52 protein-coding genes and 1 other RNA gene (1 of these 53 running past the window's edge) are annotated in these 56459 nt (G+C 67.3%); 18 read left to right on the top strand and 35 right to left on the bottom strand.

The genetic code is table 11. From position 1 onward, the window contains the following. From hypB to HUW53_RS15715, 11 genes are all read right to left on the bottom strand, one after another. Nucleotides 1-728 carry the 5' portion of a hydrogenase nickel incorporation protein HypB gene (gene hypB / locus HUW53_RS15765; protein WP_237346715.1) on the bottom strand. Its footprint begins 496 nt before the window's first position, so 728 of the gene's 1224 nt are visible here — the first part of the coding sequence; its start codon is at nucleotides 726-728; its stop codon lies off the left edge, out of view. Next, nucleotides 728-1069, bottom strand: a complete 342-nt coding sequence (hypA, locus tag HUW53_RS15760) for a hydrogenase maturation nickel metallochaperone HypA (protein WP_237346714.1) — start codon at nucleotides 1067-1069, stop codon at nucleotides 728-730. Before hypA ends, hypB begins: the two co-directional genes overlap by 1 nt. Further along, complete coding sequence (locus HUW53_RS15755; RefSeq protein WP_237346713.1) at nucleotides 1062-2105, bottom strand: nickel-dependent hydrogenase large subunit; 1044 nt, start codon at nucleotides 2103-2105, stop codon at nucleotides 1062-1064. Before HUW53_RS15755 ends, hypA begins: the two co-directional genes overlap by 8 nt. Next, on the bottom strand, nucleotides 2102-3010 hold the full coding sequence (locus tag HUW53_RS15750) for a [NiFe]-hydrogenase assembly chaperone HybE (protein ID WP_237346712.1): 909 nt from the start codon (nucleotides 3008-3010) through the stop codon (nucleotides 2102-2104). Before HUW53_RS15750 ends, HUW53_RS15755 begins: the two co-directional genes overlap by 4 nt. Before the next feature lie 7 nt (nucleotides 3011-3017). Continuing rightward, nucleotides 3018-3869 carry a hydrogenase expression/formation protein gene (locus HUW53_RS15745; RefSeq protein WP_237346711.1) on the bottom strand — a complete coding sequence of 284 codons (852 nt, stop codon included), beginning with the start codon at nucleotides 3867-3869 and terminating at the stop codon, nucleotides 3018-3020. 72 nt (nucleotides 3870-3941) lie between these two features. After that, nucleotides 3942-4337 carry a thioredoxin domain-containing protein gene (locus tag HUW53_RS15740; RefSeq protein ID WP_237346710.1) on the bottom strand — a complete coding sequence of 132 codons (396 nt, stop codon included), beginning with the start codon at nucleotides 4335-4337 and terminating at the stop codon, nucleotides 3942-3944. Then, nucleotides 4337-4669: a HypC/HybG/HupF family hydrogenase formation chaperone gene (locus tag HUW53_RS15735; RefSeq protein WP_237346709.1), complete on the bottom strand. Its 333-nt coding sequence runs from the start codon at nucleotides 4667-4669 to the stop codon at nucleotides 4337-4339. The genes HUW53_RS15740 and HUW53_RS15735 overlap by 1 nt, the downstream gene beginning before the upstream one ends. A 24-nt stretch (nucleotides 4670-4693) precedes the next feature. Next, entirely contained in the window at nucleotides 4694-5317 is a 624-nt protein-coding gene (locus HUW53_RS15730; RefSeq protein ID WP_237346708.1) for a HyaD/HybD family hydrogenase maturation endopeptidase, read from the bottom strand. 339 nt (nucleotides 5318-5656) lie between these two features. Next, complete coding sequence (gene cybH / locus HUW53_RS15725) at nucleotides 5657-6427, bottom strand: Ni/Fe-hydrogenase, b-type cytochrome subunit (protein WP_237346707.1); 771 nt, start codon at nucleotides 6425-6427, stop codon at nucleotides 5657-5659. 13 nt (nucleotides 6428-6440) lie between these two features. After that, nucleotides 6441-8255 (bottom strand): nickel-dependent hydrogenase large subunit, encoded by a 1815-nt coding sequence (locus HUW53_RS15720; protein ID WP_237346706.1) that lies wholly within the window; start codon nucleotides 8253-8255, stop codon nucleotides 6441-6443. Next, a complete protein-coding gene (locus HUW53_RS15715; RefSeq protein ID WP_237346746.1) occupies nucleotides 8252-9361 on the bottom strand; it encodes a hydrogenase small subunit in 1110 nt (369 codons plus the stop codon). Before HUW53_RS15715 ends, HUW53_RS15720 begins: the two co-directional genes overlap by 4 nt. A gap of 623 nt (nucleotides 9362-9984) precedes the next feature. Between HUW53_RS15715 and HUW53_RS15710 the strand changes: the two genes are divergently transcribed. The 6 genes from HUW53_RS15710 to HUW53_RS15685 all read left to right on the top strand — a co-directional run bounded on the left by HUW53_RS15710 (nucleotide 9985) and on the right by HUW53_RS15685 (nucleotide 14088). Then, nucleotides 9985-10686: a hypothetical protein gene (locus tag HUW53_RS15710; RefSeq protein ID WP_237346705.1), complete on the top strand. Its 702-nt coding sequence runs from the start codon at nucleotides 9985-9987 to the stop codon at nucleotides 10684-10686. A 5-nt stretch (nucleotides 10687-10691) separates the two neighbouring features. After that, nucleotides 10692-11213 carry a hypothetical protein gene (locus HUW53_RS15705; protein ID WP_237346704.1) on the top strand — a complete coding sequence of 174 codons (522 nt, stop codon included), beginning with the start codon at nucleotides 10692-10694 and terminating at the stop codon, nucleotides 11211-11213. Between the two features lie 107 nt (nucleotides 11214-11320). After that, an RNA gene (ffs, locus tag HUW53_RS15700) (signal recognition particle sRNA small type) lies at nucleotides 11321-11419 on the top strand. 162 nt (nucleotides 11420-11581) lie between these two features. After that, nucleotides 11582-11803, top strand: a complete 222-nt coding sequence (locus HUW53_RS15695) for a hypothetical protein (RefSeq protein ID WP_237346703.1) — start codon at nucleotides 11582-11584, stop codon at nucleotides 11801-11803. A 101-nt stretch (nucleotides 11804-11904) separates the two neighbouring features. Beyond that, on the top strand, nucleotides 11905-13749 hold the full coding sequence (locus tag HUW53_RS15690) for a DNA polymerase III subunit gamma/tau (protein ID WP_370877762.1): 1845 nt from the start codon (nucleotides 11905-11907) through the stop codon (nucleotides 13747-13749). Nucleotides 13750-13767: 18 nt separating this feature from the next. Beyond that, complete coding sequence (locus HUW53_RS15685; RefSeq protein ID WP_237346702.1) at nucleotides 13768-14088, top strand: YbaB/EbfC family nucleoid-associated protein; 321 nt, start codon at nucleotides 13768-13770, stop codon at nucleotides 14086-14088. Between the two features lie 127 nt (nucleotides 14089-14215). Here HUW53_RS15685 and HUW53_RS15680 read toward each other — a convergent pair whose 3' ends face one another. From HUW53_RS15680 to HUW53_RS15630, 11 genes are all read right to left on the bottom strand, one after another. Beyond that, entirely contained in the window at nucleotides 14216-14692 is a 477-nt protein-coding gene (locus tag HUW53_RS15680; protein ID WP_237346701.1) for a ferritin-like domain-containing protein, read from the bottom strand. Nucleotides 14693-15114: 422 nt separating this feature from the next. Further along, on the bottom strand, nucleotides 15115-17307 hold the full coding sequence (gene pnp, locus HUW53_RS15675) for a polyribonucleotide nucleotidyltransferase (RefSeq protein WP_237346700.1): 2193 nt from the start codon (nucleotides 17305-17307) through the stop codon (nucleotides 15115-15117). A 324-nt stretch (nucleotides 17308-17631) separates the two neighbouring features. After that, complete coding sequence (gene rpsO, locus HUW53_RS15670; protein WP_237346699.1) at nucleotides 17632-17901, bottom strand: 30S ribosomal protein S15; 270 nt, start codon at nucleotides 17899-17901, stop codon at nucleotides 17632-17634. A 181-nt stretch (nucleotides 17902-18082) separates the two neighbouring features. After that, complete coding sequence (locus HUW53_RS15665) at nucleotides 18083-18982, bottom strand: hypothetical protein (RefSeq protein WP_237346698.1); 900 nt, start codon at nucleotides 18980-18982, stop codon at nucleotides 18083-18085. Between the two features lie 79 nt (nucleotides 18983-19061). After that, nucleotides 19062-20135, bottom strand: coding sequence for a tRNA pseudouridine(55) synthase TruB (gene truB / locus HUW53_RS15660; protein WP_237346697.1), 1074 nt, complete (start codon nucleotides 20133-20135; stop codon nucleotides 19062-19064). Continuing rightward, nucleotides 20132-20554: a 30S ribosome-binding factor RbfA gene (gene rbfA, locus HUW53_RS15655; RefSeq protein WP_237346696.1), complete on the bottom strand. Its 423-nt coding sequence runs from the start codon at nucleotides 20552-20554 to the stop codon at nucleotides 20132-20134. The genes truB and rbfA overlap by 4 nt, the downstream gene beginning before the upstream one ends. 299 nt (nucleotides 20555-20853) lie before the next feature. Further along, on the bottom strand, nucleotides 20854-24069 hold the full coding sequence (gene infB / locus HUW53_RS15650; protein WP_237346695.1) for a translation initiation factor IF-2: 3216 nt from the start codon (nucleotides 24067-24069) through the stop codon (nucleotides 20854-20856). Beyond that, a complete protein-coding gene (locus HUW53_RS15645; protein WP_307499710.1) occupies nucleotides 24066-24842 on the bottom strand; it encodes an RNA-binding protein in 777 nt (258 codons plus the stop codon). The genes infB and HUW53_RS15645 overlap by 4 nt, the downstream gene beginning before the upstream one ends. A gap of 43 nt (nucleotides 24843-24885) precedes the next feature. After that, nucleotides 24886-26481 carry a transcription termination factor NusA gene (gene nusA, locus HUW53_RS15640; RefSeq protein ID WP_237346693.1) on the bottom strand — a complete coding sequence of 532 codons (1596 nt, stop codon included), beginning with the start codon at nucleotides 26479-26481 and terminating at the stop codon, nucleotides 24886-24888. After that, nucleotides 26481-27308, bottom strand: coding sequence for a ribosome maturation factor RimP (gene rimP, locus HUW53_RS15635; protein ID WP_237346692.1), 828 nt, complete (start codon nucleotides 27306-27308; stop codon nucleotides 26481-26483). Before rimP ends, nusA begins: the two co-directional genes overlap by 1 nt. A 302-nt stretch (nucleotides 27309-27610) precedes the next feature. After that, nucleotides 27611-28108, bottom strand: a complete 498-nt coding sequence (locus HUW53_RS15630; protein WP_237346691.1) for a MarR family winged helix-turn-helix transcriptional regulator — start codon at nucleotides 28106-28108, stop codon at nucleotides 27611-27613. 275 nt (nucleotides 28109-28383) lie between these two features. On the opposite strand from HUW53_RS15630, the gene HUW53_RS15625 reads away from it, so the two are divergent. After that, nucleotides 28384-28812: an organic hydroperoxide resistance protein gene (locus tag HUW53_RS15625; protein ID WP_237346690.1), complete on the top strand. Its 429-nt coding sequence runs from the start codon at nucleotides 28384-28386 to the stop codon at nucleotides 28810-28812. A gap of 66 nt (nucleotides 28813-28878) precedes the next feature. On the opposite strand, the gene HUW53_RS15620 is transcribed toward HUW53_RS15625, so the two are convergent. From HUW53_RS15620 to HUW53_RS15595, 6 genes are all read right to left on the bottom strand, one after another. Beyond that, the gene (locus tag HUW53_RS15620) at nucleotides 28879-29508 is read right to left on the bottom strand and encodes a hypothetical protein (protein WP_237346689.1); all 630 of its coding nucleotides are present in this window, start codon (nucleotides 29506-29508) and stop codon (nucleotides 28879-28881) included. Nucleotides 29509-29710: 202 nt separating this feature from the next. Beyond that, a complete protein-coding gene (gene rpoN, locus HUW53_RS15615) occupies nucleotides 29711-31261 on the bottom strand; it encodes an RNA polymerase factor sigma-54 (RefSeq protein ID WP_237346688.1) in 1551 nt (516 codons plus the stop codon). A gap of 34 nt (nucleotides 31262-31295) precedes the next feature. After that, entirely contained in the window at nucleotides 31296-32216 is a 921-nt protein-coding gene (lptB, locus tag HUW53_RS15610) for an LPS export ABC transporter ATP-binding protein (protein ID WP_237346687.1), read from the bottom strand. A gap of 413 nt (nucleotides 32217-32629) precedes the next feature. Beyond that, nucleotides 32630-33232, bottom strand: coding sequence for an LptA/OstA family protein (locus tag HUW53_RS15605; protein ID WP_237346686.1), 603 nt, complete (start codon nucleotides 33230-33232; stop codon nucleotides 32630-32632). Further along, nucleotides 33229-34110: an LPS export ABC transporter periplasmic protein LptC gene (gene lptC, locus HUW53_RS15600; RefSeq protein ID WP_237346685.1), complete on the bottom strand. Its 882-nt coding sequence runs from the start codon at nucleotides 34108-34110 to the stop codon at nucleotides 33229-33231. Before lptC ends, HUW53_RS15605 begins: the two co-directional genes overlap by 4 nt. 188 nt (nucleotides 34111-34298) lie before the next feature. Further along, nucleotides 34299-34919 (bottom strand): ribonuclease D, encoded by a 621-nt coding sequence (locus tag HUW53_RS15595; protein ID WP_237346684.1) that lies wholly within the window; start codon nucleotides 34917-34919, stop codon nucleotides 34299-34301. 436 nt (nucleotides 34920-35355) lie between these two features. Between HUW53_RS15595 and HUW53_RS15590 the strand changes: the two genes are divergently transcribed. From HUW53_RS15590 to HUW53_RS15580, 3 genes are all read left to right on the top strand, one after another. Continuing rightward, on the top strand, nucleotides 35356-36030 hold the full coding sequence (locus HUW53_RS15590) for a CVNH domain-containing protein (protein WP_237346683.1): 675 nt from the start codon (nucleotides 35356-35358) through the stop codon (nucleotides 36028-36030). A 64-nt stretch (nucleotides 36031-36094) separates the two neighbouring features. Beyond that, nucleotides 36095-36574, top strand: coding sequence for a CVNH domain-containing protein (locus HUW53_RS15585; protein WP_237346682.1), 480 nt, complete (start codon nucleotides 36095-36097; stop codon nucleotides 36572-36574). Between the two features lie 453 nt (nucleotides 36575-37027). Further along, the gene (locus tag HUW53_RS15580; RefSeq protein WP_237346681.1) at nucleotides 37028-38134 is read left to right on the top strand and encodes a CVNH domain-containing protein; all 1107 of its coding nucleotides are present in this window, start codon (nucleotides 37028-37030) and stop codon (nucleotides 38132-38134) included. A 138-nt stretch (nucleotides 38135-38272) separates the two neighbouring features. Here HUW53_RS15580 and ilvD read toward each other — a convergent pair whose 3' ends face one another. The 7 genes from ilvD to coaBC form a co-directional block, all read right to left on the bottom strand. Next, complete coding sequence (gene ilvD, locus HUW53_RS15575; protein WP_237346680.1) at nucleotides 38273-40126, bottom strand: dihydroxy-acid dehydratase; 1854 nt, start codon at nucleotides 40124-40126, stop codon at nucleotides 38273-38275. A gap of 209 nt (nucleotides 40127-40335) precedes the next feature. After that, nucleotides 40336-40887: a DUF6456 domain-containing protein gene (locus HUW53_RS15570; protein ID WP_237346679.1), complete on the bottom strand. Its 552-nt coding sequence runs from the start codon at nucleotides 40885-40887 to the stop codon at nucleotides 40336-40338. A 5-nt stretch (nucleotides 40888-40892) separates the two neighbouring features. Continuing rightward, nucleotides 40893-41291: a helix-turn-helix domain-containing protein gene (locus HUW53_RS15565; protein ID WP_237346678.1), complete on the bottom strand. Its 399-nt coding sequence runs from the start codon at nucleotides 41289-41291 to the stop codon at nucleotides 40893-40895. Nucleotides 41292-41936: 645 nt separating this feature from the next. Continuing rightward, a complete protein-coding gene (gene cysK, locus HUW53_RS15560) occupies nucleotides 41937-42920 on the bottom strand; it encodes a cysteine synthase A (protein ID WP_237346677.1) in 984 nt (327 codons plus the stop codon). Nucleotides 42921-42980: 60 nt separating this feature from the next. Then, entirely contained in the window at nucleotides 42981-43421 is a 441-nt protein-coding gene (locus tag HUW53_RS15555; protein ID WP_237346676.1) for an RrF2 family transcriptional regulator, read from the bottom strand. Nucleotides 43422-43442: 21 nt separating this feature from the next. Then, complete coding sequence (gene dut / locus HUW53_RS15550) at nucleotides 43443-43907, bottom strand: dUTP diphosphatase (protein ID WP_237346675.1); 465 nt, start codon at nucleotides 43905-43907, stop codon at nucleotides 43443-43445. After that, nucleotides 43904-45148, bottom strand: a complete 1245-nt coding sequence (gene coaBC, locus HUW53_RS15545) for a bifunctional phosphopantothenoylcysteine decarboxylase/phosphopantothenate--cysteine ligase CoaBC (RefSeq protein WP_237346674.1) — start codon at nucleotides 45146-45148, stop codon at nucleotides 43904-43906. The genes dut and coaBC overlap by 4 nt, the downstream gene beginning before the upstream one ends. Before the next feature lie 233 nt (nucleotides 45149-45381). Here coaBC and HUW53_RS15540 point away from each other — a divergent pair, with 233 nt between their 5' ends. The 8 genes from HUW53_RS15540 to HUW53_RS15505 form a co-directional block, all read left to right on the top strand. Continuing rightward, nucleotides 45382-47715, top strand: a complete 2334-nt coding sequence (locus HUW53_RS15540; protein ID WP_237346673.1) for a putative bifunctional diguanylate cyclase/phosphodiesterase — start codon at nucleotides 45382-45384, stop codon at nucleotides 47713-47715. A 459-nt stretch (nucleotides 47716-48174) separates the two neighbouring features. Continuing rightward, nucleotides 48175-49998, top strand: coding sequence for a nif-specific transcriptional activator NifA (gene nifA, locus HUW53_RS15535; protein ID WP_370877761.1), 1824 nt, complete (start codon nucleotides 48175-48177; stop codon nucleotides 49996-49998). A 291-nt stretch (nucleotides 49999-50289) separates the two neighbouring features. Then, on the top strand, nucleotides 50290-50484 hold the full coding sequence (locus HUW53_RS15530) for a 4Fe-4S binding protein (protein WP_237346672.1): 195 nt from the start codon (nucleotides 50290-50292) through the stop codon (nucleotides 50482-50484). A 356-nt stretch (nucleotides 50485-50840) separates the two neighbouring features. Further along, a complete protein-coding gene (gene sufB / locus HUW53_RS15525) occupies nucleotides 50841-52325 on the top strand; it encodes a Fe-S cluster assembly protein SufB (RefSeq protein WP_237346671.1) in 1485 nt (494 codons plus the stop codon). Nucleotides 52326-52365: 40 nt separating this feature from the next. Beyond that, nucleotides 52366-53127: a Fe-S cluster assembly ATPase SufC gene (gene sufC, locus HUW53_RS15520; RefSeq protein WP_237346670.1), complete on the top strand. Its 762-nt coding sequence runs from the start codon at nucleotides 52366-52368 to the stop codon at nucleotides 53125-53127. A 5-nt stretch (nucleotides 53128-53132) separates the two neighbouring features. Then, the gene (gene sufD, locus HUW53_RS15515; protein WP_237346669.1) at nucleotides 53133-54461 is read left to right on the top strand and encodes a Fe-S cluster assembly protein SufD; all 1329 of its coding nucleotides are present in this window, start codon (nucleotides 53133-53135) and stop codon (nucleotides 54459-54461) included. Between the two features lie 5 nt (nucleotides 54462-54466). After that, on the top strand, nucleotides 54467-55708 hold the full coding sequence (locus tag HUW53_RS15510; RefSeq protein WP_237346668.1) for a cysteine desulfurase: 1242 nt from the start codon (nucleotides 54467-54469) through the stop codon (nucleotides 55706-55708). A 663-nt stretch (nucleotides 55709-56371) separates the two neighbouring features. After that, a partial coding sequence (locus HUW53_RS15505; protein ID WP_237346743.1) for a hypothetical protein occupies nucleotides 56372-56459 on the top strand: 88 nt, incomplete at its 3' end.

Here is a 56459-nt window from a genome sequence, read left to right as displayed (position 1 = left end):
ATCTGCACCGCCGGCACGCCGACGGCGCGGATGCGCGCGGCGTCGTTGTCGGTCTGCTGGTCGCCTTCGATGACGGCGCAGGGAACGCGGGCGGCGACCGCCTTCAGCGTTTCGACGAGGAGCGTGGTCTTGCCCGCCCCCGGGCCGGAGAGGAGATTGAGCGCGAGGATCCCGGCGGCTTCCAGGCGGGACCGGTTATCTGCGGCGTAGCCGTCGTTTTTGGCGAGGATTGAGGTTTCGATCTCGACCATTCGGGCTTGGCTGAGACCGGGTGCGTGAGCCCGTGCGGGGCCCTGTCCGTAGTCGAGGGTCGGCGCCGGCGGGTGATCACCACCATGATGACGATGATCGTCAGGGTGGTGATGGCCGCCGTGATGAGCGTGAGAGCGAGATGCATGCTGCGGCGCGGAGGCTGGAGGAATGTCCTGCGCCCGACTGTACACCGGTCCGCCCGGCTTGGTCACTGCATCGTGATCGTCGCCCGTAGCGCCGTGCTCCTGCGCATGGCCGCGCGCGTCATCGTGGTGATGGTCGTCGTGGTGGTTGTGGGGATGGCTGTGGGTGGTGCCGTCCGCATGGGTATGCGTGTGCGCGCCATGCTCGTGTCCATGAGCATGCTGGTGCTCATGCGCCCCGTGCTCATGCGTCCCATGCTCATGCGTCCCGTGTGGGCCGTGGGCCTCGGAAATGGTGGCGCCGTCGCCGCCGCAGCCGCAAACCGTGCACATCACATCACCTCCAGGTCTTTGATGGTCATTTCAGTGCCGCCGTTGGGCAGCAGGCGTTCGCCGCCGCACTTGGGGCAGGGGTCGAGCCGATGGGCGAGCGGCACCGTGTCGTTGCAGCCGAAGCACCAGGCGGTGCCGGGCTCGTCGAGCACGACGAGGTCCGCGCCCTCCGCCAGCGAGCCCTTCATCACCACGTCGAAGCCGAACCGCAGCGCCTCCACCTCGACCCCGGCGAAGCGGCCGACGGCCAGGCGGACCCGCGTGACCTTCGAGAAATTCTGCGTCCGCGCGGCCTCTTCCAGCGCGCTGCGGAGGCTTTCGCACAGGGCCATCTCATGCATGCCGCAGCGCTCCCGTGACGTCGAGGCGCACCGGCACGCAGGGATTGATCGCCGACACCAGGAAGTGCGCCAACAGCTGCGCCTGGGCGCCGGACGGATCGAGCGCGGCGATGGCGCGCTCCAGCAGGCCGCCGGGCGCGAGGTTCCAGGCGCTGGGGGAGAGGATGCGATAGCGCGATACCCGGCCCCCATCCACGCGCGCGCCATGGCCGAGAAGTCCCCGCGCGGCATCGGCAAAGCCCAGCCCCTCGGGCGCGTCGCGGGTGGGCGCTGAGGCAGTGGGCGCAGCTTGGGGGGGCGCCTCCAGCAGCGCCAGCAGGTCGGCGAGGCGCGCCAGCAGCCGCACGAACAGGCTCGGCCCTTCGGCCGCGATCAGGGCCGCGAACAGCGGCGTGCCGGCCATGCGGCTCAGGGCGCCGGTCTCGCGCAGGGCCAGGGGGGCATCGTCCGGCGCGGCGCTCTCAAGCGCCCGCGCCAGATCGACGGTGGTCAGCTCGGGTAGGCCGGCGCGGCCTTCGGCCGGGTCCACCTCGCGCCGCAGCCGGCTGAGGATGCGGGCGGTGGCGGTCTCCCCGGCGCAGAGCCAGGCCCCGAGCGCGGCGCACGACAGGTTCCCGAAGTCGCGATCGGGCAGGCGCGCACCCACCAAGGCCCGCCGCAAGGCCGCCGCCCCCTCCGGGCCGGGCTGCGATAGGGCGCGCAGGGCGTCGCGATCGGGCGCGCCGCCGAGCAGGCCGGGCCAGGTGTGGAAAATGGCGAGGGCATGGTCGCGCACGCTTTCGCGGGCCATGGCCGGTGCATCCGCCACGGCGGCGAAGCCCAGGGCGCGCGCGGCGGCATAACCGTGGGCGGCCCCGCACAGGTTGAAGATGCGCGGCGCGAGGCCGGCGGCCTCCTCCACCGGTCGGCCCTCCAGCGTCCGCGCCGGGTCCACCCCCGCCTCACGCACGAAGCGCCAGGGCTGAGACCCGTGCGCGGGATCGCACACGATGGTCAGGCGCTGGAGGGTGGTGCCGGGGCGGGGGGAATGGGTCATGGCCGGGTGTCCGTCCCGGCCCCGGCGGCGGGCGCCGCCGGCTCGTCGTGCGCCGCGAGGCCCGGCCCGAAGATCATGGCGCGCCGCGACAGGGCGGTCGGCGGACCCGCCGGCGCGGTGTCGTCCTCGGCCGCGCGCTCCTGTTCGGCGGCGCGGGCGGCGTCGGCCTCGGCGCGGCGGCGGATCTCGCCGGAGCGGGTGCCCTCCGCGCGGTTGGCGGGATCGAGCAGGGACGGGATCACCGCCTCGGCCGTCTCCACCGCCTGGAGCATGGAGGAGAAGTCGAACATGGGGGAGAACAGGGAGCAGGCTTTGTAGGGCCCGGTTTCCGGGCGCTCGGCGGAGAGAAACTCGTAGGCGCCGGAGGGGAAGGCGATCTCCTCGCGGGTGCCGGTGGGCAGGCCGGACCAGTCCTCGCCGAGGGCCGGCAGCAGGATGATGTTCATGAACCAGGGGGTCACCAGCACGCCGACCACCCGCCCTTCATGGGCGCGGAAGCCGACCGCCTTCACCGACAGGGCGCCGTTCACGAACGGCACGCCCTTCATGCGCGCGGCGTGGATCTCCTGGAACACCGCCTCGAACCGTCCCGGCGCGGTGGCCAGGGTGCGGGCGAGCGCGGCGTCTTCCGGCGTCGGTTCCAACCGCACGGCGGAGGTGCCGGCGGCGCCGCCGTCGAGCACCATGAACTGGTCGCGCGCGCCATCGCACACCGGGCAGCGCCAGTGGTCGGGCAGATCGTTGAAGGCGGTGCCGGGGGGCACCTGCCACGCCTCGCAGCCTTCGGCCGGGTCGTAGACGTGCCAGCACACCTTGCACTCGAGCCGCGCGGCGGGCGAGAGCCGGGCGCGATCGCCGAGGTAGGAGCCCTCGAAGCTGGATGGGGGAAACAGCGATGTTGCCATGATGCCCTCACGCCACCGCTTCGAGCACTTCGACCAGCCGCTCGGCGGAATCGGCGATGTCCTCCGCCGCCGCGCAGGCGACTTCCGGCACATCGCAGATCTCGATGGTGTCGAGGATGAGAATGTCGGTGGAATTGTAGAACCGCACCCGCCACACGCCCTTCAGCGCGGCGGCGTCGATGCGGCAATTGCCATAGCCGCGCGAGAGCACCACGGTTGCCCCCTGGCCCAGCTTGGCGTCGAGCAGGGCCAGGTCCTCCGGCGTGTGCGGCAGTAGCGACAGGTTGATGACGTGGGGCGCGCCGCCCTCGGCGCGGGTCCGGGCGCGGTGGTCGATCTCCACCAGAAGGGTGGGTGCGTTGAAGATGCCGGGGCCGTCGATCTCGGCGAGGCGGGCGGTGTCGATGGCCCAGGTCTCGTCATGGGCGCGCAGGATGGCCCCGCGTGGGAAGGCCGACACTTCCACCCGGTCCGCCCCTTCCGAGCCGGACAGGCGCCAGACGCCGGCGAAGGTCGCCTCCTGGATCGCCATGGCGCGGCCGGGGGCCGTGACTTTCACCGCCACCTCGCCCTCGCCCAGGGTCTCGTCCACCAGGGCGAGATTGGCTGGGTCCAGATGGCCGAGCGGAACGGTGATGCTGGCGCCCGGCGTCCAGCCCCGGAGCGCGGCCAGAATGTCGTTCAGCGCCGCCAGGGCAGGGGCGAACCGGGCCTTGTCCTCCACCTCCGGCAGGTGGGCCTCGAAGGTGCGCATGCCGGACGGCATGGGCAGATAGGCGAGCCCCTCATCCTCGGCGCTGGACTGGCTGCCGGGGCCGAAGCCGATGGGGGCCTGGGTGGCGAAGGGGCTGGAGGACATCGGCATGGACCTTTCGAGGCAGACCTTTCGAAGCGAACCTTTCGCGACGAACCTGTCGGCGGGCGCGGCGGCTTAATGCGTGACGGTGGAGGGCGCGCCGAGGAGCGCGCCGAGGCGGTCGAGATATTCGTCCCAGTCCCGCATGCGGGAGATGGCGCCAAGCGGCACCCCGCCGCGCAGCACCACGATGGCCGGCAATGCGAGGTTCAGCGCCTCGCGATAGCTGGCTTCGGCCTTGGGGCCGGCAACGGCGCCGCCGATGCGCTCCGCCCCACCCAGGGCCTGCACCAGCTCGGGCAGCACCACGGCGATGTCGGGGCTCTCCAGATGGGCCTTGCCATGGGCCGGCAGCAGCACGAACAGGTCGCGGGCATCGAGCCCGGACGCCTCTTCCGCGGTTTCAAGCCAGGCATAGGCGCGCTCGGTGAGCAGGCGGCGCACGAGGGGGTGGAGCGCGTCCTGAGACATCAGGCTTCCTTTCGGCCGGCGGCGTAAGCGGCGGCGAGATGGGGCGGCAGTTCCGGCTCGCGGTTGGCGAGATCGGCGAAGGCGCGGTCGATGAGGGCGGTATCGGCGGTGCCCGCCATCACGGCGGCCACGCCGTCGAGGGCTTCGGTGATAAGGCGGGCCTCCTCCCCATCGAGCAGGCGGCGGGCGGTGCCCTGGAACACCAGCACATGGTCGCCCGCCCGCGCCTCGGGCACGAGGATCAGGTCCACCCGCTCGGTGCGGCCCGCCGCCGAGCAGACCGCGAACGTGCCATCGGTGGCATCAATGCGCATGGGAAGGCCGAGGCACATGATCTGCGATCCTTCGAGGGCGCTTCAGGAGCGGGTGAGAATGCGCGGATCGCCGATGCGGCACGCGTCCTCGGCGCTGGGGCGCTCGGATTCGTAAGGGTCGCGGGCGATGGGCGCGGCAAGCAGCCCTTCGGGCGTCTCCTCGCGCTCGGTGACCCAGACGTTGAAATCGGCGCGCAGCACCTTGAGCACCTTGGCGGCCGCGGCCTCCACCTGGGCCGCCACGGTGGCCGTGAGGCCGCCGCCGTAATCGTCCAGCCGCTCCGGCTGCACGCCGACCAGCACGATGCGCGTCGGCGTGTGGCCGCGCAGGGTGAGCAGGCCCAGGATTTCCTGAAAACCGGTTTGATGCAGGCTGACCTTGCGGCTGGCGAGCACGGCGGGCACTTCGTCATCGACCAGGATGTGGAGGGTGCCGGGGGCAAGGCCGTAATCCACGGCGTCGATGATGACGACGCCTTCCGCGTCTTCCAGATAGGGCAGGAGGTAGAGTCCCTGGGTGCCGCCGTCGAGCAGGGTGACATGCTCGGGGAAGACATGGTCGCGATCGAGCGCTTCCAGCACGCGGACGCCAAAGCCCTCGTCGGCCCACAAGATGTTGCCGATGCCGAGCACGAGGATGCGCGCGTGTATACCTTGGTCGGACATACCACCCCCTCCTACGCCTTACCCTCCCGCGGCGGTCTGGCGCCGCCTGAATTGAATTGGATCAATTCAAAGACTGTGCCAGTCGGCCGCGTGGCTGATAATGCGTTGATCGTTCGAGATGCCATTGCATACCGCCACCGTGGCGGTCCGGCGACAGTTGGAATGATTATGGTCGATTTGTCCATAAAGCGGAAAGTATAATTCCGGATTCGAGGCGCGCGCCGCGATGGTGCCAGGGGGCGGCCTTGGGCCGATGGAAGGGGCGGAAGGGGCGGGGGGCGCAAATGAAAAGGGCGCGGCTTGCGCCGCGCCCCGGTTTCAGTCGGCCTGCCTCGCGGCTCAGTCCGGATCGTTGTCGCGGAAGCTGCGGTAGCCGTTGGTGATAGCGGAAATCATGGTCTGGCGGCTCATGATGTCCTCGCGGATCACCGTGTAGACGTGGACGATGACGAACAGGATGATCGCCCACATGCCGATGTGATGCAGCGTGTGCACCTGCATCGATCCGCCGAGCAGCGGAATGACCCAGCCGAACATGCGGCTCTGCCAGCTCCCGAGCCCGGTGCCTTCCGAATAGAGGGCGAACCCGGTGAAGATCATGAAGATGGTGCCAAGCACCATCACCACGAACAGGAAGGTCTGGGCCAGCGGATTGTGCCCCATGAACTTCATCGGCCGCGGCTTCAGGAAGGCATACCACGCGATCTCGGTGAAGAAGCCGCGCCAGAAGCTCTTCTTCCACACCGGCAGGGTGAACAGTTCGCGGGCATAGGTGTTGCCCGCGAACGCCCACAGGATGCGGCCGATGAAGGCCACCGCGAAGATGTAGCCGGCCGAGAAGTGGATGAAGCGGATGGTGCCCATCAGATAATGGTCGCTGGGCTGCCCCGACAGGGTCGGGAACGGCGAGGCGATCAGGTAGCCGGTGATGCACAGCACCACGATGCACAGGGCGTTCACCCAGTGCCACAGGCGCACCGGCGCTTCATAGATGTAGAAGGTGGTCAGCTGCTTTCCACCCTTCACCACCTCTTCGGCCGGAGCGGCTCCGGCCGCCGCCGGAGCGGGGGCCGGGGGCGGGGCCGTGCCGGGGAGTGACGCATCGGTCATGGCTCAGCCTCCTTCAGCGCACGGTGACACGGGCCAGCTCCTCGCCATCGTCGGACATGACGTGGGTCGAGCAGGCGAGGCACGGGTCGAACGAGTGGAGGGTGCGCAGGATCTCCACCGGCTCCTCGGGGCGTTCCATGGGCGTGTTGAGGAGCGAGGCCTCGAACGCGCCGATATTGCCCTTGGGGTCACGCGGGCCGCCGTTCCAGGTGGTGGGCACCACGCACTGGTAGTTTTCGATGCGGCCGTCCTTGATCTTGATCCAGTGGCCGAGGCCGCCGCGCGGCGCCGCCACGGTGCCGACGCCCTTGGCTTCCTTGGGCCAGGTCGCGGGGTCCCACTTCTCCATGTTGGCGGTGGCGGTGTCGCCCGCCTTGATGTTGGCGATGAGGGCGGAAAAATCGTCCAGCATCATATGGGCGCAATAATGCGCCTCGAGCGCGCGGGCGAGCGTGCGGCCGATGGTGGAGGGCAGCGCCTGCTTCACCGTGAGCTGGGTGCCGGCGAGGCTGTTGAAGCGGCCCAGCGCCTCGTCCACCTGCCCCTTCACGAACGGCACGCCGTGGGCATAGGCGAGGATGTAGCGGGCGAGCGGGCCGACCTCCACCGCATTGCCGCGCCAGCGCGGCGCCTTGATCCACGAATACTTGGCGTTCTCGTCCACCTGCTTGATGTCGGTGCGGGTGCCCTTGAAATTGGGGCCGAGATCGAACTTGGGATCGGTGATGCCGTCCCAGGGGTGCAGGCCCTTGTCCTTGTCGGCGTCGCCATAGGTGTACCAGGAGTGCGAGACGAATTCCTGCACCTGATCGGGGTCGCGCGGGTCGATGGGAAGGATCTCGTCCCAATTGCCGTTGAGGATGACGCCGCCGGGCAGGCGGTCGGTCTTCTTCTGGCCCTGGATGGCGGCATAGTCGCCATAGTCCATCACGTTCTGGCCGGAGAGGCCGCCGCCATAGAGCCAGCCCTTGTAGAAGGAGGCGATGGCGATCACGTCCGGCACCAGCACGTTCTGGGAGAACTCGAACGCCTCCTGGAGCTTCAACTGCACGAAGTTCAGCCGCTCCATGTTGAGCGGGGCGCCGGCGGCCATGTCGCCGTTCATGTTGATGGCGCAGGGCACGCCGCCCACCAGATAGTTCGGGTGCGGGTTCTTGCCGCCGAAGATGGTGTGCACCTTGACGATTTCGCGCTGGAAATCGAGCGCTTCAAGATAGTGGGTGACGGCCAGCAGGTCCGCCTCGGGCGGTAGCAGATAGGCCGGGTTGTCCCAGTATCCGTTCTTGAAGATGCCGAGCTGGCCGCTCTCCACGAATTTCTTGAGCCGGTTCTGCACGTCGCGGAAATAGCCCGGCGACGACTTGGAATGGGCCGAGATGGACTGTTGCAGCACGCTGGTGGCCTTGGGGTCGGCTTTCAGCGCGTTCACCGGGTTCACCCAGTCGAGGGCGTGCAGGTGATAAAAGTGCACCACGTGGTCATGCCACTGGAGCACTTTCGCCATGATCTCGCGGATGAGATAGGCGTTGTTGGGGATGGTGATGTTCAGCGCATCTTCCACCGCCCGCACGCTGGTCAAGGCGTGGCAGCCGGTGCACACGCCGCAGATGCGCTCCACGAAGGCCCAGGCGTCGCGCGGGTCGCGGCCCTTGAGGATGACTTCCAGCCCGCGCCACATGGTGCCGGTGGAGACCGCGTTGCGGATGACGTTTTGCGCATCCACATTCACCTCGCAGCGCATGTGGCCTTCGATGCGGGTGACGGGATCGACGACGATGCGCTTGCCGGAGGTGTCGAGGGAAAAGCCGTTGGGGGTCTGAATGGTCACTTGTCGCCTCCCTTATCGGCGCCATTGCTGGTGTCGTGCTTGACTTGCGCGCGCTTCAGGGCGCTGACGGCGGCATGGACGGCGACGCCGCCGCCCACCACCGCCGCGGCGGCAAGGCCCACCTTGTCGGCGTTGCTCTCAATGCCGAAGCCCGATTCCTTGAGGTCGGCGAGGCGGGCATACCAGGAGCCCTTGTCCCAGAAGCCTTCCTCCGAGCAGCCGATGCAGCCGTGGCCGGCCTGGATGGGGAAGGACACGCCGTCGTTCCAGCGCACGGTCGAGCAGGCGTTGTAGGTGGTCGGGCCCTTGCAGCCCACCTTGTAGAGGCAATAGCCCTTGCGCGCGCCCTCGTCGTCGAAATGCTCCACATACTGGCCGGCGTCGAAATGCGGCCGGCGGTAGCATTTGTCGTGGATGCGCTGGGAATAGAACATCAGCGGCCGGCCCTGGCGGTCGAGCGCGGGCAATTGGTCGAAGGTGAGCATGTAGGTGATGACGCCGGTCATCACCTCGGCGATGGGCGGGCAGCCCGGCACCTTGATGATGGGCTTGTCGAAGATCACCTCATGCACCGGGGTGGCGCGGGTGGGGTTGGGCCGGGCCGCCTGCACGCAGCCATAGGAGGCGCACGAGCCCCAGGAGATGATGGCCTTGGCGTCGGTGGCCACCCGCTTCAGCTGGTCCACGAACGGCTTGCCGCCGATGATGCAATACATGCCGTCCTCGTTGAGGGGCGGGTTGCCCTCCACGGCGAGGATGTAATTGCCCTTGTACTTGGTCATCACCTCTTCAAGGATCGCTTCCGCCTGGTAGCCGGCGGAGGCCATGAGGGTGTCGTCATAATCGAGCGAGATCATGGACAGCACCACATCCTTCACCAGAGGATGGGCCGAGCGGATGAAGCTCTCCGAGCAGCAGGTGCATTCCAGGCCGTGGAGCCACAGCACCGGGGTGCGCGGCTTGGTTTCCATGGCGTGGGCGATGGTGGGCGCGAACTCGGGGCCAAGGCCCAGCGCCGCCGCCGTGAGGGAGCAATATTTCAGGAACGAGCGACGGGTAATCCCCTGCCGCCGCATGACTTCATAAAACGTCTCGAGGGCCATCAGGCGTTCCCCCTGCTGCGTCCGGTTTCGGCTGCGCCGACCGTCCGTGGCTTTGCGCCGGCGCACCGGCGGACTTGCGCGACCTTAAGCCCGCCAGACGAGCCGGCGGAACTTGGAACCGTTTCAGCAAGGGGCGTGCCAGGGGGAGGGCGTGAGGGATATCAGTGGGTTAGCGGCGGACGGCGCCCAGCGCGGTGGATGCCGGGAAGGCGCTTTCCAGGGGAGGTGGAAAGGGGGTTGCCTCCGAGACATCCGCGAAGGCGGGGCAGGGAAATCTCCGAAGTCGTGGCTCGGAGTGATAAATTGTTGATTGCACCGTGGGCAACCCTTGCTTGAATTGCTGAGCCGCAGTCATTGTGCGTCATTAGTTTCTTTAAGGGGCGTTCGAAGTGCCGCAGGTTAGCAAAACGCTGGAGTACCGTCGGGCGCGTTGGCTCGCAGAGGACCAGAACCTTGAAGAGCTAGTTCGCGCTGCATGGGCTCGCTTTTCGAGTCAAGTCGCGCGAGCCATAGTTCGCGACGATGGAGTGGCTGTGGCGGGAGCGCGATGCCGTGACGATGGGCAGGGAGGGTTCGCGGTCCACTGCGTTCGCTATGTTGATCGCCAAGGCGTAGGAACGATACCGATGGTACCTGCCAATGAAATTGATCTGGGGGAGCGACAGCCTGAGGCGGACGAAAATTTCCTGAATTCTAGTTTTTTGGCGCTGATACGTAAAAACCACGTCGTTTGCCTTGATTGTGGGCGCAATGGCGGAGCCCTACGTAATTACTTATCAAATCTTTTTCTTAAAGCTGAAATGCCTGAACACGCAAGGAAGTTTGAGTTAGCAAGAATTGGGAACCCTAACCGAATTTCTCTCATTGAAAGAATTGGAGTTAAAAGTATTGATCTAAAAATTGATATCGCTTCGGCTACCGCTGAATCTATTTCAGATGATTGTGATGGCCATGGAATTTGGAGCAGCTTTAGACGCTATATGGGCTCCACAATCACAGCCCTGACTGCCAGGGATGCAGATTTGGCTCAGTTGAGGAAATCTGAGAAGGGAACTGTAAAACTTACGATTAATGTAAAAGGAGGCGACCTATCGGCCGTTTGTCATTCTTTAGATCTATTGGCGGGAAAGGTATCTGAGGATGAAGAAGCCGATGATTTTACGATACATCTGCGGGATAACGAAACAAGAATAACGCCATCCGAAATGTCCATCAGAAAAACGGTGCGGATAGAGGCTCAGGCAAATTATATAGATGTATCTCAGGCGTGGGATTCTATGATCCAATACATAAGAGAGCTTGAAGAGAGCGGCGTGCTAGAGGTGTAACTGCTATGTACAGGAGAAATATTGAAATAGAATGGGGGCGTGTGGCAAAAATAATTGTCGCACTTGTTATTTCCTGTGCGGTCGGATATTTTTTTCAGCCGATGGTCTCTAAAAATAAAGACGCAGTTAATACAGTTGTAACTATATTTTCTATCTTAGCTGGATTTCTAATAGCTCTTATAACTCTAATATCCGAGCCAACGCTTCGTCAGGCTAAGGACTGGCGTGAACTGCAAATGATGAAAAATACAATTGAGAGAAAACTATTGCGACAAAAGATACTTTTTTTTATGTATCTATTAACATTAGGTGTTGCATTATCTACATTTCTCATACCTGACAATTTTGAGTGTGCGAGGATGTGGGTTGAATCTGTATTTTTGGCGCTCGCGACTTTTGTGTTTATTGCTTCTTTTGGACTCCCGGGATCCTTAATGAAGATACAAATGGAGCGCTATTCGGCCGCGATGGATGAGACTAAGCCGTCTATTTTAAAAGATATTGATAAAACTATTGAAAGCGATTAAATGTGGCTGTCTGATTATCTGCATACCCTAAAGCGCTCTAGATAGGACCGCGCGGGGCCTTCCTATGCCCCCTTGCATCCCGCCCCCACCCCTGCCATATAGCCCTTGGGAGGTTGGCGGTGGACGAGTCACTCGCCAACTGGGTCAGGTCCGGAAGGAAGCAGCCCCAACGAGCCCGGTCTCGGGTCTTCGTCCAGCCTCCCACCCCTCCTTCACAAGATGGCCCCGGTTTGTCGCGCCTGCCCGCATCGGGGGGGCGTCGCTCGTCTCTGCGGGCGCTGCGCGCGGCTGTGGATGGCGCGGGCTGTCGCAATCCTGCTCCGATTGGCGGCTAGATGAGGCGGGCGTCAACGCCTGGGAGCTTGCTTATGTGGGTCGTCGCCATTCTCCTCGTGAATGCCCTGTCCGGTCCCGACGTGCATGTGGTGAAGGAAGCCGCTTACCCCACCGAGGATGCCTGCAAGGCCTCCATCGCCCGCAATGTGCCGACGAAGCTCGACACCAAGGCCAAAGGCGAGTTCGACCAGGGCTTCCGCCGCTATGTCTGCGTGCGGGTGGGCGATCTCGACGTGCTCACCAAGGCCAAGTGACACCCCTTCGCTGAGCGCAATGGCTCCGGCGCCGGTGGAAGACGGGCGTCGGCGCCCCCGCCGCGTGGCGGCGCGGGCCGGGATGCTTTATGTATGGCACCATGAGCGACACCCCCCGCGACGACCTTGATGCCCCCGTGAGCGCGCCACCGGAGCATGACGGCCCCGGCCTTGATTTCGGCGCCCCTGCTGCCGCGCCCCCCGCGCCGGCGCCGGGGATGGGCGCCTATCGGGTGCTGGCGCGCAAATACCGGCCGCAGAATTTCAAGGACCTCATCGGCCAGGAAGCCATGGTCCGCACCTTGCGGAATGCGTTTTCCTCCGGCCGCATCGCCCAGGCCTATATCCTCACCGGCGTGCGCGGGGTGGGCAAGACCACCACCGCCCGCATCCTCGCCCGCGCCCTGAATTACGAGCCCATGGATGGCGCGCCGGGCGGGCCGAGCCTCGACCTGGACGTGCCCGGCAGGCATTGCCGCGACATCATCGAATCGCGCCATGTGGACGTGATGGAGATGGACGCGGCGTCCAACACCTCTATCAACGACATCCGCGAGATCATCGAGAGCGCCCGCTACCGCCCGGTGATGGCGCGCTACAAGGTCTATATCATCGACGAAGTGCACATGCTCTCCACCGCCGCCTTCAACGGCCTGTTGAAGACGCTGGAGGAGCCGCCCGAGCATGTGAAATTCATCTTCGCCACCACCGAGATCCGCAAGGTGCCCGTCACCGTGCTCTCCCGTTGCCAGCGCTTCGATCTGCGGCGGGTGGAAGCCGGCGTGCTGGCCGAGCACCTCAAGGGCATCTGCGCCAAGGAAGGCGTCGCCATCGAGGCGGAAGCCCTCTCCATCGTGGCGCGGGCGGCCGAAGGCTCGGTGCGCGACAGCCTCTCGCTGCTCGACCAGGCCATCGCCCACGGCGGCGGGCAGGTTTCGGCGGAAGAGGTGCGGCGCCTGTTGGGCCTCGCAGACAAGGGCCGGGTGATCGACCTGTTCGAGGCGCTGATGAAAGGCGACATGCCCCGCGCCCTCCACGACTTTCGTGACCAGTATGATTCCGGCGCCGACCCGGCGGTGATCCTCACCGATCTCGCCGAATTCACCCATCTCGTCACCCGCCTGAAGATCGTGCCCGAGGCGGCCAATGACGCCGCCTTGGTGGAGGCCGAGCGGGTGCGCGGCGGCGAGATGGCCAAAGGCCTGTCCATGCGCGTCCTGGCGCGGGCGTGGCAGATGCTCCAGAAGGGCATCGGCGAGGTGCAGCAGGCGCCCAAGCCCGTGCAGGCGGCGGAAATGGTGCTGGTGCGCCTTGCCTATGCCGCCGATCTGCCCACCCCCGACGAAGCCCTGCGCCGGCTGAAGGATCAGCCCGCCCCGTCACCCGCGCCCGGCCCCGCGCCGTCCGGCGGTGGGGGCGGCGGCGCCCGCCTGTCGCTGGCCACCGCCACCGCGCTGCCGCAGCCGGCGCCGGCCCGTGCCATGGCGGCGCCGGTGGAGGCGGGGCCGCGCCTCTCCAGCCTTGCGGATGTGGTGGCGCTCGCCAGCGAAAAGCGCGACCTGATGCTGAAGCTGGCGGTGGAAACCCAGGTGCGCCCGGTGAAGTTCGAGGAAGGGCATATCGAGCTGGCCCTCGCCCCCGGCGGCAACGCTTTGGTGGTGCAGGACATCGCCCGCAAGCTCACCGAATGGACCGGCCGGCGCTGGCTCGTGTCCCTGTCCCAGGACGAGGGCGGTTCCACTTTGGCGGAGGAAAAGCAGGCCCGCCGCGCCGAGCGGGAGGAGGGCATCCGCGCCCATCCCCTGGTGGCGGCGGTGCTCGCCCGCTTCCCCGGCGCCGAGGTGGTGGATGTGCGCACCCGCGACGACGACGCCGGCGCGGCTCTGCCCCCGGCCGAGGAAGACGCCTATGCCGGCCCCGGCCCGGATGACGAGATCGAATATTGAAAGAGGAGAGATGAGCCCATGCGCGACCTGTTCGGGATGATGAAGCAGGCCAAGGAGCTGCAGGAGCGCATGCAGCAGATGCAGGCCGAGCTCGACGCGATCGAGGTCGAAGGTGCCTCCGGCGGCGGGCTCGTCACCGTGCGCGTCACCGCCAAGGGCGAATGCAAGGCGGTGCGCATCGACCCCTCGCTGATGAAGCCGGACGAGGGCGAGATCCTGGAAGACCTCATCGTCGCCGCCCTGGGCGATGCCCGCGCCAAGGCGGAACGGGTGATGCAGGAGAAGATGCAGGGCCTCACCGGCGGCCTCTCCCTGCCGCCCGGCATGAAGCTGTTCTGATCCGCCGCCAGCTCGAACGAATGGCCGCGCCGATGATCTCCGCTTGCCGGCGCGGAGATCATCGGCGCGGCCTTGATCCCGGAGCCGCCACCCTCCGGCGGCTCCAGAACCGGAACCGAAGGATGTCTCAGCCGGCGGTGGCCCGCCGGCCTTCCTTGGAGGCGGCAATCCACTTGTGGATTTCCCGGACATGCTCGGATTCCTCGTCGAAGAACTCCTTCGCGAGGGCCTTGATCTCGGGATCGTCGGTGGTGTCGAGGATCGACTTGTAATAGTCGCGGCTGGCTTCTTCCGCCTCGCGCGCGATCTCCAGCGCCTGCGCATGGCCGAGGAACGGGTCGGCGGCCCAGATATGGGCGGTTTCCGGGCTTTCCAGGTCCGGCCATTGGAATTCGGCGGGCTTCAGGTCCGGGATGTCGCGATACATGGCACGCGCCCGCGCATCGGACAGGTGCATGCGCGAATAGTCGGACAGGCGCCGGAACAGCTGGCCCACATCGCTGTTACCGCAGCTCTCCATGGCGTCGGCGAGCTCGCCGAACCGCAGGGCGGCTTCTTCCTCGAGCTTGGCTGCGTAAGCCAGAAATTCTTCGACGCTCTTCAATGTGCGGTCCTCCAAAAGCGGCCAGAGGCGGCGCTGCCCGAAACGAGGGCCGCCGCCGCGGCGGCGCGCCCGCGGCGCCCCGTGCCGATCCCTGCGGGCGGCTGTTGGGCGGGCGAAGCCTGATCGTTGCGGATGCAGCGTAGGGGTAAAGTGTGGTGCACGGCAGACTATGGCATGAAGCGCTTGGCTCCGATGCGGTCGTGGTCCGGCGCATCCGAGCATGTCACGGCATAATGCTTGAATATTACAGCAAGAGTGCTCGACTTCTATTGATATAGGTCATGGGCGCGCGTTTTTCTTCAGCGCGTCGGGTGCGGGCCGCCCCCGGCGAGACGCAAAAAGGGGCGGCCTTGCGGCCGCCCCTCGTCGCTTGGGGCAGGAGAGCTGGGGCAAGGGAGCTGGGGCAGGGGAGCGCCAGCGGATCACTCCGCCGCGCCGGCCTCGCCCTTGTTCTCGCCTTCGGCCGCCGCACGGGCGGCGTCCTTCTCGGCCTTGACCTTGGCTTCCAGGTCCTCGCCGGTGGCCTGATCCACCACCTTCATGGACAGGCGGGTCTTGCCGCGCTCGTCGAAGCCCATGAGCTTCACCTTGACCTTGTCGCCTTCCTTGACCACGTCGGAGGGCTTGGCCACGCGCTCGTTCGCCATCTGCGAGACGTGCACCAGGCCATCCTTGGAACCAAAGAAGTTCACGAAGGCGCCGAAGTCCACCACCTTCACCACGGTGCCTTCATAGATCTGGCCCACTTCCGGCTCGGAGGCGATGGACTTGATCCAGTTGATGGCGGCCTTGATGCTGTCGCCCGAGGCGGAGGCGATCTTGATGGTGCCGTCGTCCTCGATATTGACCTTGGCGCCGGTCTTCTCGACGATCTCGCGGATCACCTTGCCGCCGGAGCCGATCACTTCGCGGATCTTGTCGACGGGGATCTTCATCACCTCGATGCGCGGGGCATGCTCGCCCAGCTCGGCGCGGGCGCTGGTGAGGGCCTTGGCCATCTCGCCGAGGATGTGGGCGCGCCCGTCCTTCGCCTGGGCGAGGGCGACCTTCATGATCTCCTCGGTGATGCCGGCGATCTTGATGTCCATCTGGAGCGAGGTCACGCCCTGCTCGGTGCCGGCCACCTTGAAGTCCATGTCGCCGAGGTGATCCTCGTCGCCCAGGATGTCGGACAGCACGGCGAACTTCTCACCCTCCAGGATGAGGCCCATGGCGATGCCCGCCACCGGGCGGCGCAGCGGCACGCCGGCATCCATCAGCGCCAGCGACGAGCCGCAGACGGTGGCCATGGAGGACGAGCCGTTGGACTCCAGGATCTCGGAGACCACGCGCAGGGTATAGGGGAACTCGTGCTTGGCCGGCAGCATCGGGTGGATGGCGCGCCAGGCGAGCTTGCCGTGGCCGATCTCGCGGCGACCGGGCGAGCCCATGCGGCCGGTCTCGCCCACGGAGAAGGGCGGGAAGTTGTAGTGCAGCAGGAAGTGCTCCTTGTAGGTGCCTTCCAGGCTGTCGATGAACTGCTCGTCCTCGCCGGTGCCCAGGGTTGCGACCACCAGGGCCTGGGTCTCGCCGCGGGTGAACAGGGCCGAGCCGTGGGCGCGCGGCAGGATGCCGACCTCGGACACGATCGGGCGCACGGTGCGCACGTCGCGGCCGTCGATGCGGATGCCGTCGTCGAGGATGTTCCAGCGCACGATCTTGGCTTCGAGCGCCTTGAACACTTCCGACACGAGCTGGCCGTTCGGCACGCTCTCGCCGGACAGGGCCAGTTCCTCGTAGTGCTTCTTCACCTTGGACTTGGCGGCGCCGACCGCCTCGTAGCGGGCCTGCTTCTGCTTGATCTTGTAGGCGGCGCGCAGATCGGCCTCGGCGATCTCCCGCACCTTCGCCTCGATGGCGGAGACGTCGTCCGGCTCGAAGGCGCGGGGCTCCTTGGCGGCCTTCTCGGCCAGCTTGATGATGGCCTCGATCACCGGCTGGAAGTGCCGGTGGCCGAACATCACGGCGCCGAGCATGATCTCCTCGGGCAGCTCCTTGGCTTCCGATTCCACCATCAGCACGGCGTCGCCGGTGCCGGCCACCACCAAGTCGAGGGCGCTTTCCTTCACCTCGTCCACGGTCGGGTTGAGCACATATTCATCATCGATGAAGCCGACGCGGGCGGCGCCTACCGGACCCATGAAGGGAATGCCGGACAGGGTCAGGGCGGCGGAGGCGGCGATCATGGAGACGACGTCGGGATCGTTCTCCAGGTCATGGGCGAGCACGGTGATGATCACCTGGGTGTCGCACTTGTAGCCGTCCGGAAACAGGGGGCGGATCGGGCGGTCGATGAGGCGGGAGACCAGGGTCTCCTTCTCGGAGGGCCGGCCCTCGCGCTTGAAATAGCCGCCGGGGATGCGGCCGGCCGCGTAGGACTTTTCCTGATAGTTGACGGTGAGCGGGAAGAAATCCTGCCCCGGCTTCGGCTCCTTGGCCGACACGACGGTGGCGAGCACCTTGGTGTCGCCATAGGTGGCGAGCACGGCGCCGTCGGCCTGGCGGGCCATCTTGCCGGTCTCGAGGGTGAGGGGGGTTCCGCCCCAATCCAGCGTCTCGCTGTGAATGTCGAACATGTGGCCTGGTCTTTCTCTCATGGCTTGCGGGGAGAGCCATGAGCAAGACGGCCGGACGCGCCGCGCGAGGCTACCCTTGTCAAAAAGGGGCCCCGACGGTGGCGTCCGGCGATCCTGCCATGACTCGTCCCTTGCGTTCATTTGACGCGCGGCAGGCCTCATGCCTGCGGCGACGGCACGCCGTGTGTGGCGCGCGGGGCTCCGGCGGAGGAGCCGGGCCTTCTTATGCTTGCGGTCCCCGGCGGCGGTCGCGCCGGGTGCCGGTTCGTGCGCGCCGCAGGGCGCGAACGGATCCGGGATGCGGGTCCGGATCCGGCCGAGGCGTCAGCGGCGCAGGCCGAGGCGCTCGATCAGGCCCTTGTAGCGGCCCTCGTCCTTCTTCTTCAGATAGTCAAGAAGGCTGCGGCGCTGCGAGACGAGCTTCAAAAGCCCGCGACGCGAGTGGTTGTCCTTGTGGTGGGACTTGAAGTGCTCGGTGAGGTTCACGATGCGCTCGGTGAGAATCGCCACCTGCACCTCGGGCGAACCGGTGTCGCCGTCCTTGGCCCCGAAATCCTTGATGAGCGCCTGCTTGCGCTCCGCAGTAATCGACATCGAACTGTCCTTTCAAACGGAGTGAAGATACGCGCCGTCCTGCCGCTTGCCCTGCAAGGTGCCCTTGCGGGCCTGCGGGCGGGGTTGGAGGCGCGGGGTCGGCCGGGCCGGGATGTCGTCCAGCACGGTCGAAACAACAACGCGAAAAGCGGCACCCGAGGGCACCGTCCGCGCATGGGGACTATAGCGGATTTCCCCGCACGGGCCAGAGGAATGTTTCGCCGGGTCTTGGCAGGCGCGCGCTCTTCGCCGGTCTCATGGCGTCGGCCGGTGTGCCGGCGGCGGCATCAATGGCGGCCAGGGCTCCCGCTCGGCCACCATTGGCCTCCATCCATGCGAGCACGGCGCAGGCGGCCTGCGCGTAGATCATGCGGTCCCGACCGGCCCGAGCGCCCCAGTCGCCGGCGGAGGAGGGGAGGGGCCACGCCGGCGACACCACGCACCGTTCATGCCCCTGGGCGCCGGGTTTCAGGTAGCGCGGGTCGTCCGAGACGATGACGGCCAGTCCCTCGTCAAACCACGCGGGGATCGTTTCCCCCAGCATCGCCGGCAATCCGGCGTGCTGGTGCAGCGCCACATGGGAAAATTCGTGCGCCAGGATGGTCGCGTTTAGGCCCTTTGGCGCGAGGTCGATAATATCGCCGAACGGCGTGGCCCAGGTGCGCGCCAGGGCGCCCCGACCGCCGAGGCGCTGGTTGCATGCTTGGCTCGCGCAGGCGATCACCAGCGCGGCCGGTTCGAAGGGGCCATAGAATACGCGCACCTTATCCCCGGCGGTGGAAAGGTCACGCGCCAGCCGCGCGCGGTCCGTGGCCGTCATGGCTCGGTCCACCATCAGGCTGGTGCCGGCGCGTTTCAGGCCGTAGCAGGCCGGGCAGGCGGCCGCAGCCACAGGCGGGGCCAGGACGGGCAGTGCGAGGCCGGCGGCGAGCAGGAGAAGGCCGAAGCCGGCCAAGGTCAGCCTGATCCAGCGGAACACGGTACACTCCCTGGGATGCGCGTGGGTGGCGCGGCGGCACATTGGCGGCTCGTGCGTGCGATGTCGAGGCCGGCGCTGCGCCTTGCCGTCGGCTTCACGCACGCAGGCCAAGACGCATCCGCGAGGGCCAGATCCCGCGGGATCTGGCCGCGGGGCGGTCGCTCACGCCTGCGCGTCGTCGTCAGTCTTGCGGGGCGTCGCGTCGGGGCGGCTTCGGCCGCATGACGGCCTTGCGTGCCCAGTTGAACACGCGATGGGGATAGATCTCGCCCGCCTCCACGTCGCCGATGGCGATCAGCGCGTTCTGGCAGAAGATGGCGGCATGGCCGTCGACGATGGGAGCATCGCGACCGCGCAGGATCACGCTCTGCCCGCAGCGCAGGCGGTGGGCGTCGGGCGGGGTCACGGCGATCTGCGGCAGCTCCTCCAGGGCGAATTCCACCGGGTCGAGGGCCTCCATCAGCGCCTCTTCTCCCGCTTCCACCCGCGCGCGCAGATCGTCGAGGGGAACGAGGTCCTCTTCCAGGAACGGTCCCACGCAGGTTCGGCGCAGGGCGCAGACGTGGCCCTTCGATCCCAGCATGCGGCCGAGATCGCGGGCGATGGCGCGCACATAGGTGCCCTTGCCGCAGCGGGCCTCCAGCACCGCATGGTCGGCGTCGGGACGCTCCACCATGGAGAGGCTGAAGATGGTGACGGGCCGGGCCTCCAGCTTCACTTCCGTGCCTTCGCGGGCAAGGTCATAGGCGCGCTCGCCGCCGATCTTGAGGGCGGAATAGGCCGGCGGCACCTGCATGATCTCGCCTTGGAACTGCGCCAGGGCGGCGACGATCTCGTCGTCGGTGGGGCGGCTGTCCGACGCCGCGACTTCCTTGCCTTCGGCGTCGTCGGTGTCGGTCTCGATGCCGAAGCGCACGGTGAAGCGATAGGTCTTGCGGCCATCCATCACATAGGGAACGGTCTTGGTGGCCTCGCCGAAGGCGATGGGCAGGCAGCCGGACGCCAGCGGATCGAGGGTGCCGGCGTGGCCGGCTTTCTTGGCGCCGAACAGGCGCTTGACCACGCTCACCGCCTGGGTGGAGGTGAGGCCCACCGGCTTGTCGAGCAGCACCCAGCCATCAAGGTCGCGCTTGGGCGCGCGGGGGCGGTTGTCTTGCTCGCGCGGGGCGCGGGGCGCCCGCTCGCGGGGGGCGCCCGCCGGGGCGCCATCGTCAACGGGCAGCGGGGCGGGGGCGGCGGCAGATGCGGAAGTCATTCGCGGTTGGTCTCTTCGTCGTCGCGGTCGGAATCAAGGTCGCGCGCGACCTCTGGGGAGCGCAGGAGCTGATCCATGCGGGCGCCCTCGTCGAACGTGGTATCCTCGCGGAAACGCAGCTCCGGAACGGATTTCAGCTCCATCCGGCGCGCCACTTCCGTGCGCAGGAAGCGGGCGTTGTTGGCGAGGGCCTTCAGCACCGCCTTCAGGTCCTTGCCGCCCAGGGGCATGATGAAGCAGGTGGCGATCTTCAGGTCCGGCGACATGCGCACTTCGGGCACGGTGATGATGTGCCCGGCCAGCACCGGATCGATGTGGTCGCCGCGCGACAGCACGTCGGCGAGGGCGTGACGCACCAGTTCGCCGACGCGCAGCATGCGCTGGGAGGGGCCCCCTCCCGTGCGGGTTTCGTGTCTCATAAGTCTTAAAGCCTCAGTGGCACCGCAGGCAGGGCCGGGCGCCTTCTCCTTCAGGGGGAACGGACGGGCTTGGACCGTGCCGTTCCGGTGATGTCCACAACGTCGCGCCGATGGCGACGGGCGGCTGTCCCAGGCCGCGGGTCGCGCGGAGGGGGTGTGCGACAGCGTTCGCCGGGGCGTGCGCCGTCATGTCGGGGTGGAGCGCCACCGGTCCGGCCGCGCCGGTCGCGGACCGAAGCCGGTGCCCCCGAAGCCGGATGGCACCGGCTTCGGCAGGCAGACCGGTTTGGCGGCGCGCCTTACAGCGAGCGCTGCACCGTTTCCACGCGGAAGCACTCGATGACGTCGCCCGCGCGCATGTCCTGGTAGTTCTCGAAGGACATGCCGCAATCCTGGCCGGCGTGCACCGTGTTCACCGCATCCTTGTAGCGGTTGAGGGTGGCAAGCTTGCCCTCGTGGATCACCACGTTGTCGCGGATGAGGCGCACATGCTGGCCGCGTTCCACCACACCGTCGGTGACCTGGCAACCCGCCACCTTGCCGACCTTGGAGACCGCGAAGATCTCCTTGATGAGCGCGTTGCCGAGCATGGTCTCGCGGATCACCGGGGCGAGCAGGCCGCTCATGGCCTTCTTCACGTCGTCCACGAGGTCGTAGATGATGTTGTAGTAGCGGATCTCGATGCCCGCCCGGTCGGCCGCGTCGCGCGCTTCCTTGTTGGCGCGCACGTTGAAGGCGATGATGGCCGCGCCGGAGGTCTCCGCCAGGGTCACGTCGCTTTCGTTGATGCCGCCGGCGCCCGAATGGATGATGCGGGCCTGCACCTCGTCGTTGCCCACCTTTTCGAGGGCGCCGATGATGGCTTCCACCGAGCCCGACACGTCGCCCTTGATGATGAGGGGGAATTCCTTGCGCCCGGTCGCCTTGACCTGGCTCATCATCTGTTCGAGCGAACCGCGCATGGTGGCGGAACGGGCCGCCGCCTTTTCGCGCTTCTGGCGCTGGCGATAGTCGGTGATCTCGCGGGCGCGGGCTTCGTTCTCCACCACCGCGAGGCGATCACCCGCCTCCGGGGTGCCGTTGAAGCCCAGGACCTCCACCGGGAACGAGGGCCCGGCGGTCTCCACATTGGCGCCGGTGTCCGAGATCAGGGCGCGCACACGGCCCCATTCGGCGCCGGCGACCACGATGTCGCCCACCTTCAGCGTGCCGCGCTGCACCAGCACGGTCGCCACCGGACCCCGGCCGCGATCGAGCTTGGCTTCCACCACGGTGCCTTCGGCGTCGCGGTCGGGGCTCGCGCGCAGGTCGAGCAGCTCCGACTGCAGGGCGATCGCCTCCAGCAGCTTGTCGAGGTTGAGCCGCTCCTTGGCGGACACTTCCACCTCGAGCGTCTCGCCGCCCATGCTCTCCACCTGCACTTCGTGCTGGAGCAGCTCGCTGCGCACCCGCTCGGGCTTGGCGCCGGGCTTGTCGATCTTGTTGATGGCGACAATGATCGGCACACCCGCCGCGCGGGCGTGGTGGATGGCTTCCACCGTCTGCGGCATCACGCCGTCGTCGGCCGCCACCACCAGCACCACGATGTCCGTCACCTTGGCGCCACGGGCGCGCATGGCGGTGAAGGCGGCGTGGCCGGGGGTGTCGATGAAGGTGATCTTGCTGCCGGACGGCGCCGTCACCTGATAGGCGCCGATGTGCTGGGTGATGCCGCCGGCCTCGCCGGACACCACGTTGGCCTTGCGGATGGCGTCCAGGAGCGAGGTCTTGCCGTGGTCGACGTGGCCCATGATGGTCACGACGGCCGGACGCGGCAGCAGGGTCTCCGGGGCGTCGGGCGTGTCGAACAGGCCCTCTTCCACGTCGGATTCCGAGACGCGGCGCACGGTGTGGCCCATTTCCTCGGCGATCAGCTCGGCGGTATCGGCGTCGATCACGTCGGTGATCTTCAGCATCTGCCCCTGCTTCATCAGCAGGCGGATCACGTCCACGCCCCGCTCCGACATGCGGTTGGCGAGTTCCTGGATGGTGATGGTCTCGGGCAGGATCACCTCGCGGGAGATCTTTTCCTTGCTCTCCTGCGCGCGGTTGCCGGTCATGCGCTGGGTGCGGCGGCGGAACGAGGCCACCGAACGCTGGCGCTCCTCATCGCCCGAAAGGGCGGTGACGAGCGTGAGACGGCCGCGCTGCTTCTCGGGACCGGCCGGCGCACGGGGCACCTTGACCGGCGGCGCGACGCGCGCGCCGGGTCCGCGCCGGGCGTTGCGGCGCTCTTCTTCCTCGCTCTCGGCGGTGCCGGCCGGACGCGGCGCGGCGGGCCGCGGCGTGGTCGCCGTGGCACCCGTGGTCGCGGGCCGCGCGGCGGCGCCGGAGCCTTGCTCCTCGCCGAAGCGCTTGCGCGCTTCCTGCTCGGCCTTGCGCTTCTTTTCGTCTTCCTGGGCGCGGCGCGCCTCTTCCTCGCGCTTGCGGGCTTCGGCGGCTTCACGTTCGGCGCGCTCGGCGCGCTCGCGCTCGGCGCGGCGACGGGCTTCCTCCTCGGCCACGCGGCGCTCTTCGGCCATGCGCGCCTCTTCGACGGCGCGGGCGCGGGCGTCGGCAAGCGCGGTGGCGCGGGCGTTGCGCTCTTCCTCGGTCAGGGTGCGCAGCACCACGCCGGAGCCGCCCTGGCGCGGCGCGCCGGTGCGGCCCTGCTGCGGTCCACCGGTGCGGCGATCGCTGCCGCCGCCGGACCGCTGGCCGGTTCCATGGCCTTGGCCTTGACCCTGGCCGGGACGATTGGACTGGGGCGCGCCGGACCGCTGTGGGCCACCGGACCGCTGCGGCGCGTTGCCGGTCGGCCGCGGACCACCGTGGCTTGAGGTCGCTTGGCTCGACGTTCCTTGGCGCGCGGCCGGCTGGCTCGCTGCGCTGGGCGGCGGGGCGGCGGGGCGCTGCACCGGAGCGGCGGGGGCCGCAGCCACTGGCTGTGCGGGGGCGGCCGGAGCCTCGGCCGGAGCCGGAACTGCGGGCGTTGCCACCTCGGCCGGGCGTGTCTCGGCAACTGGGGCCGCCGGCTGAGCCGGTGCGCTCGGCGCGGATGCGGCCGCCACCGACTCGGCGGGCTTTGCCGGGGCGGGGGTGGCGGGCGCTTCGGCCGGCGAGGGTTCCGGCTGGGGCGCGGCCGATGGCGTCACCGCAGCCTCCGTCGCGGCCGAACTGGCGACCGGCGCGGCGGCCTGGGGGGCAAGCGCGGCGACAGGTGCGGCTGCGGTGGCAGGTGCCGGAGCGGCCGCAGCCGGCGTGGCGGGACGCGTGGGAGCTGCCGGCGCCGCCGGCGCCGCGGCGGCAGGCTGGGCAACGCCCGCCTCACCGGGGATGACGCGGCGCTTCACCTTCTCCACCACGACTGCCTTGGAGCGGCCATGGCTGAAGCTCTGGCGCACCGTGCCCTGCTCCACCGGGCGCTTCAGGGTGAGCGTCTTGCTGCCGGAGGCGGGATGGAGCGTCTTGTCGCCGGGGGTCTTCGTGTCGTTCATTCCGTATCCGTTCCTTGCATCCGGCCGGGCGCGCGGCTGCTGTCCTTGTCTTCGCTGCTCTGGTGATCGCCTGAGGAAACCAGAGCCATATGGCCGCCGCTCACGGGCGCCTCAAGCTCGTCGCCGGCGGGCATGCCCGTCCGCCAGCGTTCGAGCTTGCGGCAGCGCGCGAGAAATCCCGCTGTCGTCGGATGCGCAAGCAGGGCCGCATGTACCACATTTGACCGCCCCAACGCCAAGTCCAAATCAACGCCGGGTAAGCAATTGACGATGGCAGCCACCGGCCGGCCCGGACGCACCTCCGACCGCGCCATCTGGCGGGTGAATGCGTCGAGCTTGCGCACGCCGTCGGGGCGGGCATCGGTGGCGTGCAGAAGCACCTGGACGGCGCCGGAAGCCAGCGCCTGTTCCACTTTCATGGTGCCGGTCACCACCTGCCCCGCCTTGTTGGCGAGGGACAGGCTGGCGCGCATGTCTTTGTCGAGAAGCCCTTCCACCAGGGCCGCGAGGTCGGGCGCCGCGACGCCCTTGCCCTTGAAAGCGCGGCCGAAGGCCTTGCGCTTCAGGGCTGTTTCCAGGTCGGCGCGTGTGGCTCGAACCCACGCGCCGCGTCCTGGCAGCTTAGAGGCGAGGTCGGGGACGATCTGGCCGTCCGGCCCCACCACGAAGCGCAGCATCTGGGAGACCGGCGTGACCGCACGCGTGGCCAGGCACAGGCGCGACAGTGGCGCCCGCGCCGAGCCGAGCCCGCGCGGTCCGTCGTCCGTCTCCACCTCCACCGGTTCTGCGATCACTGCGGGTCATCTCCTTCGGCTCTCAGGCGTCGGCCTGGGGGGCGGTGTCGGCATCCTCGCCGTCCGCCGTGGCTTCGATCCAACCCGCGGCAACGCGGGCGTGCATGATGAGCTGCTCGGCATCTTCGCGGGAGAACTCGAATCCGTCGAGGGCGCCCGCGTGGCGGATGGTCTCGCCATCCTTGCGCTCCGACCAGCCGGTGAGGTCGTCGGTGGCGCAGCCGGCCAGATCCTCCACGCTCTTGATGTCGTTCTCGCCGAACGCCACCAGCATTTTCGAGGTGACGCCGGGCAGCGCCTTCACGTCGTCCTCGACCCCGAGTTCCTTGCGGCGGTTGTCGAAGGCTTCCTCCACTTCCGCCAGGTGCTTCTGGGCGCGGGCCTGAAGCTCGGCGGCGGTGTCCTCGTCGAAGCCCTCGATGGACGCGAGCTCGTTGAGCGGCACATAGGCGATCTCTTCCACCGAGGTGAAGCCCTCGGAGGTGAGCAGCTGGCCCATCATCTCGTCGAGATCGAGGGCCTCCGCGAACATCTTGGTGCGCTCGGCAAATTCCTTCTGCCGCCGCTCGCTCTCTTCCTGCTCGGTCATGATGTCGATGTCCCAGCCGGTGAGCTGGGTGGCGAGGCGCACGTTCTGGCCGCGGCGGCCGATGGCCAGCGACAGCTGGGCGTCGGGCACCACCACCTCGATGCGCTCGCGCTCTTCATCGAGCACCACCTTCACCACCTCGGCGGGGGCAAGGGCGTTCACGATGAAGGTGGCGATATCCGGGTTCCAGGGGATGATGTCGATCTTCTCGCCCTGCAGCTCGTTCACCACGGCCTGCACGCGCGAGCCGCGCATGCCGACGCAGGCGCCGACGGGGTCCACCGAGGAGTCACGGGAGATGACGGCGATCTTGGCCCGGGAGCCGGGGTCGCGCGCCACCGCCTTGATCTCGACCACGCCGTCGTAGATCTCCGGCACTTCCTGGGCGAACAGCTTCGCCATGAACTGGGGATGGGTGCGGGACAGGAAGATCTGCGGGCCGCGCGGCTCGCGGCGCACGTCGTAGATATAGGCGCGGATGCGGTCGCCCGTCTTCACGGTTTCGCGCGGCAGGAGCTCGTCGCGGCGCAGGATGCCTTCGCCACGGCCGAGGTCCACCACCACGTTGCCGTATTCGACCCGCTTCACGAGGCCGTTCACGACCTCGCCGATGCGGTCCTTGTATTCGTCATACTGCCGGTCGCGCTCGGCTTCGCGCACCCGCTGCACGATCACCTGCTTGGCGCTCTGCGCGGCGATGCGGCCGAAATCGAAGGGGGGCAGGGTGTCGGCGATGGTGTCGCCCACCTGCGCCACCGGATTATGGCGGCGCGCGCCGTCGAGAGTGATCTCGGTGGCCGGGTTTTCCACGTCGTCCACCACCAGCAGATGGCGGGCGAGACGCAGTTCGCCGGTGCGCGGATTGATGTCCGCGTGGATGTCCGTCTCCTGGCCGTAGCGCGAGCGCGCGGCCTTGGCGATGGCGTCCTCCATGGCGGCGATGACGATGGAGCGATCGATGGATTTTTCCCGCGCGACCGCCTCGGCGATCTGCAGAAGTTCCAGCCGGTTTGCGCTGACGGCCACCATCAGTGCGTCTCCTTCACGGTGCTGGTGATCTCGAAATTGGACTTCTTGGCGTTGGACTTCTTGGCGCCGGACTTCTTGCCGCCCACCTTGGTGCCCTTGGCCTTCTTGCCCGAAACCTTGCCGGTGGCGCCCTTGTTGCTCACCGGCTTGCGCACCGGGGCAGGCACATCGGCCTGATTGTCATTGGCGACATCGTCCTCGAACGCGCCGACATCGCCGGCGTCCTCCAGGAACGCTTCGTCGTCCTCGTCCAAGGCCTGGCCGGCCGCCTTAGCGGCGCGCAGCGCCTCGGTGATGAGGGCGTCGGTGAGCATGAGCTTGGCGTCGTGGATGTCGGCCATGGGCAACTGCACGGTCGCTTCCTCATCGGGGCGGGCATCGTCGCGGCGGACCACGGCGGCATCGCCCTCCACGCCGACGAGGAACCCGCGAAAGCGCTTGCGGCTGTTGACCGGCACGCTCATTTCCACCTTCACCTCGTGCCCGGCCCAGCGCTCGAAGTCCGAGCGCCGCACCAGCGGCCGGTCGATGCCGGGGGAGGACAGTTCCAGGCGATAGGCGCCGGCGACGGGGTCTTCCACATCGAGCACCGGCGACAGGGCGCGGGAGGCGGCCTCGCAATCGTCGATGGTCATCGTGCCGTCCGGACGCTCGGCCATGATCTGCACGGTGCCGCCGTCGTGATTGGTCACCTTCACGCGCACCAAGCGGAAGCCGAGCGCGCCGAGCACGCCATCGGCGATCGCGGCCACGCGGGCGGCCACTCCGGTTTCGGTGATGAGGCGCGGCTCGTTCGGATCGTCGCGCACGACACGGGTGTCGGTCATGTCCCTCCGGGACGGCTGGGCGAGCGGTGCTGATCGAAAGCGCGCGTCGCCGAGGTGAATGCTCTGCCGGAGCGCCTGCGATCGAACTCCGGGGAGAGGCCGGATAAACAGAAACGGAGCGGACCCCCGCAGGGACCCACTCTCATCACCTTCGACTACGATGGCGCTGAGGCATCCCCATCCGGGGACAGCCGCAAATATAGCTGGAATCTCGGGATACGCAAGACGCGCGGCGTCGCCGCGTGTGAGCTTGTCGGAAAAAGGTGCCGCCGGGCGGGTCAGGTCGGTCGATCCGCGCCAGGTCAATCGCCAGCAGGGGCGTGGCCGGACGCGGCTTGCTCCATGTGGGTTCGCAGGGCGGTGATCTCCTGCTGCAGGCGCACAAGATCTTCGAGTCGAAGGCCGCTCGCGGCGAGGATGCAGCCCGGGATGTGGCTGGCCTTCTGTCGCAGGGCCTGCCCTTGCGCGGTGAGGCGCACGCGGACCACCCGCTCGTCTTTCGAATCGCGGCAGCGGGCGAGGTGGCCCATGGCTTCCAGGCGCTTGAGGAGGGGGGTCAGGGTGCTCGATTCCAGGGACAGGCGCGCGCCCAGGGTGCCGACGGTGAGGTCGTCCTGCTCCCACAGCGCCACCATCACGAGATATTGCGGATAGGTGAGGCCGATGGCCTCCAACAGCGGCTTGTAGACGCGGTTGAAGGCATGGCCCGCCGCATAGATGGCGAAGCACAGGAAATGATCGAGGCGCGGCATCCGCGCCGGGGCGTCGGCTAAGGTTGGGTCAGGGGATTCGGTCGGCATGGGCGCTCCTGAAACAGCTCCGCATCCGGCAGAGCGGGCAATACGGCCCGTGTGTGAAGGCAACGGGTAATCGACGGGCGCGCCCGCCGCCGGAACGCGCGGGGTCCGGCGCCGTTGATGACGCGGGCGGGGATGATTTCGTTTGTCGCCAAAGTAATTATCGCACGATTGAATCGCAAGCGCTTGACATGCGCTCCGGCCGGGTATTTATATTGTGCACGATTTAATCGTAAGCGTTAAAATCGTTCAGCCCTAGCCTCACGAAAGGAAATGCCATGTCCGTCAATGTTCTCTATCGCACCTCTGCCCGCGCCACCGGGGGCCGCGACGGTCGCTCCGGCACGTTGGATGGAACCCTCGATGTCAAGCTGGTGGTGCCCAAGGAGCTGGGTGGGCCGGGCGGCGAGGGTGTCAATCCGGAGCAATTGTTCGCCACCGGCTATGCGGCCTGCTTCCTCAGCGCCATGAAGTTCGTGGCCGCCCAGGGGGGCACGGCGAAGGTGCCGGCGGATGCGAGCGTCACCGCCACGGTGGGCATCGGCCCGCGCTCGGATGGCGGCTTCGGCCTCGATATCGCGCTGGCGATCGACCTGCCCGGCGTGGACAAGGCCGACGCGCAGGTGCTGATCGAGAAGGCGCACGTCGTGTGCCCCTACTCCAACGCCACCCGTAACAATGTGAACGTGGCGCTGAGCCTGGTGTGATCCCGCGGGTCTGCCCTGCGACATGGTGCGGAAGGCTGGCGGATCAGCCGGCCTTCCGCCCGCCTTTCACAGATATTCGCGGCGGCAGACGGTCGTTGGCGTCGTTAGTTCGCGATCCACGGCTGCCGCATAGGAGTCGAAATCCGGTATGAGGTGAGTGCTCTTGATCGTCTTCACGCAGGCGTTGCCGCTGATCTTGCACGCGTCCGAAATTGTCGTGAACTGGCCTGATGCATGGACCGGGATATAAACGATGGTGTCGTTTTCGACCGAAATGTAAACTGACTCGTTGTTCGAGACGAATACCTTCAATTCATGCCATAGCCATTTGGGAAGAGGGTTCGAGGGATCGAGGGCGTAGATCTGTAGGGTGAGACCGTGCGCTATCTTTCGCCGTAATGAATCCTGGATAGGAGAGCCGCCCGGTGGAAGCAGGTCCTTGACGAGAAGCGCTGTTGAGAGGCTGTCCATGGCCTCTTTGTCGCCCTGCTTGGCCAGCGGCCACAGCTTTTCCCACGCCTGAGCGCAGGGGATCAGCTCGATATCCGTTGGGTTGGTCGCGGTTGCCGGTCTATAGCCGATGGGTGGCACAGGCAACGTGCAGCCGCACATGAGAATCGCCGCTCCCGCCATTATGGCCTGTCGGGCGGGTGCGATACGGGATCTTGCCAGCTTCAAAACGCCTCGCACCCGCATCGGCGGAACCGGCCCGCAAAAAGACTTTGTCTCCGAGGGGGGAAGGGTTTATGCAACTATTGGTTGCATGCTGCGGCGCCTGTAGCAAGCCCGTTGTCCGATCACCTTTACAGTCGAAGAGCGTGGAGGGGGCGGGTCGCCCGTTCACGCGCCCACATGCAGGATTGCCCTGGGTGGTCTGGACAGAGGGGGCTCTGCCGCCTCAGTTCGCCTCGCTGCGCAAGGCCATCTTCTCGCGGCGGCGCTGGACCGAGGAGGGGATGTTCATGCCCTCCCGGTACTTTGCCACCGTGCGGCGGGCGATGTCGATGCCGTCTTCCTTCAGCTTCTGCACCAGCGTGTCGTCGGAGAGGATGTCGGTGGGAGCCTCGGCGTCGATCAGGGCCTTGATGCGGTGGCGCACCGATTCCGCCGAATGGGCCTCGCCGCCGCCGGAGGCGGAGATGGCGGAGGAGAAGAAGTATTTCATCTCCACCACCCCGCGCGGGGTGGAGATGTATTTGTTCGACGTGACCCGCGAAACGGTGGATTCGTGCATGCCGATGGCGTCGGCCACGGTGCGCAGGTTCAAGGGCCGCAGGTGCCGGACGCCGTGCAGCAGGAACGCGTCCTGTTGCCGCACGATCTCGCTCGCCACCTTCAGGATGGTGCGGGCCCGCTGGTCCAGCGAGCGCGTGAGCCAGCTCGCGCTTTGCAGGCATTCGGCCAGGAAGCTCTTGTCCTCCGCCGATTTGGCCACCTTGGCCACGGTGGCGTGATAGGTCTGGTTCACCAGCACCCGCGGCAGGGTCTCGGAATTGAGCTCCACCAGCCAGGCGCCGTCCGGGCCCGGTCGCACATAGACATCCGGCACCAGTGGATGCACCACGCCGGAGCCGAAGGCGAGGCCGGGCTTGGGATCGAGCCGGCGGATCTCGGCGATCATGTCGGCGATGTCGGCCGCATCCACCCCGCAGACGCGCTTCAGCGCGTTGCGATCGTGCTTGGCCAGAAGTTCCAGGTTTTCCACCAGCGCCTGCATGGCAGGGTCGTAGCGGTCGCGCTCCTTGAGCTGGAGGGCGAGGCATTCGGCAAGGCCGCGCGCGCCGACCCCGGTGGGCTCGAACGCCTGGATGAGCCGCAGCACATCCTCCACTTCCTCCCGGCTGGTTGCGAGCTGCTCGGCGACCTGGCCGATGTCGCCGGTGAAATAGCCGGCCTCGTCGATCAGTCCGATGAGGTGCAGGCCGATGAGCCGCCGCGCGGGGCTCGTCTCCGCAACCGAGAGCTGGGCTTCCAGATGGTCGGCGAGGGTGGTCTCGGCGGTGAGGAAGGCTTCGGGGTTGTAATCCTCGCCGCGCTCCCCGCCACCACCGCTGCTACCGCTGCTCCAGTCGGAGCTGGAGGAGGGGGCGGAGGGCGTGGTGGCGGCCGCCCGATCGGCCGGGGCGTCGTCCGGAAAGATGTTGCCGAGGTCGGTGTCGAGACGGGTTTCCATCTCCGCCCGGCTCGGCTCCATGTCCCGCTCCAGCCAGTCGCCGGATTGGGCGTCGCGCTCGCTGGCGGGCGGTTCTGGGGCCTCGATCTCGGGGCTTTCGACCGGACCCCCGTCCTCGCTGGCCCGCTCCAGCAGCGGGTTGCGCTCCAGTTCGGCCTCCACATAGGCCACCAGTTCCATGTTGGAGAGCTGCAGCAGCTTGATGGCCTGCATCAGCTGCGGCGTCATCACCAGGGACTGGCTTTGCCGGAACTCGAGCTTGGGGGTCAGCGCCATTCGCGCTCCTCCCTGGGGCAAAGGAGGAGGGCTGTCATAGGCGGAATTCCTCGCCGAGGTAGAGCCGCCGCACGTCCGGATTGGAGACGATGGAGTCGGGATCGCCCTCCATCAGCACCGCGCCGGAGTGGATGATGTAGGCCCGGTCGATGAGACCCAGGGTCTCGCGCACGTTATGGTCGGTGATGAGCACGCCGATGCCGCGCGTGGTCAGGTGCCGGACCAGGGCCTGGATGTCGCCCACGGCGATGGGGTCGATGCCGGCGAAGGGCTCGTCCAGCAGCATGAAGGACGGGCGGCTGGCCAGGGCGCGGGCGATCTCCACCCGCCGCCGCTCGCCGCCCGACAAGGCGATGGCGGGAGACTTGCGCACATGGGTGATCTTGAACTCCTCGAGGAGCTGCTCCATCTCCTCGCGCCGCCTGCGGCGGTCGGGTTCGGTCACCTCCAGCACGCCCATGATGTTGCCCTCCACGGTGAGGCCGCGGAAGATGGACGCCTCCTGGGGCAGGTAGCCGATGCCCAGGCGCGCCCGGCGATACATGGGCATGGGGGTCACGTCGTGACCGTCGAGCTCGATGCGGCCGGCATCCGCCTTCACAAGGCCGGTGACCATGTAGAAGCAGGTGGTCTTGCCGGCGCCATTGGGGCCGAGCAGGCCCACCGCCTCGCCCCGCCGCACATACATGGACACATCGCGCACCACCTTGCGGCCGCCATAGGTCTTCGCCAGGCCATAGGCCGCCAGGGCGCCTTCGCCGGCATGGGCGTAGGGATCGTCGAATGCCTCCCGGCGCCGGGAAGGGTCCACGCCGCGCGCATCGAAGTCGGATTCGCCGCGCGCGTCCGAATACGACGGCCATGTGACAAAATCGTCATCCGATGCCCCGCCGGTGGCATGGGCGGCATGACCCGCGCGAGCCGCCGCGTATTCCGCGTCAAGATCGGCGCTCATGATGATATCGCTGTTCCGGCGCTTGGCGGCGCCCCTGCCGAATAGGGAAAGGACGTTCAACTCTACCTCCGGCCCGCAGCCCCCGAAAGTTAGCTTTAGAACGTCCGCGCCAGGGATGCAATGTCACATGCAAAAAATGGGCCGCCATCCACCCCAAGATCCATCCCGTGGCGTCGGGTCAGCTCTGCGGATTGGGGCGGTCTCGGTGGTGTCATATGCCGCGAGGCGCGGCATCTCCGTCCGCGACGTCCCGTTCGGGCGTAGACCTTATCGCGGTGCGGCGAAGGCTGGCCGGCGTGAGGCGCGGCCGGGTCAAGCTCTGGGGCGGGCGCCCGCCTTCATGGGCATCGTGCCCCGGCTGGACCGAGGGGCGGAGCCCTCGGCCTGGGACGGCGCGGTGGATGCGGCGGGGATCAGCGGTTGGGCGCGGGCGGCGCGGCGTTCTTCAGGCTGCCCGGCACAATGAGGCTTTCCACGCGGCCGCCCTCGAAGCGCGACACGCCGGAGACGAGGTTCACCACCAGCCTTTGGCCGCGGATCACGTTCGGCCCCTGGGTGAGCACCACCGGCTTGCCGGTGAGGGTCACGGTGTTGGACTTCATCTCGAAGGTGCCTGTGTCGCCGGTGGCGGTCTGGTCCTTGGTGCGCACCACCACGCCGCCGGAGGCCTCCAGCTTGCGGATCTGCCCCTGCTTGAAGCCGGCGCCTTCTTCCGGCGGGCCCACGGAGCCGTCGTAGAAGACCTGCAGGTCCTTGGAGTTCAAAGTGGTGTCGCCCTGCACCACCACCACGTTGCCGGAAAACACCGCCACCTTGTCCTTGTCGCGCACCTCCAGCTGGTCGGCGTTGATGCGCACCGGCTCGTCGCGGTTGCGGGCGAAGCCCTGCAGGGCGTTGGGCACGTTCTGGCCCTGCGCCTGGGCATGGGCCGCGCCGCCGGGGAGGGCGGGGGCGGTGAGCATCGCCATCGCGGCCAGCATCAGGGCGCCGATCAGGTGGCGGGTCGTCGTGGTCATGGGTGCGGCACCGGTCGTGGGGAAGAAGTGATGAGGGGCACGTTGCCGGCTTCGCCGGCGCCGGCGGTGGATGCGGACCCGGTGGGGGCGGTCTCGGCGCGGGAGGCCGCTTGCCGGGCCTTGATCTCCTCGGCGGCGCGGGCCTGCGCGGCCTTGGCCTCCTCGGCGGCCTTGGCCTCGGCGGCGCGCGCGGCCTTGGCCTTGTCGATGTCGGAGAGGCGGAAGTCGAGCTGCACATGGCCCCGGAAGAAGGCCTTCTCGCCGCGATCGCTGACGGTGAGGGTGTCGGCCACCAGGCGACCGTCGAGATAGGTGAAGGTCACCGGCTGGTTGCTGGTGATGGTGCCGGACTTCACATCCACCTCGGCCGTTTGCAGATGGCCGCCGTAGCCGCCCTTCATGGCGAGCTCCACCCCGTCGTCGAGGGTGATGAACTGCTTCTTGGTGTCGAGGCTGCCCTTCCGGGCCTCGACGCTGGCCCAGCCGTGGTCCGCCATCTCCAGCTTCGCCTCGATGTCGGTGAGGTCGATCACGTCGGGGCGGGTCAGGTCCTGGGTGGCGGTCTTCGCGGTGACGGAATAGCCGCGGTTGTCGTCGGTGAAGCCGGACAGCTTCGGCAGCTCCATGGTGAGGCGCGAGCCCGACAGGGTGAGGCGGCCGATGTCGAAGGGCAGATCGATCTTGACCTGAAGGCTCCTCATCAGCGCGCCGACGCCGATCACGCCGATGGCGGCGAGGATGGCGAGGGGCAGAAGGCGGCGAATCCAGCGCACACGGGCGCTATGCCGCTGCGCCCGGCGAAAGTCGGGCGGCGGGGGTGGGGCGAAGGCAGTCGCCTCTTCGGCATCAAGATCGCGTGGCGGCACGTGTCGGTTCATCTTCCCCTTCCGGCGGCAAGGTGAAATCCGGCCCGCGCCACAGGTCTCCGGGGATTTGAGTCCCACGCACCGGTGACCCTGCAACACGTCGCCCCGCGCGCCGGGCCGCCAAATTGTCCGAAATGCGCGCCGCGCGCAAGGGTGCCCGATAAAGGCTTGCTGCGGCGCACATTTCCGAGTCGGAGCGGTCAGGCGTGGGCGAAGATGTCCTGTTCCGCCCAGCCGGCGAGGTCGAGCGCGGCGCGGGCCGGCAGGAAGGCGAAGCAGGCGGCGGCGAGCGCCGAGCGGCCCTCGCGGGCCAGCATCTCTTCCAGCTTGGCCTTGAGCGCGTGCAGGTGCAGCACGTCGGAGGCGGCATAGGCGAGCTGGGCGTCGGACAGGTTGCCGGACCCCCAGTCCGAGCTCTGCTGCTGCTTGGAGATGTCCACGCCGAGCAGCTCGCGCAGGAGGTCCTTCAGGCCATGGCGGTCGGTGTAGGTGCGCACCAGCCGGGAGGCGATCTTGGTGCACCACACCGGCTGCGGCATCACCCGGAAGGTGTGTTGCAGGATGGCGATGTCGAACCGTCCGAAATGGAACAGCTTGGTCACCGCCGGATCGGTGAGCAGGCGCACCAGGTTGGGTGCCGTCTGCGCGCTGGCGTCCTGGGGGATCTGGACGAGATCGGCGCTGCCGTCGCCATTGGAGAGCTGCACCAGGCATAGCCGGTCGCGGAAGGGATTGAGGCCCATGGTCTCGGTGTCGATGGCGACCACGGGCGCGGCCACGAAGTCGGCGGGCAGATCGCCCTGGTGCAGGCGGATGGTCATGGGCGGTGTATTCTCTTTCCCGGCAAGATTGCAAAATAAGCGGCATGCGCGTCCGGGGCGCCGTCGCCAGGCTTCGCCGACAGCTACGCGCGCTGTGGCCGCGAGCGCAAGCGGGTGTCGCGGGCTTTCTGACGCTGTGGTAAGAGCTTTTGGCCGGGACATCGTGGCGACGCCTGTGGCCGGCGGTGCCCCCGGTGCCGCGCGCGGGGCGTTGTCGCGCGGGAATGAAAAAGCGTCTCGGGCCCGTGCGCGATGCGAGGCAGCGTGGCGGTGTCCGGGTTTTCTGGGGGCATGCCCATCACGTGAGGCGGCATTCGCCGGCATGGCCGGGCGATGGCGGGCGAGCTCTCCGGCTGCGCCCGGCCAGCCGCGCCGGCCGGCGGGGAGGGGCAGGCTTCGCCTTTGGGTTTCGCGCCATCTCGGGCTGGGAGCTGACATGAAACGACAGATACGACGAGGCATGGGCTGGGCGGGTCTGCTCGCCCTCTTGATTCTTTTCTCGGGGGCGTTCGAGCCTGCCCAGGCGCAGCCGGCGCCTCCGGGGAGCTATCTCAACACCTGCCGCGATGTGCGCGTGCGCAACGGGCGTGACCTGCAGGCCCTGTGCGAAACGACCCGCCGTGGCGTCTTCAACGCCACGCGGCTCAACAACTTCTTTGAGTGTCGCGGCGACATCGCCAACATGGACGGTCGCCTGTGGTGCGAGCGCCGGCCGGGTCCGCCCCCGCCTCCGCCGCCGGGCCCTGGGCCCGGCAACGGACCGCCCGGCTCCTACCGCGCCACCTGCGGCCAGATCGATCAGCGCGGCAGCACGCTGAATGCCGTCTGCCGTACCCGCAATGGCGACTGGCGGCCCACGCGGCTCGACCTGTTCGGCTGCGCCCCCGGCGGCGACATCGCCAACGACAATGGCAATCTGGTCTGCCGTCCGCGTCCGGTGCCTCCGGGCTCCTACCTCCAGACGTGCCGCAACGTGCGGGTGGCGGGCTTCTGGCTCGCGGCCGACTGCCGCGACATGAACGGGCGCTGGCTTGATGCGCGGCTCAACCTCGCGACCTGCAGCCCGCGTCCGAACATCGTGAACTTCAACGGCACATTGATCTGCCGCTGATCCGCAACACGAAGGGGGCGCCCCGGCGCCCCCTTTTTCCGGCCGCGGCGGGTGGGAGCAACGCATGGGTGCGCGCGGAATGATCGCCTGGATCTGCGCCGTGCTGGCGGCGAACGCGGTCGCGCCTGCCTCCGCGCAGAACGTGCCCGCGGGCACCTATCTCTGGTCCTGCCGCGATGTGAGCCTTGCCGGCGGCACCCTGACCGCCATCTGCTCGGCCCCCGGTGGAGTCTGGGTCGCGGCGCGGCTTGAGGATTATCCGTTCTGCGTCGGCGATATCTCGAACCGGAACGGGGGGCTTTTCTGCATGCGCGCGTCATCGGTGCTCGGCGTCGAGACCCCGGCCGCCCGCGCGGCGACGCGGCTTCCGCCGGCGGGCTCCTACATGGGTAGCTGCCGGGATATCCGCATCGACGATGGTTGGCTGACGGCCACCTGCGTCGACCACGCCGGCCGCTGGGTGGAGACCCGCATGGCCGCCAATTGGTGCGCCCTTTGGGGCAAGGATATCGCCAATATCGACGGGCAGTTCAGCTGCCGCTAAAGCAATTCCAGCAAAAGTGCGCAGCGGTTTTGCGTCCGGAATTGCGACAAACGAGCTATCGGAGCAATTCCAGCAAAAGTGCGCAGCGGTTTTGCGCCCGGAACTGCGAAAAAGGCGCGCGGCCGGGTGCCGACGCGATGACGGTGGTGATGGGGCGGGAGGCGTCAGCCGCGATGCGGACCCCGCGGCAGGAGCACCGGGATGAGCGTTCCCTGCGTGCGCGCATGGCCTGATCCCTAACGCGTCCGGTTCGATTGCGGTCGAAGGCGGGGGCACCGCCCCGGCTCGCGATGGGGCGCGGTCGCCGGTGGATCAGGTTCCAGGGGCGGGCCGGGTGCGACCGTCAGGCGCGGGGGGGTGCCGGCGGTGCCGCCGGGAAAATTCCATCACCGCCGTGGCGCCACCCCGCCGCGTATCTTACGGTACGGGAGGATGGGACGGGGGGAGAGCGCGATGGACGTGATGCGGTGGGGGGCCATGCTGCTCGGCTGGGTCGTGGCGATGCTGCCCGCCGCGCCGGCGGTGGCGCAGGAGCTTCCGGCGGGAAGCTATTTGAGCTCGTGCCAGCAGGCGAAGATCCGCTCCGGGCGCGATCTTGCCGCCGTGTGCGCCACCCGTGATGGCGACTGGGTGGTGGCGCTGCTGGAGAATTTCAGCTCCTGCGACGGCGATATCTCGAACAAGGATGGGCAGTTGACGTGCCGCCGGGGGGCGTCGCTGTTCGGCTTCGGCAGCAAGGTGGTGGCCACGCCGCCTCGGGAGGCGGGCCGGGCCGCCGGGCCCTCTTCGCCGCCGGGGTCCTATCTGGCCTCGTGCCGGGAGGCGCGGGCGGCCTCGGGCTGGCTGAAGGCCGTGTGTCAGGATCGCTATGGGCGCTGGATCGAAAGCACCCTCGCGCTCAACACCTGCGCCGACGGCAGCGACATCCTGTTCGAGGACGACGCGCTCAAATGCCGCAATCGGCGTCCGGAGCCGAGCGCCGTGCCCCGGGGATCCTATCAGCAGAGCTGCCGCAACATCATCTTCGACGGCGGCCTGCTGCACGCCACCTGTCAGAACCGCCTGGGGGGATGGCAGGCATCGTCCTATTACGTCTCGTTCTGCGGTGGGCGCGACATCGTCAATACCGACGGCAGCCTGGGCTGCGCCGCCGCGTCGGCCGGCGGCTATGGCGAGCCCCCGCCGCCGGGGTCCTATCTGGCGAGTTGCCAGGAGGTTGTCTTCAGCGGCGGCGCCCTCCGGGCGCGCTGTCGCGATCGCGACGGCAGCCTGCGCATCTCCGGCCCGCTCTCCGCGGCGACGTGCCCGCGCGGCGGGGACATCTACAATGACAACGGCGTGCTCCGGTGTGGATGGCCGGGCTCCAGCCCGACTTCGGGCGAGCGGCCGCCGCCGGGGTCCTACACGGCCACCTGCCGCGACATCCGGGTGGTGGCCGGCTGGCTGAAGGCGAGCTGCAAGGACCGCAACGGCCGCTTCGTGGACGCGACCACCGCCGTGAGCTGGTGCCCCGGCGGGCGGGACATCGCCAACATGGACGGGCGGCTCACCTGCCGCTGATGCCGCCGCCGTCCCGGTCGTCGCGTCGTCCTGGACGTCCTCGCTCCTCCGCACCGGGTCACGATGTCGGATCGTCGCCCTGGCTCCTGGGCGGCGTTGCCGGCGGGGTCCCCGGAAGGCGGGCCCGCCGGCCCGGTCTCAGCGCTTGAGGCCGCGCACGTCGCGCACCGCGCCGCGGGCGGCCGAGGTGGTGAGCGCCGCATAGGCCTGGAGCGCCTGCGACACCACGCGCTTGCGGCCCACCGGCTTGAAGGCGTCCTCGCCCTTGGCTTCCATGGCCGCGCGGCGGCGCGCCAGCTCCTCGTCGGAGACCTGGAGGCTGATGGAGCGGTTCGGGATGTCGATCTCGATGATGTCACCTTCCTCCACCAGGCCGATGGCTCCGCCCTCCGCCGCCTCCGGCGAGATGTGGCCGATGGACAGGCCCGAGGAGCCGCCGGAGAAGCGCCCGTCGGTGATCAGGGCGCAGGCCTTCCCGAGGCCCTTCGACTTCAGATAGGAGGTCGGGTAGAGCATCTCCTGCATGCCTGGACCGCCGCGCGGGCCTTCGTAGCGGATCAGCACCACATCCCCCGGCTGGATGCGCCCGGTGGAGAGGATGGCTTCCACCGCCGCGTCCTGGCTCTCGAAGATGCGGGCGGGGCCCTTGAAGGTGAGGATGGACGCGTCCACGCCTGCCGTCTTCACGATGCAGCCGTCGAGGGCGATGTTGCCGAACAGCACCGCAAGGCCTCCGTCCTTGGAATAGGCGTGCGCGAGGTCGCGGATCACGCCCTTTTCGCGGTCGAGGTCCAGGGTGTCCCAGCGGCTGGCCTGGCTGAAAGCGACCTGGGTCGGCACCCCGCCCGGCGCGGCACGGAAGAAGGTGGTGACGCTCTCGGCATGGGTGCGCTTCACGTCCCAGCGCTCCAGCGCGTCCTTGAGGGTCGGGGCATGGACGGTGGGCAGATCCGAATGGATGAGCCCGGCGCGGTCGAGTTCGCCCAGGATGCCCATGATGCCGCCGGCCCGGTGCACGTCCTCCATATGGACGTCGGCGACGGCGGGCGCCACCTTGCACAGCACCGGCACCTTGCGGGAAAGCCGGTCGATGTCGGCCATGGTGAACGGCACCTCGCCTTCGTTGGCGGCGGCCAGGAGGTGCAGGACGGTGTTGGTGGAGCCGCCCATGGAGATGTCGAGCGTCATGGCGTTCTCGAACGCCTCAAAGGTGGCGATGGCGCGCGGCAGCACGCTCAGGTCGTCCTGCTCATAATAGCGGCGGGCGAGATCGACGATCAGGTGCCCCGCCTCCACGAACAGCCGCTTGCGGTCGGCATGGGTGGCGAGGATGGAGCCGTTGCCCGGCAGCGACAGGCCGAGCGCCTCGGTGAGGCAGTTCATGGAATTGGCGGTGAACATGCCCGAGCACGAGCCGCAGGTGGGGCAGGCCGAGCGCTCCATCACCTGCACATCGGCGTCGCTGACCTTGTCGTCCGCCGCAGCGATCATGGCGTCGATCAGGTCCACCTTCTTCGGCCCGGTGGAGAGCAGTACCTTGCCGGCCTCCATGGGGCCGCCGGAGACGAACACGGCCGGGATGTTGAGGCGCAGCGCCGCCATCAGCATGCCGGGGGTGATCTTGTCGCAATTGGAGATGCACACCATGGCGTCGGCGCAGTGCGCGTTCACCATGTATTCCACGCTGTCGGCGATGATCTCGCGGGACGGCAGGGAATAGAGCATGCCGTCGTGGCCCATGGCGATGCCGTCATCCACCGCGATGGTGTTGAACTCCTTGGCAACGCCGCCGGCCTTCTCGATTTCGTGGGCGACCAACTGGCCGAGGTCCTTCAGGTGCACATGGCCGGGCACGAACTGGGTGAAGGAATTGACCACCGCGATGATGGGCTTGCCGAAGTCTCCGTCCTTCATGCCGGTGGCGCGCCACAGGCCGCGGGCGCCGGCCATGTTGCGGCCGTGGGTGGAGGTGCGGGAGCGGTATTGGGGCATGTTCCTCTTCGCCTTTTCGTGCGCCGGTCCCGCCAGGGTGGGGGCCGGGCCTTTGGTCTGGGCGCCGACACCTTCGTGCGCGTCCGGTGCCATCAACGCAATATTATGGCGGCTCTCTTAGAGCGAATTCGGGCGAAGTGAAATCATTTCAAAAGGAGCGCGGCGCCGGGGAGCCCTGCGCGTGCCGAATGGGTGCCCCGGCGCCGGGGTCAGGGCGCGGCCGGGTCGGCCTCCGGCGCGCTCCACCCCCGCATCGGCGCGCGGGCGCGGCCCTGGGCGGTGACGGAGAGGCCGTAATGGGCCGCAAGCCGGGTGAGGGCGAGGCCCAGAACCACCTTGGCGGTGCGGGCCGGCCAGCGGCGATCGGATTCGACCTCTTCGAGCCCTTTCAGGAAGCAGCAGACATCCAGGAGCACGCCGGACAGCTCCGGTCCCACCGCGGACAATGCCTGATCCAGCCGCGACTTGGCCGCCAGCACCATGTCGGAGAAGGCTTCCGGGCCGCCACCGCCGGGCGTCGGATCCCAGCGGCTGGTGATGCGTGGGGTGAGCTGGGCGCGGGTGAAATCGGCGCGCAGACGCTCGCCGGCGGCGAGCTGGGCGGCGTCCACCAGGGGACGGCCGTCACGGCCGCTGCGGCGGGCGAGCCAGGTGAGGGGACTTTCGCAGGCATTCCATCGCGGCTGCGCCGGGGTGGCGGGGACGGGGCGGCGGCTGGCGCGGGCCGGCCGCGAAGGGGTCGGGCGGGGAGGCGAGGCCATGGGCGTTACGCCTCCAGCACCCAGCGGATGCAGGCTTCGAGCTCACCGACGCGCCGGTCGAAGGCGATGCTGTCGCGCTGGTCTTCGATGCGCCGGCAGGCGTGCGCCACCGTGGTGCGGTCGCGGCGGAAGGCCCGCGCCACATCGCTCTGAGAGAGGCCGAGGGCCACATGCGCCAGATACATGGCGAGCTGTCGGGCGGCGGCGGCGGGTGCCGCGGAACGCTGTAAGGCCAGCAGCGTCTCGACCGGAATGCGGTCGGCGGCAGCGACCAGGGCGATGGCGATCTTCGCATGCGACGTCGGGTCGTGGCGGGGCGTCAGCGGCGCGGGTCGGGCATGGGCGGCGGCGCCATGCGCGACGAGGGCGGAGACGGGGCTGGCGGCGAGAGGTGAGGTGTTCATATGGGGCATTTCAATCTCGCATTGTAGGTATCTTTTCCTACACTGATCATGCGGCTCGACCAAAGCCAGGGGACGATATCGTCCGCAGGCGTCTGCGAATGGATTCATTACGAATATGATTTTCAATAACTTTTAAGGCATCTCTGCGATCGCGCGGTGCCTTTTTTCCTAGGAACTTATCCCCCACGGGCCGCGGCGGCGCGAGGATCGGCTCTCCTTATGATCCAGGAGGGTGGCGATGCCGAGTGGGGCGCGCGCGGGGCGAATCCGCGCATTTCGGAGCGAAGACGTGGAGGCGCAGCTGAACCGGCGCCGGGCAGCGCTGGCGCTCGTGTTCTCAAAGCCACAGGAGATCGAGCAGGCGCTAAGGGCGGCGCGCAGGGCCGCCCGCATGGGCGCGCTTCACTACGATCCGGCGCGTCACGCGGCCTTGATCCGTCTATGGAAAGACTGCCGCGGGGTCTCGGGGATGCTGGAAAGAACCCCCGATGCGATGCACGCACCAGTTTGGAAGGCCGGACCGGCAAAGGTGAGCGGCGGTCGGGAGGGCGGCTGCGGCGGGCAGAACTCCGCGCCGTGTGCCACCGCGCAGAGCCACGGTCCGGCCGGGTACGGCAACCCGGCCGGACCGGTCCGTGTGCGGGCTCAGAGCCCTTCGAACAGGGCCGTGGAGAGGTAGCGTTCCGCGAAAGACGGGACGATGGCGACGATGGTCTTGCCGGCAAGCTCGTCGCGGGTCGCGATCTCGAGGGCGGCGGCGATGGCCGCGCCGGAGGAGATGCCGCCGGGGATGCCCTCATAGCGCGCGAGCGCGCGGGCGGTGTCGAAGGCGGTCTGGTTGCCAACCGTCACCACTTCGTCGATGAGCGTGCGGTCGAGGACCTCCGGCACGAAGCCGGCGCCGATGCCCTGGATCTTGTGCGGACCCGGCGCGCCGCCGGACAGGACCGGGGAATCCTCCGGCTCCACCGCCACCATGCGCACCGACGGCTTGTAGGCCTTCAGCACCTGGCCGATGCCGGTGATGGTGCCGCCGGTGCCGACGCCGGCCACCACCACGTCAACCTTGCCTTCGGTGTCGTTCCAGATCTCCTCGGCGGTGGTCCGCCGGTGCATCTCGGGATTGGCCTTGTTCTTGAATTGCTGCGGCATCACCGCCTTGGGCAGCTCCTGGATGAGCTGCTCGGCCTTGGCCACCGCGCCCTTCATGCCGAGGTTGGCGGGGGTGAGCACCAGCTCCGCGCCCAGCAGCGCCACCATCTTGCGGCGCTCCATGGACATGCTCTCGGGCATCACCAGGATCAGGCGGTAACCCCGCGCGGCCGCCACGAAGGCGAGGGCGATGCCGGTGTTGCCGGAGGTCGGCTCCACCAGCACGGTGTCGGCGTCCAGCACGCCTTCCTTCTCCATCGCCTCGATCATGGCGACGCCGATGCGGTCCTTCACGCTGTTGATGGGGTTGAAGAACTCGAGCTTGGCCAGGATGTCCGCCTTGGCGCCGCGCAATTGCGGCAGGCGCTTCAGGCGCACCAGGGGCGTGTTGCCGATGGTCTCGGTGATGGAATCATAGACGAAACCCCGTCCCGGGCGCGGAAGTTTGGCGGGGATGACTTTGGCGGATTCGGCCATGGATTGTCTCCTGAAGATCGCTATCGGTCTTTTGGCCCCGTGCGGCTGCCGCCGGGGACCTTAAATGGTAAAATCAATGCGGTCGTGTTCGGACCCGTGCCCCTTGTTGTCGGCGGCGCGGCAGAGGTCCTCCAGCGTCACTGCGTCGAGGGCGGTGTCGAACGTGGTCTCAGCCGCGGCAACGGCGGGCTGGACCACCTCGATGACGAGGGGGGGGAGGATGATTTCCTTCTCCTCATCCGCGCCTTCCACCACCCGCACGATTTCGGCGACGGAGACACGCCGGCGCTCGCGCGCCAGCTCGTAGCCGCCCCGCGGACCGCGGACCCCCTTCAGCACGCCGGCATGGACCAGCGCCTGTAGCACCGGCTCCAGCCGGCGGGGGGGCAGATTGTGCCGCGCGGCGAGCGCCTTGGCGGCAACCGGCGTGCCGCGCGCGTGGACGGCGACGTCCACCACGGCGGCGATGGCAAGAAGGCTCTTGTCGGATAAACGCGGCATTTCTCTGTGACTATCTCTAGATCACGCGCCGGAAAGCCCTGTTGAGCCAAAACCACCGACGCCCCGTGCACTTTCTTCCAAATCTCCGGATTCTGCCAGCATTATTTGTGTGATGGGCGCGACCACCAATTGGGCGATGCGCATGCCGCGGGTGAAGGTGAAGGCCTCCGGGCCCAGATTGATGAGGATCACCTTCACTTCGCCGCGGTAGTCGCAATCGATGGTGCCGGGGCTGTTCAGCACCGTGATCTTGTGTTTCAGGGCGAGTCCGGAGCGGGGCCTTACCTGGCCTTCGTAGCCTTCGGGCAAGGCGAGGGCGAAGCCGGTGGGCACGGCCGCCACGGCGCCGGGGGCCAGGCTCAGCGGGGCGTCGTGCGGCACCGCGCACGGTAGATCGAGGCCGGCGGCGCCGGCGGTGGCGTAGGCCGGCAGCGGCAGTCCGGCGCCATGGGGAAGACGCTGGATGGGCACCTCGGGGCGGCTCATGACCTGTCCTTTTCCTGTTGTGCGAGCGCGTCGGCGATGCGGGCCACCAGCCGGGCCGCCACCTCGGTCTTGGAGGCGGGCGGCCAGTGCTCCACGCCGGCGGCGCTCACGATGTGCACGGTGTTGCTGTCGCCGCCCATGATCCCGGTGGCGGGCGACACGTCGTTGGCGACGATCCAGTCGCAGCCCTTGCGGGCGCGCTTGGCCTGCGCATGCGCGATGACGGTTTCGGTCTCCGCCGCGAAGCCCACCACGAGGCGCGGTCGCAGCGTGGAGTGGTGCGACACGGTAGCGAGAATGTCGGGATTTTCCACCAAGGTGAGGGTAGGCGCGCCGGCGCCGGCCTTCTTGATTTTCTGCTCGGAGGCATCGGCCACCCGCCAGTCGGCCACGGCGGCGGCGAACACGGCGGCGTCGACCGGCAAATGAGCCTCCACCGCCGCCAGCATCTGCCGGGCGCTGTCCACATGGATCACCTGCACTCCGGCCGGGTCCGGGGCCTCCGCCGGTCCGCTCACCAACACCACCTCGGCGCCGGCTGCGGCGGCTGCTGCGGCGACGGCGTGGCCCTGCTTGCCGGACGAACGGTTGGCGATGTAGCGCACGGGGTCGATGGGCTCATGGGTGGGCCCGGAGGTCACCAGCAGGCGGCGGCCGGCGAGCGAACCCGCGCCACGGACGACCGCGAGACGGGCGGCGGAAAGGCGGGCGGCGATGGCGTCCACGATTTCCAGGGGCTCGGCCATGCGCCCTTCGCCAAATTCGCCGCGCTCGGCCATGGCGCCGGCATTGGGGCCGACCACGGCGATGCCGTCGGCGGCGAGGGTCGCGAGATTGCGACGGGTGGCCGGGTGGGCCCACATGCGCGGATTCATGGCGGGCACGACCAGCACCGGCTTGTCGGTGGCGAGCAGCGCCGTGGAGGCGAGGTCGTCGGCAAGGCCGCAGGCCATCTTGGCCAGAAGATCCGCCGTCGCGGGCGCCACCACCACGAGATCCGCTTCCCGCGAGAGGCGGATGTGGCCGATGTCGTGCTCGGCCGTGAGGTCGAACAGGTCGCCGAAGACGCGCTCGCCGCTGAGCGCGCCCACCGATAGCGGCGTAACGAATTGTTGCGCCGCCGTCGTGAGGATGGTCCGCACCGTGGCGCCGCGCTCCTTCAGGCGGCGGATGAGATCGAGACACTTATAGGCGGCGATCCCGCCACCGATGATGAGGAGAATGCGTTGCTCGGCGAGCATCGGCCGGCTCCGGAAGGGCCACGGGAACACCCCGCCGCCGGGCTGGCGGGAGGCTCGGGACATGACTTGCGGCATATAGCGCGGGAGCGTCCCGCGCGCGAGCCGCGCGCGGGACCTTGCGCCAAGCTTCGCGGAAAGGGTCTTGATGTGGACCTGTCGGCGCGGCTAAGTGAAGTTCCATAGGCATCTGTGTTCGTTATCGTATTGTATCGCGTCAGGGGCCGGGGGCGAACATGGTGCAGTCGAGCGCGTCCGAGGACCTGCGCCTCACGGCCTTCGGTGGTGAGTTCGGCGATTCCGCCATGGAAGCGGCGTTTCGCGCCGACCGGCTCGCCGAGGCCAAGCGCATGGCGCGCCTGCTGTTCGCTTTGTCGGCGGTGTTCAATGCCTTTTTCCTGCTGAGCGACTGGCGGTTCGAGGGCACGTCTCATTTCGTCGTGGCGCTGTCGGCTCGTTTCGGGGTGATTCTGATTTCCCTGTGCTGCCTGGTGGCCGCCCATCTGACGCGCAGCGTGCGCGAGCTGGATCTGGTCGCGACCCTCTGGCAATGGATGGTCGGAGCCGGGGTCGCCGTGCTGGTGGGCACCCGCAGCGAGCTGGCGCTGTTCGTGGTCGTGCTCTTGCCGACCGTCTATTACCTCACGGTGCCCCTGCCGTTCTGGCTGTGCCTCGTCAACGGAATCGGGCTCAGCATCCTGCTGCTCACCGGGTATCTGGATCTGGCGCAGCCCTGGCGCCTGTCGCTCGGGCTCATCGTGGCGGTGGCCATGTTGAATGCGGCCATGATGATCGTGGTCTCGCGGGCGAACCGGCTCGATCGGCGGCAATGGGCGGCGGTGACCGCTGCGCGGCGCGCCAATGCCCGGCTGCGCGAAAGCGAGAACCTCCTGGAGAAGACCTTCCAGGCGGTTCCGCTGCCGCTGCTGGTGTCGGCGCTGGCGGACGGTCGCGTCCTGAAATGCAACGAGGCGGCCCTGCGCTTCTATGGCGCCTCACAGGAGCAGGCCGCGCACCTGAAAACCACGGATATCTACAGCACAGGCGATCAGCGCGCGCACCTTCTGCGGCGCCTCGACGGCGAAGGCGTGGTCACCGATTTCCCGAGCAGCATCCGTATTGGCGATGGCAGCCGGCGTGACGTGCTGGTGGCGGCGTCGCTGATCGAGCTCGGCGGCACGCCGGGCATGGTGGCGGCGGTGATCGATATCACCGAGCGGGCGGCGGTGGAGCAGCAGGTGCGCTATGCCGCGACCCACGACATCCTCACCGGCCTGCCGAACCGCGCGGCGTTTCAGGCGCGGCTGGAGGCGGACCTGCGGACGCGAGGTCCGGACCAGGGGGTCTGCCTCCTGCTCATTGACCTCGACGGCCTGAAGGATGTGAACGATTCCCTCGGCCATGACGCCGGTGACGTGGCGCTTGCCGAAACCGCCCGGCGGCTGCAGGTCCTGGCCGGCGCCACCGGCATGGTGGCTCGGCTCGGTGGCGACGAATTCGTGCTGCTGCTGGCGGCGCCGGCGGCGATGGAGGAGGGCCGCAAGCTCGGCCTGCATATTCTTGCCGACCTGCGCCGTCCGGTGTCCTACCAGGGCCGCCAGCTCTCCATCAAGGCGAGCGTCGGCGTCGCTGCCTGCCCGGAGCATGACGGCTCCTCCGGCGAGCTGATGAAGGACGCGGACCTTGCCCTCTATGCCGCCAAGCAGCAGGGCCGCAACCGCCTGATGATCTACGCGCCCAGCATGCGCCAGGCGGTGTCGGAGCGCGTGACGCTGCTGCGCGACATCATGGACGCGCTGGCGGGGGACCAGATCGAGCCGTTCTACCAGCCGAAGGTGTCGCTGGTCACCGGACGGCTCGCCGGATTCGAGGCGCTGGTGCGGTGGCGGCGCTCGCCGCATGTGGTGCTGGCTCCGGCCGCGTTCGAGCTGGCCCTCACGGACCGCGAAGTGGGGGTGCTGATCGGGGAGCGGATGTTGCGGCGGGTCGTCAGCGACGTCCGCAACTGGATCGAGGCCGGCTATGATTGCGGCCGCATCGCCGTCAATCTCTCACCGGCGGAATTCACCCATCGCGACCTCGCGATGAAGCTGCTGCGTCAGTTCCATGCGGCCGGCATCGCAGCGGACCGGTTCGACGTGGAGATCACCGAGACCGTTTTTCTCGGTCGCAATTCGGACCACGTGGCGCCGATCCTGGACGAACTCTACCGGGCCGGGGTGAACGTTGCACTGGACGATTTCGGCACCGGCTATGCGGGGCTGATCCACCTGAAGCAATTGCCCATCGACACCATCAAGATCGATCGGGGCTTTGTGAAGGATATCGAGCAGGATGCGTTCGACACCGCCATCGTCTGCGCGGTGATCGAGCTTGGGCGCAATCTCGGCATGCGGGTCATCGCGGAGGGGGTGGAGACCGCCGGGCAGGCCCGCTTCCTGCGGGAGCGCGGATGCGAGTTCGCCCAGGGCTTCCTGTTCTGCCGGCCGCTCCAAAGCGATGATGTACCGGCCTTCCTGCGCGCCGAGAACGAGCGGACCGCACGGGGGCGGCTCGATCTGTTCCTTTAGATCGCCGCGGCGGCGCCGGGCGCGGTCGTGCACGGACTGGCGAGAATGCCGGTTTCCTGAGCGGTGGGAGATCAGCCTTGCGCCTCCGGTGCGGTTTCGGCCGCGTCATGCGCGTGTATAACGTGGGATCCGGGAGCGTATGAGGGCGCTTGTGACGCCGCGCGAAGATGAGATCCGCCTTTAAAACGTCGAAGATCGGTCCGGGCGCTGCCGCATTTCTTCTAAGGAAACAAATTCCATCGCGGCCGTCATGTCTTGATGTCGCGGATGTGACTAAAAGTACCTGCCGGCCGCGGAACTCTATTTCCTTCGTAATCACAGTGCCTTAATGGTGCATGCCTATGAAATAGGCGGTTTTGCCTTCAGGTTGTGCACGACATCAGAATAAATCTAACTCAAAATGTAGCTAATCAGACAAAAAAATGCAGGGGGAACGTGCGAGGTGATGGAGACAGCACCATGGCCATTGAAGACGCGGTTCAGCGGGAAGCAGGTCACTTGGAAGCAGCTCATTTGGAACAGGATTCTGCGCCGGCGCACATGCCCGTCGTGTCGTTGAGCGATGTGGCTCTGACCGGGATCTATGAAATATCGAAGATCCTGACAGGCCCGAATCGTCTGGAAACGACGCTGTCGAGCGTGGTGAATCTGCTCTCTTCCTTCCTGCAGATGCGTCATGGTGTCATTTCGCTTCTTGAGGACGATGGCATTCCCGATATCACGGTCGGGGTCGGCTGGAATGAGGGCACGGACGCGCGTTATCGCGCCCGGCTGCCGGAGAAGGCCATCGGCCAGGTCATCGCCACCGCGGTGCCGCTGATCGCCGAGAACGTGGCCAGCCACCCGGCCTTCAGCGCCGCCGACGCGGCCGCTCTCGGCGCCTCCGACGACAGCAGGGTGTCCTTCATCGGCGTACCCATTCGGGTGGCGGCGCGGGTGATCGGCACCTTGACCATCGACCGGGTGTGGGACGGGCGCTCGGTGTTCCGCCTGGATTCGGATGTCCGCTTCCTGACCATGGTGGCCAACCTGATCGGCCAGACCGTGCAGCTGCACCGGGTGGTGTCGCGCGACCGCGAGCGGCTGATGGCGGAGAGCGGGCGGCTGCAGAAGGAGTTGTCCGAGCTGAAGCCGGCCCGTGAACGCCGGAAGGTGTATGTGGACGGCATCATCGGCGACAGCCCGGAAATCCGGGCGCTGCTCGACAAGATCACCATCGTCGCCAAGTCTCACTCGCCGGTGCTGCTGCGCGGTGAATCGGGCACCGGCAAGGAGCTGATCGCGAAGGCGATCCATGAGCTCTCGAACCGCGCCAAGGGACCGTTCATCAAGCTCAATTGCGCGGCACTGCCGGAATCGGTGCTGGAATCCGAGCTGTTCGGCCACGAGAAGGGCGCCTTCACGGGTGCGGTGGGCGCGCGCAAGGGGCGTTTCGAGCTGGCGGACAAGGGCACCTTGTTCCTGGACGAGATCGGCGAGATCTCGCCGTCGTTCCAGGCCAAGCTTCTGCGTGTGCTGCAGGAGCAGGAGTTCGAGCGGGTCGGCGGCAGCCACACCCTCAAGGTGAATGTGCGCGTGGTCGCCGCGACCAATCGCAACCTGGAAGAGGCGGTAGCGCGCAATGAGTTTCGCGCCGATCTCTATTACCGCATCTCGGTGATCCCGATCCTCGTGCCATCCCTGCGTGATCGCCGTGGTGACATTCCGCTGCTCGCCAGCGAGTTCCTGGAGCGGTTCAATCGGGAGAATGGGCGCGACCTGCTGTTTGGGCGCGACGCGATGGACGTGCTGACCAGCTGCGGTTTCCCAGGCAATGTGCGGGAGCTGGAAAACTGCGTGCAGCGCACCGCGACCCTGGCCCAGGGCGAGTCCATCCACAGTGACGATTTCGCCTGTCGCCACAATGAGTGCCTGTCGGCGCTCCTGTGGCGCAATCCGGCGGATATCGGGACCCGCCGGCCGGTGGATATCCCGTTGCCGGTGGTCTCCGCGCCGCCACCTTCGGCCACCGGGGAAGCCGCCAATTCCAACACCGCGCCGCGTATTCCTGCTCCTGTCCCGATCTCCGTGCCGATGGCTCCGGCATCGGCGTCGGCAGCCGCCGCGGCAGCGGTGGCGCGCCCGGCGATCGAGGATGAGGATCTCACCGAGCGTGAACGTCTGGTCGACGCCATGGAGCGGGCCGGCTGGGTGCAGGCGAAGGCCGCGCGCCTGCTGGGCCTGACGCCGCGCCAGATCGGCTATGCGCTGAAGAAGCACGACATCGAGATCAAGCGGTTCTGAGGCGAGGCCATCGCTTCGGTGGTTGATGCGGTGCAAGGGCCGGTGGGCATGGCGCTCACCGGCCCTTTTTGTCCGTGGGGCCAAGCTGAAATTGCTTATGATGTGCAAGAACTTGCGGGTGCGGTTTGGCGTGTCGCAGCTGTCGCACTCACGACACGGTGTCGGGTGCCCGACAGCGGCCTTGCGTCCCTTCAGGGAAAATACGGATGTGCGATCAACGGATTGCCATCTGGCACGGTGCTTGAAAGGGAGAGCCTGCCTGCCATCATCTGCACAAAGCGGAGCTAGCCCATGGCCTACAAGATCATTACCTCTCAATGCACCGTCTGCGGCGCTTGCGAGTTCGAGTGCCCCAATGCCGCGATCAGCCTGAAGCGCGACACCTATGTGATCGACCCCAAGAAGTGCACCGAGTGCGAGGGGAGCTTCGACACCCCGCAATGCGCCGTGGTGTGCCCGGTGGAGAACACCTGCGTTCCCGCGTGACGGTTCGCCTCGCCGACTTCAGGGTCGGCTGGCGCCGGGGTTCGCTTGCGGCTCCTTAAGGTTTCCCGTCGACGCGCGCAACGCGGCCTCCGGTCGCTTGTCGCGCATGGACGGATGTCCGGGCAGTCTGGCCGTGTACTGCACGCCGGCTTGCCCGGTTCTCACCCTCTCGGCGCGGGTCGAGTGGGGTGATGTGAAGGGGGTCGGATGCGTGTCGCCTTCGATCCGCAATTTTGTCGCTGACATCTGGAAGGGCTTATGCCTGTCGGCCGGCTCGTGCTTGCCGACTTTCCGGATGTCCACACGGTGCGCCAGGCTGGGTGCGCGTAACCCTCGGAAGTTGAACGGAGGACGACATGGCGGCCGTACAGGAAACAGTCGAACAGGTTCGCTCCATCGACGTTGACCAGTACAAATACGGCTTCGAAACGCAGATCGAATCCGAGAAGGCCCCGAAGGGTCTTTCCGAGGAGGTCATCCGCTTCATCTCCGCCAAGAAGGAGGAGCCGGAATGGATGCTGGATCTGCGGCTCGATGCCTACCGCCGCTGGCTGAGCATGTCCGAGCCCACCTGGGCGCGCGTCGATTTTCCTCAGATCGACTTTCAGGACCTTTATTATTATTCCGCGCCGAAGAAGTTCAAGGCGCCGAAATCTCTGGATGAAGTGGATCCGGAGATTCTGAAGACCTACGAGAAGCTCGGCATTCCGCTGCGGGAGCAGGAGATTCTCGCCGGCGTCGAAGTCCCCGAGGGCGAGCGGCCGAGGATCGCGGTGGATGCGGTGTTCGATTCCGTCTCCGTGGCGACCACCTTCAAGGAAGAGCTGAAGGCCGCGGGCGTCATCTTCATGCCCATCTCCGAGGCGCTGCGCGAGCATCCCGATCTTGTGAAGAAGTATCTGGGCTCGGTGGTGCCGGTCACGGACAATTTCTACGCCACGCTCAATTCCGCAGTGTTCTCCGACGGCTCCTTCGTCTACATCCCACCGGGTGTACGTTGCCCCATGGAGCTGTCCACCTATTTCCGCATCAATGAGAAGAACACGGGCCAGTTCGAGCGAACCCTCATCATCGCCGACAAGGGGTCCTATGTGTCTTATCTCGAGGGCTGCACGGCGCCCCAGCGCGACGAGAACCAGCTTCACGCCGCCGTGGTCGAACTGGTGGTGCTCGACGATGCGGAGATCAAATATTCCACGGTGCAAAACTGGTACCCCGGCGATTCCGAGGGCAAGGGCGGCATCTACAATTTCGTGACCAAGCGCGGAGATTGTCGCGGCAAGAATTCCAAGATTTCATGGACCCAGGTGGAGACCGGTTCCGCCATCACCTGGAAATATCCGAGCTGCGTGCTGCGTGGGGAGGGCTCGTCCGGCGAGTTCTATTCCATCGCCATCTCCAATGGTCGTCAGCAGGTGGATTCCGGCACCAAGATGATCCATCTGGGCAAGAACACCACCAGCCGCATCATTTCCAAGGGCATCTCCGCGGGCCGCTCCAACAACACCTATCGCGGGCTGGTCTCGGCGCACCGCAAGGCGGAGGGGGCCCGCAATTTCACCAATTGCGACTCGCTGCTGATCGGCAACGCCTGCGGTGCCCATACCGTGCCCTATATCGAGGCCAAGAATCCCAAGGCCCAGTTCGAGCACGAGGCGACCACCTCCAAGATTTCCGAGGACATGCTGTTTTACTGCATGCAGCGCGGCCTTTCGCAGGAAGACGCGGTGGCCCTGGTGGTGAACGGCTTCGTGCGCGACGTGCTTCAGCAGTTGCCCATGGAGTTCGCGGTGGAAGCGCAGAAGCTGATTTCCATCAGCCTTGAAGGCAGTGTCGGCTGAGCCCGTCGACGACGACATCTTGAATCAGAGGATCCGTGCCATGACCCCCTTGCTGGAAATCCGCGATCTTCATGCCGAAATCGCCGGCGGTCGAAAGATCATCAACGGCATGAACCTCACCATCAATCCGGGCGAGGTTCACGCCATCATGGGGCCGAACGGCGCGGGCAAGTCCACGCTGTCCTATGTGCTGTCCGGCAAGCCCGGCTATGAGATCACCGGTGGCGAGGTGATCTTCCGCGGCGTGAATCTGCAGGAACTGTCCCCCGACGAGCGCGCGGCACAGGGCCTGTTCCTGTGCTTCCAGTATCCGCTGGAAATCCCCGGCGTGTCGAACATGGCGTTCCTGCACACGGCGGCGAACAGCCAGCGCAAGAAGCGCGGCGAACCGGAACTCACCTCGCCCGAGCTGGTGCGCAAGGTGCGCGAACTGGGCAAGCAGCTCGGCATCGACACCGATATGCTGAAGCGCCCGGTGAACGTGGGCTTCTCCGGCGGCGAGAAGAAGCGCAACGAAACGCTCCAGATGATGCTGCTGGAGCCCTATCTGAGCATCCTGGACGAGGCGGATTCCGGCCTCGACATCGACGCGCTGAAGGTGGTGTCCAACGGCGTGAACGCCATGCGCTCGCCGGAGCGCTCCATGCTGGTCATCACCCATTACCAGCGCCTGCTGGACTACATCGTGCCGGACGTGGTGCATGTGTTCGCGGCCGGTCGTATCGTGCACACCGGCGGCAAGGAGCTCGCCCTGGAGCTCGAAGCCACCGGCTACGCCCAGTATCAGAACGAAGCGGCCTGATCGCCATGGCCGCCGATGTCCGCCTCATGAAGACCGCCGCCGAGCTGGCTCTGGCCGATGCCTTCGCCGCCGTGAAGTCCACCCTGCCGGGCGACGCCGCTGTCGCCGCCCAGCGCACCGCCGCCTTCGAGACCTTCGCCAGCGTGGGCCTGCCCCATCGCCGGGTGGAAAGCTGGCGATATACGGACCTGCGGGCGCTGCTGCGCGAAGCGCCGCCGTTGGCGTCCGCCGCCGGGCCGGAAGCGCTGGCGCGCTCGCTGGCCGCCTGTCCGATGCTCGCCGGCATGGAAGCCCGGCGGATCTATGTGGTGAATGGCGCGTTCGTGTCCGACATCTCGGATCTTGCGAATCTCGAGCCGGGCGTCAGCATCAGCTCGCTCGCCACCGCCCTTGGCGCGGCTGATCCGCTGGTGGCGCACCTGGGCCAGACGGTCGCGAGCAGCGATGCCGCGCTCGCTCTCAACACTGCTTTCATGGGCGACGGGGTCGTGATCGCGCTGGCGGAGGGGGCAACTCTTTCCCGTCCGCTGCACCTGGTGTTCGTCACGACCGAGGCGACGGCGACCGCCGCCTACACCCGCTCGCTGCTGGTGATGGGCAAGGGGGCGTCGGCCCAGGTGATCGAAAGCCATGAGGGGCCGGCGGGTGCCGCCTATCAGGTCAACACCGCGCTTGAGGTCGTGGTGGGCGAGGGGGCGAGCCTCGAGCGGGTGAAGATCACCGCCGAAGGCAATGACGCGCTTCACATCTCCACCCTGCTGGCGCGGGTGGCGGACGGGGCGAAACTCGCGAACGCCAATTTCACCCTGGGCGGGGCGATCATTCGCAATCAGCTCCTGGTCCAGCTTGCCGGCGAGGGCATTGATGCCAGCCTTTCGGGCGTGAGCCTGCTGGCCGGCAAACAGCATTCCGACACCCTGCTGGCGGTGGAGCATATCGCCCCGAACTGCCAGAGCCGGGAGCAGTTCCGGACCGTGGTGGACGACACCGCGCGCGACATTTTCCAGGGCCGGATCTCGGTGCGCCAGAGCGCGCAGAAGACCGACGCGCGGATGATGAGCCGGGCCCTGCTGTTGTCCGACACGGCGGAATCCGACAACAAGCCGGAGCTGGAGATTTTCGCCGACGACGTGCAATGCGGTCACGGCTGCACCACCGGTTCCCTCGATCAGCAGCTGAAATTCTACATGATGTCCCGCGGGATTCCGGAAAAGGAAGCCGAGGCGCTGTTGATCCAGGCTTTCGTGGGCGAGGTGATTGATGCTATCGGTCATGAAGGCGTGCGCGCCGCCCTGACTGACGCTACCCGGAACTGGCTCATCGAGCGGAAGTGAGATCCATGCATCCCGCTGTGACCAACGGCGGCTACGACGTTTCGCGGGTGCGCGAGGATTTTCCGATCCTCGGCATGCAGGTGAACGGCAAGCCCCTCGTCTATCTCGACAATGGCGCATCGGCCCAGAAGCCTCAGGCGGTTCTGGACCGGATGAACCAAGTCTACACGTCCGAATATGCCAATGTGCATCGCGGGCTGCATTATCTCGCCAATGCCTCGACCGAGGCCTATGAAGGCGGCCGCGAGCGCGTGGCCCGTTTCCTCAATGCCCGACGCAATGAGGAGATCATCTTCACCCGCAATGCCACCGAGGCCATCAACCTGGTGGCGGCCACCTATGGGCGCACCCACATCAACGAGGGTGACGAGATCGTGATCTCCATCATGGAGCATCACGCCAATATCGTGCCCTGGCACTTCCTGCGCGAGAGCAAGGGTGCCGTCATCAAGTGGGCGCCGGTGGACGAGGAGGGCAACTTCCTGCTCGACGAGTTCGAGAAGCTGCTTACCGATCGCACCAAGATCGTCGCCATCACCCAGATGTCAAACGTGCTGGGCACCACGGTTCCGGTGAAGGAAGTGACCCGCATCGCCCATGGCCGGGGTATTCCGGTGCTGGTGGACGGCTCCCAGGGCGCGGTTCATCTGGACGTGGACGTGCAGGACATTGACTGCGACTTCTACGTCATCACCGGCCACAAGCTCTATGGGCCGACCGGTATCGGCGCGCTCTACGGCAAGTATGAGATCCTGGAGGGCATGCCCCCCTTCATGGGTGGCGGCGAGATGATCCGCGAGGTGCGGCTCGATACAGTCACCTATGGTGATCCGCCCCACCGGTTCGAGGCGGGCACGCCCGCCATCGTGGAGGCGGCGGGCCTCGGCGCGGCGATCGATTACATCACCTCCATCGGCAAGGACCGCATCCGCGCCCATGAGCAGGATCTGCTCAACTATGCCATGGAGCGGCTACGCGAGCTCAACTCCATCCGCGTCATCGGCACGGCGAAGGACAAGGGCGCCATTATCTCGTTCGAGATGAAGGGCGGGCACGCCCACGACTTCGCCACCCTGATCGACCAGGATGGCATAGCGGTGCGGGCCGGCACGCACTGTGCCATGCCGTTGATGGAGCGGTTCGGTGTCACGGCCACCTGTCGCGCGTCGTTTGGATTATATAATACCCGCGAGGAAGTCGATCGGTTCGTCCAGGCCTTGAAGAAGGCCGAGAGCCTGTTCGGTTGAACCCAACGCCGGCGCCCTGCGCCGGCGTTTTCGTTTGCACGCCTACCCGATCCTCCGCCGGGCCACGCGCTTTGCCATCTGCGATGGCGTGGTCGGTCCCGCCTCTTCTTTCCCCCCAATTTCGCTTCTGCTGCCCGGCGCCTGATGTTCGCTCGCGGCCCGCGCTCAGTCCGCCTTTGCCATCGCCGGCAGCGGCGCGTTGGTGTCGCTCCATGGCGAGCGCGCATCCCGCCGCGCCTGGCACTCGTCATCCGTTCCGTGCGCACCGATGGGTGCCCCGGCGTGGTTCGGGCCGTCGGGGGCGCGCCACGCGCCCGCTGCGGTGGCTCCGCCATGTTTCATTTCGAACAGTGCCAGGGGGCGATGTCCGGCCCCGCCGGGCTGTGTCGCATTCTCAACACGCCCGCCGCGACCCGACACGGCCCGCTATCCCTCTACATTTGAATAGTTTTTGACTGGCGCAAGCGCTGGCACGCTCGTTGCTATCTCCTAGTGCGGGCAACAGGTTGCAGGCTTTGTGGGCTGCCAAGGAGCCACGTCCGCATCTGCGCCGAAGCGCTGAGTGCAAGGGGTGCGCCCGGGCAACGGGGGCGTACCGGACCAAAGGCGGCAACCGCCCCCCGGGCGTTCGCCGACACCGGTGAAGTTCATTAGGAGAGCAAGATGTCGCTGCGACAGATCGCGTTTTACGGCAAGGGTGGTATCGGCAAGTCGACCACCTCCCAGAACACCCTGGCTGCGCTTGCGCAGA

The sequence above is a fragment of the Xanthobacter agilis genome (assembly GCF_021730435.1).
Taxonomy (GTDB): Bacteria; Pseudomonadota; Alphaproteobacteria; order Rhizobiales; family Xanthobacteraceae; genus Xanthobacter; species Xanthobacter agilis.
The sequence above is the reverse complement of the archived record's forward strand: the minus strand, read 5'-3'. Positions and strand labels throughout refer to the sequence as shown.

Bases quoted from the DNA above. Each gene is read 5' to 3' on its own strand.
- hypA (WP_237346714.1), bottom strand. From the start codon at position 1,069: ATGCATGAGATGGCCCTGTGCGAAAGCCTCCGCAGCGCGCTGGAAGAG.
- HUW53_RS15755 (WP_237346713.1), bottom strand. From the start codon at position 2,105: ATGACCCATTCCCCCCGCCCCGGCACCACCCTCCAGCGCCTGACCATC.
- HUW53_RS15750 (WP_237346712.1), bottom strand. From the start codon at position 3,010: ATGGCAACATCGCTGTTTCCCCCATCCAGCTTCGAGGGCTCCTACCTC.
- HUW53_RS15745 (WP_237346711.1), bottom strand. From the start codon at position 3,869: ATGTCCTCCAGCCCCTTCGCCACCCAGGCCCCCATCGGCTTCGGCCCC.
- HUW53_RS15740 (WP_237346710.1), bottom strand. From the start codon at position 4,337: ATGTCTCAGGACGCGCTCCACCCCCTCGTGCGCCGCCTGCTCACCGAG.
- HUW53_RS15735 (WP_237346709.1), bottom strand. From the start codon at position 4,669: ATGTGCCTCGGCCTTCCCATGCGCATTGATGCCACCGATGGCACGTTC.
- HUW53_RS15730 (WP_237346708.1), bottom strand. From the start codon at position 5,317: ATGTCCGACCAAGGTATACACGCGCGCATCCTCGTGCTCGGCATCGGC.
- cybH (WP_237346707.1), bottom strand. From the start codon at position 6,427: ATGACCGATGCGTCACTCCCCGGCACGGCCCCGCCCCCGGCCCCCGCT.
- HUW53_RS15710 (WP_237346705.1), top strand. From the start codon at position 9,985: ATGGTACCTGCCAATGAAATTGATCTGGGGGAGCGACAGCCTGAGGCG.
- HUW53_RS15705 (WP_237346704.1), top strand. From the start codon at position 10,692: ATGTACAGGAGAAATATTGAAATAGAATGGGGGCGTGTGGCAAAAATA.
- HUW53_RS15695 (WP_237346703.1), top strand. From the start codon at position 11,582: ATGTGGGTCGTCGCCATTCTCCTCGTGAATGCCCTGTCCGGTCCCGAC.
- HUW53_RS15690 (WP_370877762.1), top strand. From the start codon at position 11,905: ATGAGCGACACCCCCCGCGACGACCTTGATGCCCCCGTGAGCGCGCCA.
- HUW53_RS15685 (WP_237346702.1), top strand. From the start codon at position 13,768: ATGCGCGACCTGTTCGGGATGATGAAGCAGGCCAAGGAGCTGCAGGAG.
- pnp (WP_237346700.1), bottom strand. From the start codon at position 17,307: ATGTTCGACATTCACAGCGAGACGCTGGATTGGGGCGGAACCCCCCTC.
- rpsO (WP_237346699.1), bottom strand. From the start codon at position 17,901: ATGTCGATTACTGCGGAGCGCAAGCAGGCGCTCATCAAGGATTTCGGG.
- truB (WP_237346697.1), bottom strand. From the start codon at position 20,135: ATGACTTCCGCATCTGCCGCCGCCCCCGCCCCGCTGCCCGTTGACGAT.
- rbfA (WP_237346696.1), bottom strand. From the start codon at position 20,554: ATGAGACACGAAACCCGCACGGGAGGGGGCCCCTCCCAGCGCATGCTG.
- infB (WP_237346695.1), bottom strand. From the start codon at position 24,069: ATGAACGACACGAAGACCCCCGGCGACAAGACGCTCCATCCCGCCTCC.
- nusA (WP_237346693.1), bottom strand. From the start codon at position 26,481: ATGGTGGCCGTCAGCGCAAACCGGCTGGAACTTCTGCAGATCGCCGAG.
- rimP (WP_237346692.1), bottom strand. From the start codon at position 27,308: ATGACCGACACCCGTGTCGTGCGCGACGATCCGAACGAGCCGCGCCTC.
- HUW53_RS15630 (WP_237346691.1), bottom strand. From the start codon at position 28,108: ATGCCGACCGAATCCCCTGACCCAACCTTAGCCGACGCCCCGGCGCGG.
- HUW53_RS15625 (WP_237346690.1), top strand. From the start codon at position 28,384: ATGTCCGTCAATGTTCTCTATCGCACCTCTGCCCGCGCCACCGGGGGC.
- HUW53_RS15620 (WP_237346689.1), bottom strand. From the start codon at position 29,508: ATGCGGGTGCGAGGCGTTTTGAAGCTGGCAAGATCCCGTATCGCACCC.
- rpoN (WP_237346688.1), bottom strand. From the start codon at position 31,261: ATGGCGCTGACCCCCAAGCTCGAGTTCCGGCAAAGCCAGTCCCTGGTG.
- lptB (WP_237346687.1), bottom strand. From the start codon at position 32,216: ATGAGCGCCGATCTTGACGCGGAATACGCGGCGGCTCGCGCGGGTCAT.
- HUW53_RS15605 (WP_237346686.1), bottom strand. From the start codon at position 33,232: ATGACCACGACGACCCGCCACCTGATCGGCGCCCTGATGCTGGCCGCG.
- lptC (WP_237346685.1), bottom strand. From the start codon at position 34,110: ATGAACCGACACGTGCCGCCACGCGATCTTGATGCCGAAGAGGCGACT.
- HUW53_RS15595 (WP_237346684.1), bottom strand. From the start codon at position 34,919: ATGACCATCCGCCTGCACCAGGGCGATCTGCCCGCCGACTTCGTGGCC.
- HUW53_RS15590 (WP_237346683.1), top strand. From the start codon at position 35,356: ATGAAACGACAGATACGACGAGGCATGGGCTGGGCGGGTCTGCTCGCC.
- HUW53_RS15585 (WP_237346682.1), top strand. From the start codon at position 36,095: ATGGGTGCGCGCGGAATGATCGCCTGGATCTGCGCCGTGCTGGCGGCG.
- HUW53_RS15580 (WP_237346681.1), top strand. From the start codon at position 37,028: ATGGACGTGATGCGGTGGGGGGCCATGCTGCTCGGCTGGGTCGTGGCG.
- ilvD (WP_237346680.1), bottom strand. From the start codon at position 40,126: ATGCCCCAATACCGCTCCCGCACCTCCACCCACGGCCGCAACATGGCC.
- HUW53_RS15570 (WP_237346679.1), bottom strand. From the start codon at position 40,887: ATGGCCTCGCCTCCCCGCCCGACCCCTTCGCGGCCGGCCCGCGCCAGC.
- HUW53_RS15565 (WP_237346678.1), bottom strand. From the start codon at position 41,291: ATGAACACCTCACCTCTCGCCGCCAGCCCCGTCTCCGCCCTCGTCGCG.
- cysK (WP_237346677.1), bottom strand. From the start codon at position 42,920: ATGGCCGAATCCGCCAAAGTCATCCCCGCCAAACTTCCGCGCCCGGGA.
- HUW53_RS15555 (WP_237346676.1), bottom strand. From the start codon at position 43,421: ATGCCGCGTTTATCCGACAAGAGCCTTCTTGCCATCGCCGCCGTGGTG.
- dut (WP_237346675.1), bottom strand. From the start codon at position 43,907: ATGAGCCGCCCCGAGGTGCCCATCCAGCGTCTTCCCCATGGCGCCGGA.
- coaBC (WP_237346674.1), bottom strand. From the start codon at position 45,148: ATGCTCGCCGAGCAACGCATTCTCCTCATCATCGGTGGCGGGATCGCC.
- HUW53_RS15540 (WP_237346673.1), top strand. From the start codon at position 45,382: ATGGTGCAGTCGAGCGCGTCCGAGGACCTGCGCCTCACGGCCTTCGGT.
- nifA (WP_370877761.1), top strand. From the start codon at position 48,175: ATGGCCATTGAAGACGCGGTTCAGCGGGAAGCAGGTCACTTGGAAGCA.
- HUW53_RS15530 (WP_237346672.1), top strand. From the start codon at position 50,290: ATGGCCTACAAGATCATTACCTCTCAATGCACCGTCTGCGGCGCTTGC.
- sufB (WP_237346671.1), top strand. From the start codon at position 50,841: ATGGCGGCCGTACAGGAAACAGTCGAACAGGTTCGCTCCATCGACGTT.
- sufC (WP_237346670.1), top strand. From the start codon at position 52,366: ATGACCCCCTTGCTGGAAATCCGCGATCTTCATGCCGAAATCGCCGGC.
- sufD (WP_237346669.1), top strand. From the start codon at position 53,133: ATGGCCGCCGATGTCCGCCTCATGAAGACCGCCGCCGAGCTGGCTCTG.
- HUW53_RS15510 (WP_237346668.1), top strand. From the start codon at position 54,467: ATGCATCCCGCTGTGACCAACGGCGGCTACGACGTTTCGCGGGTGCGC.